Origin of the sequence: Halorubrum distributum JCM 10118, assembly GCF_000337335.1 — an archaeon.
Classification (GTDB): Archaea; Halobacteriota; Halobacteria; order Halobacteriales; family Haloferacaceae; genus Halorubrum; species Halorubrum distributum.
Window position 1 is genome coordinate 1 of the sequence record NZ_AOJN01000032.1, and the last position, 57,487, is coordinate 57,487.

Genomic DNA, 57,487 nt, shown 5'->3' on the forward strand with positions numbered 1-57,487 from the left:
GCCTACCCACTCATACGGGAACAATCCCACCAAGCCCACGGACGCAGCGTCCGTGGGCTTTTTTCATATCCAGCGACCCACACGCTCGCGATTCGCTCGTTTTCACCGACTGTCGGCCGGCGGTCTCGGTTGCGTGTTCCGCAACCGGTTGTAGTCGAAGCTACTGGTTCGATGTCTCGGAAGGCGCCCACGGACGGACGATTCACCGCGCTCGACTGATCGTCTCGCCGGATAGCGTATCAGTACTAATAGTTCCATCCGTAAGTTTATCACTTTTGTCGATGAACCCAACGTATCGTGGATAGATCGAACGACGCGGGACGACTGTTCTGTGGCGGCCAGCCGTCGGTTCGCGACGGAGTCGCCTCGGACCGTGTCGTCTCCGTGTTGTTCGGAACCAATGTCGAGGCGTGGCGGAGCGGATGGGAGCGAAGGCCGGCGGGGCCGCCGACGCGGGAGGCGGTCGTTGACGTGAACGGTATCGCTCGGAGCGGGGCCACCGCGTCGACGCAGGTGGTACCGAACAACGGGCTCGCGTACACCGTGCTCGGCCGCGACGCCGGGAGCGAACGGGTTCTCGACGCCGTCGACGATCACCTCGACGGGGTCCCCTCGGGAACGGTCGACGTGGTAATCGACGACGTCGCGCCGGTCGCCGCTCGGGATGGCGTCGACGCCGCCGTCGCGTTCGCGGACCGGCTCCTCGGACGGTTCGGTGACCGAGCGAACCGGGTCGCGATCGGATGTTCCTTCGAGGGGTCCGCAGAGTTGCTGTCGCGCGTCGGCGGTCGCGTCGACGCCGTCGTCGGTGCCGACGCGGACGCGACGGCGGCGGTCGAACGGCTCTCTCGCGACGACCCCACGACCTTCGGATACGTCCGTCGTCACTGGGTCGAGGCCAAGCGCGGCATCGAGACGTGCGACCGCAACTACCCGCAGTCGAAACAGGTCCACGCCGCACTGACCGACCCGGAGACGACGCCGCGGACGCTGGGTGCGACGCTGTCGGGACTGGTCACGCTCGGCGCGCTGGAGACGTGGGGAGACACTGTGGGACCGACCCGATATGACCTCACCGCGTACCGGCCGGAGCGGACGTTGGCGGTCGGTGCCGCGCTCGAAGCGTACGTCTCTGAGGAGTGAAACGGGCCCTGCTCTGACGCGGTTCGTCAGTCGTGCGTAGCGTCCCAACCGTCGGACGCCGCGACGCGGTTGAGGTCGGTCTCGACCACGGTGCCGTCAGGTTCGAGCGTCACGCTCCCGAGGGCAGCGGTCTCACCGGTTTCGTACCGCGCAGCGACGGCCTCAAGGGTCGGGCGGCGGTCGAGTCGCTCCCACACGGCCTCCGCGACGAGGGACTGGAACGCCTCGGGGTCGGTCCACCCGGCGTCGATATCGGAAGGGACGCCGACGACGACTCGGAGCTCCGTTTCGGCGACGCGGATGCCGACGCCGAACGTGTCCGCACACATGAGCGGTGGTTCGCGCCGGGGTGTGAAATCTCCGTCGGCGTCGTCCGTCAGGGGAGAGCGAGCGGGCTACCTCGCCGTACCGACGGGTCGGCTCTCGAAACCCGTAAGCGCCCCCCGCTCGAACGACCACGAGATCCGATGAGCTCGAAGCCGGCGGTGTCGCCGAAGGCGGGGCTGGCGGCCGCGGTCGTCGCGGTGAGCGCGGGCGCGATCCTCGTCCGCGTGAGCGACGCGCCGAGCTCGGTCGCCGCGTTCTACCGAGTGCTGTTCACGACCCTGCCGCTGACCGCGGTAGCGGCGTGGCGGTATCGCGGGGAGTTCGCGCGGATCCGGTCTCGCGACCTCGCGTTCGCGGTGCTGTCCGGGATCGCGCTCGCGGTCCACTTCGCGGCCTGGTTCGAGAGCCTCCGGTGGACGAGCGTCGCCGCGAGCGTAACGCTCGTTCAGGCGCAGCCGGTGTTCGTCTCGATCGGCGCGTGGCTGCTATTGCGTGAACGCGTCACGCGTCGGATGGCGGCGGGCATCGCGGTCGCCGTCGGCGGGATGGCGTCGATGTCGCTCGGCGACTTCCTCGGTGGCGTGGCGGTCGGTCCCCGGCCGCTGTACGGCAACGCCCTGGCGCTCGCGGGCGCCGTCGCCGCCGCGGGCTACGTGCTGGCCGGTCGCTCGCTTCGGCAGCGGATTTCGCTGATCCCGTACGTCACCGTCGTGTACGGCGTCTGCGTGGTCGTTCTGCTCGCGTTCGTCTTCGCCGCGGGACACCCCCTCACGGGATATCCCGCTCGGGAGTGGCTCCTGTTCGCCGGGCTCGCGGTCGGGCCTGGACTGCTCGGTCACACCGTCCTCAACTGGGCGCTCGCGCATCTCGAGTCGAGCGTTGTCTCCGTTTCGCTGCTCGGCGAACCGGTCGGTGCGACGCTGCTCGCGTTCGCCTTGCTGTCGGAGACGCCGACGGCGGTAACGATCGCGGGCGGGTGCGTCGTCCTCGTCGGGATCTACGTCACAGCGACGGCGGCTCGGACGTAGCGTTTTCAGCGCCGATATTTAGGGGTGAACGTTGAAGCCACCCGAACGAGTGAACCGTGTATGGACCGGCGAACGGTGGTCGCGTTCGTGGGCGAGGACCCGAGCGCGAGCGAACGCGTGTCCCGCGCGGTCGACGCCGTCTGGGGCGGCCCGAGGGGACCGGAACTCCGCACGTTCGTCCCGACGGACCTGGACGACGACAGCGACGGTGAGGATCCGCTGAACGAGACGTGCGGCGTCGTCATCACCGCCGCGGCCGCGACCGAGGATCGGGTGACGGAGCGGCTCGCGGCGCTCCCGTCGAACGTGCCGGTGATCGCGCTCGTCGAGGACGCGACGACGGCGACCGTCCGATCCCTGTTAGCGGCCGGTGTGGACGACGCCGTCGACGCGGACGACTGGGAGTCCGACCCGGACGAGATCGACGCGTCCCACCCGCTCGCTGAACGGCTCGCGAGCCGACTGGACCCCGACCGCGTCCGGCTCGGCAACGACGACGTCGCCCGCCTCTCCGAGGTGTTGCTCGACGCCGGAACGACGCTGATGAGCACCCGCACCGACGAGGTCGGGACGAAGATAGAGTGGACGATGGAGAACGTCGGCGAACACGCCGAGCTCGATCGGATCGTCTGTTACCGGGAGGAGGACGGGCAGTTCGTCCCCGCGTACGGCTGGTGTCCCGACGGGTCCGAGCCGAAACCAAGGCCGTTCGAGGCGTTCCCGGACCCGGAAAAGCTGTCGACGTTCGGCAACGTCGCGCGAGGATCCGTCCCTGCCGGGAATGCGGACCGTGAAGGCGACGCAGTCCGGGTCGCGGAATCGCCGGCGACGGTTCACGTCCCGCTCGTCGTCGACTGGGAGCTGAGCGGGATCGTCGCGTTCGAGTCCACCGACCCCCGCGCCTGGACGGACGACGAGGTCGACCTATACCGCACCCTCGGCGACCTGATCGCGCACACGATCGCGCGCAACGACCGCAGGAAGGCGCTCCGCCGACAGGCGGAACAGCTGGAACAGTTCAGCGCGGTCGTCTCACACGACCTGCGGAACCCCCTGAACGTGATCTCGGGTTACCTGTCGCTCTCCGAAGACGAACTCGCTCCCTCGCGGTACGACGCGATGAGCGGCGCGGTCGACCGCATGGAGACCCTGATCGACGACCTGCTCATGCTCGCGCGGCGAGGCGAGACGATCGGCGAGACTGAACCGGTCCCGATCGCGGCTGTCGCGGAGGAGGCGTGGGGGTCGGTGCGCGCGCCCGACGCGACGCTCACAATCGCCGGCGAGGTCGGTCGCGTCGAGGCCGACCCGGGTCGGCTCCGGCAGGCGCTGGAGAACCTCTTCCGGAACGCGATCGACCACGGCGGCCCGGAGGTGTCGATAGAGGTCGGCCCGATCACCGCTGACGGCAGCGTCGGCGGGATGTACGTCGCGGACGACGGACCCGGGATCCCGGTCGAACTCGCCGATACGGTGTTCGAATCGGGCGTCTCGTCGGCCGACAGCTCCGGGATCGGACTGGCGATCGTCGACCGGATCGTCGACGCGCACGAGTGGGACATCGAGGCCCGAAACGACGACGGCGCCGTCTTCGAACTCACGTTCGGCGCGGACGCGACGCGGCTCGCGTCGCCGTAGCGGTCCGGCACCGCACCCCTCCTCGTAGCTGTCCGGCACCGCGCACGTCGCCGCCGCGCCGTCAGTTTTCGGTGAACCGCTCGACCGTCCGGCGATGCCGGTCGCGGAACATCCCCTCGAATCCGACCTTCGCCATCGGTCCGACCGCGTCGCCGAGCGGACCGAGCGGCAGCCGATAGGCGACCGTGTCGACGAGGAGGGTCTCGTCGCCGTCGGCGTAGAACGCGTGGGTGTGTTCCCACCGCCGGAACGGGCCGCCTTCCATCTCGTCGACGAAGCGAGCGGAGCGCTCGGGCTGCGTCGTCCCGTCGGGCTCGCGCTCGACGATCCGCGAGGTCCACCGCTGTCGCGGCCCCGCCCCGAACGGGCGCATCGACATCTCTATCTCCGAACCGGCGACGAGGACCTCGGGGTCGGGCGAGCCGTCGGGCCCCGTGACGCCGTCGATGCGGAGCCGCATCCAGTCCGGCGTGAGTTCTCGCAGTCCGTCGACCGTGGAGTGAAACGCCCACACGTCTTCGATCGGGGCCGGCACCCGAGTCGTCCGCCTGTACGTCGGCATACCTCAGGTAGGAGTCGCGCGGACAAAAACCCGTCCTCGGCGGCGGTTCGGGGACCGAAACCCGCATGTCCGCGCGCGCCCTGACCGAAGACGATGGAACGCGGGGCGATCGACGTCGGCGACCTGGCTGGACCGTTCGACCTACAGGCGACCCTCGAGAGCGGACAGAGCTACCTCTGGAACCGCGCGGACGGCGAGACGTACGACGAGCTCCACGCGCATGGCGGCGACGCGTGGTACGAGACGGTCGTCGACCCGATCCCCGGCGTGACCGAGGATCGCGTCGCGGTCCGGGTCCGACAGGAGGGCGGCGTCCACGACGGGACGCTCCGCTGGGAGGCGTCGACGGATGCCGAGCCGCTGTTGACACACCTCCTCCGACTCGACGACGATCTCGACGCCATCCTGGACGCCACGCCGGACCTCCCGCTCTTGGAGCGCGCGTACGACGCCTACGAGGGGATGCGGCTGACCCGCGATCCCGTCTTCCCCTGTCTGATCTCGTTCATCTGCTCGGCGCAGATGCGGGTCGCCCGCATCCACGGGATGCAGCGACGGCTCCGGGAGACGTACGGCGACGCCGTCGCGCTCGGCGACGAGACGTATCAGGCCTTCCCGACGCCTGGGCAGTTGGCCGCGCGCACCGAGGACGAACTCCGCGACCTCTCTCTGGGCTACCGCGCGCCGTACGTCCGGCGGACCGCGGAGATGGTCGCGAGCGGCGAGGCCGACCCGCTCGAGGCGGCCGACCTCCCCTACGAGGAGGCCCGCGAGTCGCTCACGCGGTTCGTCGGCGTCGGGGACAAGGTCGCGGACTGCGTGCTGCTGTTCTCGCTGGGTTTCCTCGAAGCGGTGCCGCTCGATACCTGGATCCGCACCACCGTCGAGGAGTACTACCCCGACTGCGACCGCGGAAGCTACGCCGAGACCTCCCGGGCGATCCGCGAGCGGTTCGGGGGCGAGTTCGCCGGCTACGCGCAGACGTACGTGTTCTACTACCTCCGCGCCGGCGGCGAGTGATCGGGCAGTGACGGGGACCGGAGCGATCCCCGAGAGCCGGCCGCCTCGGGCCTCGACGGCCCGTCGCGGCCGAAGTTTGATACTTGTTCGCGTGGTACCTTCGCGCGTGATGGACTGTCGAGTCGTCGTCGAGGCCGCGGTCCCGGTGTACGACGTGGAAACCGCCGACGAGGCGGTCCGGATCGCCATCTCGAAGACGGGCGAGATGCTCAACCCGGATCTCAACTACGTCGAGATCGACACCGGGACGCGGACGTCGCCAAGCGGCGAGCGGCTCGACCCGGCGTTCGTCGCGGCCGACGAGGCGCTCGTCGCCTTGGAGCTTCAGATGGACGTGTTCAACGTCGACCGCGGCGAACACGCCAGCCGCGTCGCGCGCAAGGAGATCGGGAAGCGCCTCCGCAACATTCCGCTGAAGGTGCTTTCTGTCACCGAGATAGATTCAGAAGTGAGCGACCGCACGGAGGAATCCGGCGCCCCGGAGGGGATATCCGAGTCGGACGGCGTCGGGAGCGACGCCGGAGACGGCGCCGGAGAAGACGCCGGATACTGAGCGGCGGCCGCGGCGCTGGTCGTCGATTGTGCGGTCAGCGAGGAGCAGCGCGCAGTAGACGTCTCAGTCGGCCGTCGGGGCCAGCGGCTCCGATTCGGACGACTCCATCGGCTCGGTGATTCCCTCTGTCAGCTTGAAAACGGCCGCTTTGTGGTCGGTCTTCGACTTGTGAATCGATGTCGGCTTCACACCCAGTTCCTCGTAGGCTTCGAGGTCAACGTCGTCGTCCCAGAACTCGCACTGTTTTCGTACCTCCGCGAGGAGACCGTGAAGATGGATGAGCTCCTGCTTCTTCATGAGTACCAGTCCTTTGCTACCGGAGGTTTATATTATTATCTTGAGTCACGTTACCATACCATTCGCGTATTTCGCGAGTAGCGGGGCGGAGAAGTGGGTTCTCGATAGATCGATCAGGATCGTTTTCGGACGTTCGCGGCGACGCGCGAGGCGACCGAGAGCCGTCACTGCGCAGTCAGTGCGTTCTCGATCGGGAGGGCGGCCCGTGGTCGGTTCGGCGGCGGCCGGCTCCGCCGCGCGTCACTGGAACTGCTTGACGGCCTCGAGGTCGCGTTCCGTTCGCATGAACTCGGTCAGGCGACGCGTCGCGTGACACGCCGGACAGCTGAAGTTAGACCGAAGATCCTGAAGATCGGCGGGATTGTCCTGCCACTCCTTGTCGCACTCCGGACAGACGAGTCTGACGAACGCGTCAACCATGTCACCCTGTACAGCCGGCCGCGTTAAAAACGTAGGTGCCGACGGAGAGCCGCCCGCCGGGGCGGGGACCGCCGCCGTCCACTGCCCGGATCGAATCGGTGCGTGGCGGCGCGTCAGGCGCTCACGGTTCCGCTCGCTTCGAGCAGCTCCTTGTATCGGTTCCGAATGGTGACCTCAGAGACGTCGGCGACGTCGGACACTTCGCTCTGGGTCACCTTCTCGTTCGACAGCAGTGCCGCGGCGTAAACGGCGGCGGCGGCGAGCCCGACCGGCGACTTGCCGCTCGTGATCCCCGCGTTCGCGGCGTCCTCGAGCAGTTCGCGGGCGCGCCGCTCGGTCTCCTCCGAGAGGTCGAGCCGCGAGACGAACCGCGGGACGTAGCTCGTCGGGTCCGCGGGCTGGACGCGCAGGCCGAGCTCGCGGACGACGTAGCGGTACGTCCGGGTGAGCTCCATCTTCTCCACCCGAGAGACCGCCGTGAACTCGTCGAGGCTTCGGGGGTTCCCCACCTGCCGGGCTGCGGCGTACAGCGCCGCGGTCGCGACGCCCTCGATGGAGCGGCCGGGCAGGAGGTTCTCGCTCAGCGCGCGGCGGTAGATGACGGAGGCGGTCTCGCGGACGTTGTCCGGGAGGCCGAGGGCGCTGGCCATGCGGTCGATCTCGCCGAGCGCNAGCGCGCGGCGGTAGATGACGGAGGCGGTCTCGCGGACGTTGTCCGGGAGGCCGAGGGCGCTGGCCATGCGGTCGATCTCGCCGAGCGCCTGCTTGAGGTTACGCTCCTTGGAGTCGCGGGTGCGGAACCGCTCGTTCCACGTGCGCAGCCGCTGCATCCGGCGCCGCTGTCGCCCCGAGAGCGACTTGCCGTAGGCGTCTTTGTCCTGCCAGCCGATGTTCGTCGAGAGCCCCTTGTCGTGCATCATGTTCGTCGTCGGGGCCCCGACNCGTCTTTGTCCTGCCAGCCGATGTTCGTCGAGAGCCCCTTGTCGTGCATCATGTTCGTCGTCGGGGCCCCGACGCGCGACTTGCTGTCCCGCTCGCCCGAGTTGAACGCGCGCCACTCCGGCCCGCGGTCGACCGAGTCCTCCTCGACGACCAGCCCGCAGTCGCTGCAGACGGTCTCGCCGTGTTCCGTGTCCGTCGCGAGTCGGCCGTCGCACTCGGGGCAGGTCGTGACCCGCTCGCGCTCGTCCTCCGAGCGCTCCTCGACGTCCGCCGACTTCTCCGCGTCCGCCTTCGTTCGCGTGCGCTCGCCGCTCGCGGGCGCGTGGGCCGGGTCCGCGAGTCGCTCTCGTTCCGTTCCGCCGTCGCTGTAGGTGTTTGTCTCTGTCATGGGTGTGGCTCCGACGATCCCCCGACGAAAATACAGCGAGGTCCGCAATCGCCAGTCTGTTAACGTATAGTTAGTCGTGTGAGTATATAAATGTATCTATTATATCGGGCGCGGATCTGGTCATCGAAAAACCCACGAGAGGCGTTTTGCGGTCACAACCGCCGAAAACGGCCACGGATCCGCCTCCTCCGAGACGGAGTGCCGTCCGGCGACCGAGACGGACGAGCGCATATATACTTCACTCCCGGATCGAGCCGGAGTGGTGAGTCCGGCTCGTGACCGCACTCGTCCCCGTGTCGAGGACACCGCCGCTGACGACCTATCGGCTCCGACTCACCGGGAACGCCACGCGGTCCGGGTTGTCGTTGAACCGCTCCAAGATCCGCTCGTACAGCCGGTTCTTCACGCGCTGCCCCCGCCTCGGGTGGGTGAGGTACCGGACGCGGAGCTCGACCCACGACTCCTCCTGCCGGACGTTGACCGTCGGGCCGTCGTGGACCTCCAGCTCGACGGGCGTCTCCGCGAGCGCCTCGCGGTAGGCGGCGATTCCCTCGGCCATGTCCCGGCCGATCAGGTCGGTCGCCTCCTCGACCATCACCGAACGCGCGAACGGCAGGTCGGTCTCGTACGCGACCTGAACGGACACCTCGTTCCAGACGTACGGCGACCCGCCCCCGCCGAAGTTGACGACGTTCGACGAGAGGACGACGCTGTTCGGGACGGTGACCACCCGCCCGGAGGGCTGGTTCGTCGTCACCAGTTCGCCGTTGATCTCCCACAGCGTCGTCACCAGGAAGTCGACCCCGATCACGTCGCCCTTCGCGTCGTCGATCTTGACTCGGTCGCCGACGCCGAACGGCTGCTTGACGGCGATGTACACCCACGCGATCAGCGACAGGAGCGGCTGCTGGAGCGCGAAGGTGATCGCGAACCCGATGACGCCGAGCGAGAAGAGGAGGCCGAGCCAGTTCTCCGTCGCCACCGCGAGCGTCGCCACCGTCCCGACGACGCCGAACGCCAGCCGCAGCAGGTTCCGGACGTTGTGCGCGCGTCGCTTGTTGGCCGCCCGCGTCAGCACCCGGACCGCGAGCAGGTAGCTCCCGTACACGAGCCCCGCGACGGCGACGACGAGCAGCGTCCGTCCCACGACGGTCGCCGCGGGATACCCGCCGATCGGCGGCCAGTTCGCGAGCGCGTCGGTCGTGCCGGCGATCGTTCCGGCGACCCCCGCCAGCAGTCCCACGGCGAGCGACGCGAGTCCGAGCGGACGTCTCACGCTCGTCGCTCGCGGCCGACCGCCAAAACGGTTGTGCCGTCACGGAGTTCGATGCCACCTGCGCGAGCGACCCTCACTCGCCGTCCGCCACGCGCGCGAGCGCCCCCGAGAGAACCTCCGTCGCGCCGGCGCAGTCCCCCCAGTCGGTCCACTCGCGGGGGTTGTGCGAGATCCCGTCCCGTGAGGGAGCGAAAAGTAGCGACGCGTCCGTGACGCGCGCGACCCGCATCGCGTCGTGGGCGGCGCCGGAGTGGAGGTCGATCGCCTCGCGCCCGGCCGCGTCGGCGGCGGCGTGGGCGGCATCGCGGAGGCGGTCACTCATTGGCGTCGGCGCCACGTTGAACGGACGCTCGAACTCGGTCTCGATGCCTCGCTCGCGCTCGAGCCGGGCCAGCGAGTCGCGCGCGGCGTCGACGATCGCCTCCATCGACGCGACCTCGACGTCGCGAATGTCCACGCCGGCCTCGACGCGTCCGGGAACCACGTTCGTCGCGTTCGGCTCGACCGACAGCGACCCGACCGTGCCGACCGCCGAGGGCGACGACGACGTCACGACCTCGTTCGCGGCGGCCTCGACGTCAAGCACGAACTCGCTCGCGGCCGCGAGCGCGTCCGTCCGTTCGTCCATCGCGGTCGCGCCCGCGTGGTTCGCCTCGCCTTCGACGATCGCCTCGCAGTGGGTGATCCCGGTGATCGTCGTCACGACGCCGGCCGCCGCGCCCGCCGCCTCCAGTTTCGTGTCCTGCTCGACGTGGAGCTCGTAGAACGCCGCCCACGACGCGGGATCGAGCGTCGCAGGGTCGCCGTCGGCGTCGGTCGGCGTGGCGGCGTCGACCGCGCTCCCGCCGCGGTAGCCGATCCGGTCGAGCGCCTCGCCCAGCGTCTCCCCGTCGGCATTCGACAGCGCGAGCGCCTCGTCGAGCGCTAGCTCGCCGGTCGCGACGGACGAGCCCAGCAGTCCGTCGCCGAACGTGCCCCCCTCCTCTTCGGTGAAACTGACGACGCCGACCGGGCGCTCGGGCTCGAACCCCTCGTCGCGCATCGCGCGCACCGCCTCCAGCGCCGCGTAGACGCCGAGCGGACCGTCGAAGATTCCCCCCTCGGGAACGCTGTCGAGGTGGCTCCCCGAGACGACCGGCTCTGCGTCCGGGTCGGCGCTCGCCGGCGTCCACGTCCCGAGGACGTTCCCGACGGCGTCGACCGTCACGTCGAGGCCGGCGTCGCGGAGGCGCTCCACCAGCCGGTCCCTCGCCCGCCGATTGGCCTCGGTCCCCGTCCGATTCGTTCGCGCGTGCGCCTCGGGGTCGTCCGTCTCGACCCGACCGAACGCCGCGTTCGCCTCGATGTCCGCGCGGAGCCGGTCCGCGTCGACTGGGAGCGTCATACCGGCACCGGGCGCCGCGGGATCAAAACGGTTCGGTCTCCCCCGGGGCTCCCGCGTGGGTCAGGTCAGCCCCCGACTCGCGCCGATCGCTCTCCACGCCACGCGAGCCAGTAGCCGGCCGACCCCAGTCCGAGTCCGGCCGCGAACGCGCGTCTCGCCGCCGGACCGTCGACGGATCGGTCGACAGCGACGCCGATTGCCGTCCACGCCAGCGCGATCCCGAGCCCCCGTCCCGGCCCGCTCCGGAACCGCCGACAGCCTGCGACCGCTCGCGCGTGGCGGTAGAGGAAGCCGGCCGCGAAGCCGACCGCGAGCGGAACGGTCCGCACCTCGGCGTCGGCGGCCGCCGACACAGCGAGCAGAACGCCGCCGAGACACTCGCCCGCGGCGCCGACCGCGCGCACCGCGTTAACCATGCGACACGTTCGCACTCGACGCGAAAAGCGGTTTCGCCGAGCGCCCGGTGCGGATCCGAAAACACTTGTCGGAGGGCGTGCTGATATCGGGCGGCATGTCCCCGTTGCTCCTCCAAGGCGCGGCCGCCGGGATCGCTCTCCTGATCAGCCTCGTGTTCCTCGTCGTCCACCTCGCGATGATCGTGTGGACCTACTCGGACGCGGAGTCACGCAGCGACCACCCGCCCGTCCTCTGGGCGCTCGTGGTGTTCTTCGCGCCGATTCTCGGTCTGTTGCTGTACCTCATCATCGGCCGGAACTCCTACTGACCCCTCGTCGTACAGCCGACAGGCGGTGTCGCGGCCGTCCGGCGACCGGTGCCCGAGACCGACCGACGACCGCGACGGGCCTCACACGCCCCTGAGCACGCTCGTCGCTCCGACGCTCTCGGCGACGACCCACGCGACGAACAGCCCGTAGGCCGCGAGCAGCGCATACGACTCGTGCTCGTCGAGCGCGAGGCTCGTCCGGAGCGTCACGAACAGCAGGACGGTCGCGACGGTCAACACGCCGAGCATCGGTACCGCCGTCGAGAAGTTGACGGCGACCTCGCCGACGATAAGGACGCCGAGCGGGATCGCGACGAGCAGGTCGAAGGTGTTCGACCCGAGGACGTTCCCGAGGCTCGTCGTCCCACGGTTCTCGCGCGCGGTCCGGACGCTCACCAGCGCGTCCGGCAGGCTCGTCGCCGCGGCGACGACCGTGACGCCGGCGAGGAACTCTGGGATCCCGAACGTGGCGCCGAGCGATTCGACCGACGCGACGAGCCGCTCGACGGTGACGACGATGAGCCCGAGCCCGGCCGCCAGTTTGCCCCACTCGCGGGGGATATCGACCCCGTCGCGAACGCGCTCGATCCCCGCGTCGTCGACGTCCTGATACTGGATGAAGAGGTACAGTCCGTACAGCCCGAGCGGGATGACCGCGAGCGAGCGCGGCATCGTCCCGACGATCGGATCCGTCGACACGGGGAAGTAGATGACCGCGAGCGCGAACGTCACGACCAGCGCCGACACCGCGAGCATGTAGAACTGCGCCTCCTTGTACACGATCGCCCGGTTGGCCTCCAGATCGCTGTCGCCGCTCAGTCCCGACGCGGCCGGGATAACGAGGACGTTGAAGATGGCCGACCCGACCAACGCGCCCACGCCCATGTCGAAGACGCCGGTGAGGGCGGTGACCAGCACGCTCACGAGCTCCGGGAAGCTCGACCCGACCGCGACGACGACCGAGCCCTGGACCACGGCCGGGAGCCCGTAGTACCCGGAGAGCGCCTCGGCGGCCTCCTCTAACCAGCCGCTCCCGAGCCAGATGAACCCGGTCGCGGCGACGATCACCAAGACGTTGACGACCGGCGCGTCGGGGAGGGCTCCCGTCACGGCTCAGCGCACGTGTTTCCCGCCCAGTTCCCACAGCCGGTCCGCGATTTCGTCGTCGAGCGCGTCGCGGTCGACTCGCCACTCCCAGTTGCCGTCGAGGGTGCCGGGCTCGTTGAACCGCGCGTCGCTGCCGAGCCCGAGCAGGTCCTGGAGCGTCGTCACCGCGAGGATGGCGTCCGAGCCCCACACCGCGTCGATGATCGCCCACTCGCTCGGCTCGTCGGGGTCGGACCCGACGTTGTACCGGAAGCAGTCGCGCTGCTCGTCCGGGAGGTCCTCGAAGTAGCCGGCCCACGTGTCCGTGTCGTGCGTCGAGGTGTAGCCGACGACCCCCTCGCCGTAGTGCATCGGCTGGTACTCGTTCCCCTCCGCGCACCAGTCCGCGTACTGCGGGACGCGCATGCCGGGGAAGCCGAACTCGGCCATCAGCTCGTCCATCGCCGGCTCCTCGAAGCCGAGGTCCTCGGCGATGAAGGGGGCCTGGCCGAGCTCGCGCTCGACCGTCTCGAAGAGGTCGCGCCCCGGCCCGTCGCGCCACTCGCCGGCCGCGGGGTCGTCGCTGTCGGCCGGGATCGCCCAGTAGGTGACGAACCCGAGGAAGTGGTCGAGCCGCGCCACGTCCGCGAGGTCGAACAGCCGGCGGAAGCGGTCGAGCCACCAGTCGTACCCGGTCTCGGCGAGGTGCTCCCAGTCGTACAGCGGGTTCCCCCAGCGCTGTCCACTGTCACCGGCGTTCGGCGGGACGCCGGCGACCGCGGTCGGCCGGTTCCCCTCGTCGAGCCGGAACGCCTCCGGGCTCGCCCACACGTCCGCGGAGTCGAGCGCGACGTAGATCGGCACGTCGCCGACGATCGACACCCCTTCATCGGCCGCGACCGCGCGCAGGTCGCGCCACTGGCGGTCGAACGTCCACTGGACGAACTCGCGGAACCGGACCTCGCGAGCGTGTTCCTCGCGCGCGTCGGCCAGCGCCTCGGGGTCGCGCGTCCGCAGCGGCGCCGGCCACTCGGTCCAGACGTCCTCCGGGCGCGCGTCGGAGAGCGCCCGGAACAGCGCGTAGTCGGCGAGCCACGGCTCGCGCTCGCGGAACTCGTCGAGCGCCGCGCGGTCGTCGTCGCCCGCCCGCTCCTCGAACCGGTCGAACGCGGTCCGTAACAGCGGGAGCTTGTACTCGCGGACCGCGTCGTAGTCGACGCGGCTGGTCGGGAACTCGGGCACGGGTTCGAGGTCCCCCTCGTCGAGCCAGCTGTCGTCGACGAGCCCCTCGGGGTCGACGAACAGCGGGTTGCCGGCGAACGCCGACGGCGACTGGTACGGCGACTCACCGGCCGCGGAGATGGTCGGCCCGATCGGACAGATCTGCCAGTGGTCGACGCCGGCGTCGCCGAGGAACGAGAGGAACTCGCGCGCGCCCTCGCCGAGGTCGCCGATCCCGTACGCCCCCGGCAGCGAGGTGACGTGACAGAAGACGGCGTCGGAGCGGTCGAATCGCATACGCCACCCTGCGACCCCCACCGACTCAAGCGTTGCGTCCGGGCGGGTCGCGGCCGAGAGCGACTCGCGAAACGGACCGCCCGAGAGGGCCGCCTACTCCCCTACGACCCGCACCACCGCCACCTCGTCGACGCGGAGCCGCTCGGTCCCCTCGCCGTCCTCGACGATACACCGCTCGCCGGTCACTACGTCGCGCTCGCCGTGGTCGACCTCGACCGCGACGCTCGCGTCTGCGGGCGCGAAGTTGAGGACGACGACGAGGTCCTCCTCGCCGTCTTGCCGACGGAACGCGACCACGTCGTCCGGGTGGACGTCGCCGCTGGCGACGATCGGCCGCTCGGAGAGATCGCCGCTCGCGACGTGGTAGCCGACGCGGGAGAGGTCGCCCTCGGGTCCGAGTGCCGGGTGCTCCCGCCGCGTTTCGAGCAGGCGCTCGTAGCGGTCGCGGACCTCCTCGCGCGCGTGGTCCCACGCGATCGCGTCCCGGCGCCCGCGCTGACCGATCTCCTGGCCGGCGTACACCATCGGGACGCCCGGCAGCGTCATGATCGCCGCGCCCGCGGCGGCCGCGGCGGCGTCGCCGCACTCGACGCGGTAGCGCGTCTCGTCGTGGTTCTCGATGTACTGGAGGAACTCGGCGTGGTCCGGGAACCCGATCTCGGCGCGCTGGTCGACCGCGTCGAGGACGGTGCTGGCGGGCTCGGCCCCGCGGCCGACCTGCCGGAGCTGGAAGTACAGCGTCGCGTCGAAGTGGACGTCGAACATCCCCTCGTGGAAGCCGGGGATGTACGGGATCGTCTCGTCCATCAGGAGGAACTCCCGGTCGATGTCCTTCACGCGGTCGCGGAGCTCGCGCCAGAAGGAGTCGGGGACCGCCCACGCCATGTCGCAGCGGAACCCGTCGACGAGCGGCGCCCACTCGTCGATCACGTCGAGCAGGAACCGCCGCACGTCGAGGTTCGCGTGGTTCAGGTTCGCGATCAGCTCCCAGTCGAAGTAGGTGCCCGGCTCGCCCGACTCCTGCCACTCGTAGCGGTCGCGGAACGGCGAGTCGGGGTTCTGATACGCGTCCCGGAACCACTCGTGGTCGCGCGCGGTGTGGTTGGCGACGAAGTCGAACAGCACGCGCATCCCGTGGTCGTGGGCGGTCTCGACGAGCGCCTCGAAGTCCTCGCGCTCGCCGAGGTCGTCGGCGGTGTCGAAGAAGTCGACGATGTTGTACCCGTGCGGCTTCCCGTCGTGGCCGAGGACCGGGGTGAGCCACAGCGTGTCCACGCCGAGCTCCGCGATCCGCGGGATCCGCTCGGCGATGGCGTCGAACCCCTCGCCCTCCTCGGCGTCCGCGAAGGTGCGGACGAACACCTCGTAGACGGAGGCCTCGCGGGTCCACCCCGGCGGCTCGTTGAGTCGGACAGTCTCGAACTCGGGCGTGTCCGGCGTCAACACGGCTTCGCCCTCGGCGGCGTCGTCGAGCGCGGACGGGCTACTGCCGACCCGCTTCACGGCGGCCGAGTCGGCGACGCTCACGCGCGGGTCCTCGCCCGGGTCCCGCGCGACGGCGACGGCGTGAACCCGGAGCCGCTCGGGCACCGCGTCGAGCGGCACGCGGAGTTCGCGGCCCTCCCCGGTCACGCGGAGCGCGTCCCGCGGGTTCGCGCGTCCCGCCGCGACGGCGTCGGCGACGTCGCGGTCGTCGACGACGAACGTCACCGCCAAGTCGTCGGCGTCGAGCGATGACTCGGGGTTCGGCGAGGGGACCGCGGTGAACACGGCTTCGCCCCTCCTCCCGGCGTCGTCGCCGGACGCGACGCTCGCGTCCACCCGTACGCGGGGTTTGCCGACCCCCTCGTGTCGCTCGCGGGCGGCGTAGTCGACCGGGGCGTCGACGTCGCCCGCGTCGCGGTCGCGTATCGCGGTGCCGCTCCCGCCGGCGACGTCGACGCCCTCGTAGCTCGCGGGGAACGCGCGGACCGTGAGCAGGTGGTCGCCGTCCGGCGCGTCGAGGCCGAGCAGGTAGCGCCCCGGTACGTCGGGCGTGAACTCGGTCACGGGGTCGTCGCCGACGGTCGCCTCGCTGTCTGGCGGCGCGTCCGCGACGCGCCACGCGTACGCGGCGTCGGGGTCCGGGTCTCTCGGTGCCAGCTCCGTCCGCTCGCCGGTCGCGAGGAAGCGCGGGGGTCCGGGGTGGTGCATGTGACGCCCATCGGCACCCGGGGCCTTCGGTGTTGCTCTTGTTTCGGTGTCGCCTCGCTCGGCGGCTCGCGGTCTCCGCCGCGGTCGTCAAGGCTTTTACTCCGGCCGGCGCAGGGCGGGTATGCGACTGCGTACCGCCCTTACGGAGCACGAACGTCGGCGCGGGGAGCGCTACCCGGCGGAGCACTCGATGACCGCCGGCGCGTTCACCGGCGACGACGGCCGACTGGTCCACGTGGGGCCGGACGGGACCGTCCACGACTGTTCGTACTCCCTCTCCGAGGTCGGCGGCGCCGACCGCCTCCGGATGGGGATAACCGCCGGGCGCGGCGTCCGCTGGTTCGACGACCTTGAGACGACCCGCCAGCACTACGACGGCGACACGCCGCTCGTCGAGACCGAGTACGACGCCGGCCGCTACACGATCCACCAGTTCGACCTAATCGTGAGCGACACGCACCTCACCCACGTCGAGCTCCGCGGCTCGCCGCCGGCCGACGCCGAGCTCGTCGCCGCCTACGCGTTCTCGCCCGACATGGTCGAGGGGCGGGTCGGCAACATGGTCCACGACGGGGCCGGTCCCGCGGACGGCGGCGTCGTCGAGGTGTACCACCGCACCGAACACGACTTCCTCACCGCGTCCACCGGCCTCTCGAACGCCCACGGCCAACGCCTGCGGACGATCCCGGAACTGCTCGGCGAGGGCGGCGACGGGTTCCCGCACCGCGGCGAGATCGATCGGCGCGAGGACTCGCGGCTCACCCCGGACGTCGTCGTCCGCGCGCCCTTCGAGCGCGACGGGCGAACGGAGCGGGTCACGCTCGCCGGCCGCGCCGTCGTCGACCGCCGGGCGACGCGCGATACCGGCGACGACGCGAAGGACGCGCTCACCGACGGGATCGACCGCCAGCGCCGCATCGAGGCGGTCTCGAACATCGCCACCGCCTACCCCGACGCCGACGACCTCCGGGAGGCCGCTGACGGTCGCGGCCCGGACGTGCCCGCGGACGCCCCGCGCCGGTCGGTGATCGCCAGCGACCTCCGCGCGCTCGACCTGCTCACAGCGGAGTCCGGCGGCCGGATCGCCGCCCCCGAGTTCGACCCCTTCTACTCCACCTCCGGCGGCTACGGCTACACTTGGTTCCGCGACGAGGCGACGGTGTCGACCGCGCTGCTCGGCGCCAGCGAGGAGCTCGGCCTCGACGCCGACGAGGAGCTGCTCGCGGCCGCGAGCTTCTTCTGCCGCACCCAGGACGCCGACGGCTCGTGGCCCCACCGCGTGTGGGCCGACTCGGGCAAGGTCGCGCCCGGCTGGGCGAACGCCCGGATCGAGGGCGCGAACGCGACGCCGGGCCCGAACGACCAGCTCGACCAGCCCGCGACGGTCGTCGCCTTCCTCGCGACCTTGCGCCGCGAGGCGGACCTCCCGACCGAGTGGCGCGACCGCGTCGACGAGACGATCACGGACGCCGTCGAGTTCCTCTTCGAAACGACCGAGGAGGACGGGCTCCCGCGCCGCTGTCAGAACTGCTGGGAGAACGCGCTCGGCCGGTTCACCCACACCGGCGCCGAGTACCTCCGGGCGTTCGCCGCGGTGGCGCGCGCGCCGGTCGACGAGGACCTCCGCGCCGACGCCGCCGACGCCGCGGACGCGGCGCTGTCGGGGCTCGACGCGCGCTGGAACCCCGACACGGAGCGGTTCCTCCAGCGCGCCAGCGAGGAGAGCCAGGACGCCCGCGCCGACGCCAGCACCTTCGCGCTCGCGACCGCGGCCGCCGAGTACGCCGCCCTGATCGACGACGAGGCCGGAGCGGGAGACGACCCGAGCGCCGACGGCTCCGCGGCCGACGACGCCGCGACCGACGGCTCCGGCTCGATCGATCCCGTCGAGAGCAGCGAGTTCGACCGCTTCCTCGACCGCGTCAACACCCACGTCCGGCAGTCGATCGACGCCCTCCGCCGCGAGACCGCCTCGGTGGAGGGGCTCGTCAGGTTCACCGGCGACGACTGGCGCACGGCCGAACAGGGCGCCGCGAAGGTGTGGTCCATCGCGACGCTGTGGGGCGCGACCGCGGCGGCGACGCTCGCCGGCGTCGTCGAGGAGCGCGGCGGGGCAGCCGGACCGCTGTTCGCCGACGCCCGCGACCTGTACGCGCTCTGCGAACCCGACGGCCCCTTCGTCAACGAGGCGGGGCTGTTCGCGGAGCAGGCGTTCGACGACGGCGACCTCGACAGCGCGACCCCGATCGCGTGGTCGCACGCGCTGCGGATCGACGCGACGGTGACGCTCGCGAGCCACGGCGAGCTCCCGGTCCCGCACGACCGCGAGACGGGCCCCGAGGCGGCGCCGCACTGGACGACCGGCCGGAAGTTCGGCGTCGGCACGCCGGCCGACTACGAGGCCGACGAGCCGGTTCCCGTGTGGTTCACGCTCACCGAGGGGGCGCTCACCGAGGCGCGGTTCCCCCGGATCGACGTGATGAACGTCCGGACGTTCGACTTCCTCGTCGCCGACCCCGACTCCGAGTACGCGATCCGGACGTTCGACGAGACGGGTCACGTCACGGCCACGGAGACGATAGAGCGGACGACGGAGCCGGCGGCCGACGACGCGCTCGCGTACGTCCAGACGATCCGCGAGACCGGCGACGGCCACGGGCACTCCTGGACGCTCCGCGTCGAGTACGCGGTCGACACCGACGGGACCGCGATCCTCGCGGACGTCCGGTTCGAGGGGAGCCGCGAGTACGACGTGTACGCGCTCGCGGACGCGACGATCGCCAACGTCGGCACGAACGACCGCGCCGAGCGCGTCGACGGCGAGGCGGGGGCCCACCTGCTCGCGCGGAAGGATACCCCCGACCGCGACCCGGGCAAGTTGGTCGACGACGAGGGCGAGCCGTTCGACCCAGCGCTCGCCTTGGCGAGCGGCGACGGCTTCGACTGGGCCAGCGCGCTCGCGGCCGGCGGCGACGCGGCGGACGCGCTGTTCGGCGACGGCGAGCGGGTCGAGGAGTCGGCCGAGGCGGTCGGCAACGTCGTCCTGGCCGGCCTCGTCGGGAGCGGCGCGACCGTCGCGGACACGGTCGCGCTCGGGTTCGCCGAAGGCTCGGACACCGCGGCCGCCCTCGGCGAGGCGGAGGGCGCGCTCGGGCGCGGATTCGACGACGCCGCGGACGCGTACGCCGAGACGTGGCGGTCGTGGCTCGCTGACCGCGACCTCCCCGACTCGGTCGCGGGCGACCCGGACCTCGCGGCGCAGTACCGCTTCGCCTTGATGACGCTGGCCGCCGTCGAGGACAAGGCCCACGACGGCGCGGGGATCGCGAGCCCCTCCGTCCCGTGGGGCGAGACGGAGTACGCCGCGGAGGACCGCGGCTACGGCTACAACTTCGTCTGGTCGCGGGACCTCTACCAGGTGTTCACCGCGCTGATCGAGATGGACGAGCTCGAGCGCGGCGCGGACGCCTTGGCGTACCTGTACAACACCCAGCAGGACGACGACGGGTTCCTCCCGCAGAACACCTACATCGACGGCCGGACCCGGTGGGGCGGCGAGCAGATGGACAACATCGGGTTCCCCTCGGTGATGGCCTGGCAGCTGTACGAGCGCGGCGTGACGCTCGACGACGCCGGCTACACCTACGACCAGGTCGCCCGCTCGCTCGACTACATCGCCGAGAACGGCCCCGAGACCGCCCAGGAGCGCTGGGAGGAGGAGGCCGGCTACTCGCCGTCGAGCATCGCGGCCGAGATCGCCGGCCTGGTCTGCGGCGCGGCGCTCGCGCTCGCAGAGGCCGACCGACGCGAGGGAGACGACTCCGGGAGCGACGCCGTGGCGTCGCCCGACGAGCTGCGCGCCGACGCGCTCGCGTGGCTCGCGCTCGCGGACGATTGGACGGCGCGCGTCGAGGAGTGGTGCGCGACCGCGACCGGCACCGACCGCCACGACCGGACGCCGTACTACCTTCGGATCACGGCGGACGGGGACCCCGACTCCGGCCGGCCCCGCACCATCGCCAACGACGGCCCCACCTACGACGAGCGGGAGATCGTCGACGGCGGCTTCCTCGAGCTCGTCCGGCTGGGGATCAAGCCCGCCGACGACGCGGTCGTCCGCAACTCCGTCTCCGTCGTCGACGACTCGATCCGCGTCGACACGCCGCACGGCGCCGCCTGGTACCGGTACGTCGGCGACGCGTACGGCGAGATCGCCGTCGGCGATCCCGGCGCGCCGTGGGCCGGCACGGGCGACGGCCGCGGGCGCCTCTGGCCCATCTTCACCGGCGAGCGCGGCGAGTACGAACTGCGCGCCCGCGCCGACGGTCCGGACGCCTTCGGCGGCACCGACGACGAGATGCTCGAACCGGAGGCGCTGCTGGAGACGATGGCCGGGTTCGGCAACTCCGGACTGATGCTGCCCGAGCAGGTGTGGGACCGCGAACACCCGACGAAGTACGGCTGGGAGTTCGGCGAGGGCACCGGGGGGGCGACCCCCCTCGCGTGGTCGATGGCCGGCTTCGTCCGGCTGGCGCACGGCGTCGACGCGGGCGAACCGGTGGAGACGCCGACCGTCGTCCGCGACCGCTACGTCGAGCGCGACCGCCCGGCCGGCCCCGACCTGACGGCCACCGCCGAGTTCGTCGAGGACTCGGTCGTCATCGCGGGCGAGACGGACGCGGACACCGTCGCGGTCCACACCCGAACGACCTCGCGGCTCGTGACGCCGGACGACGCCGGCGCCTTCGAGGCCGATCTCGACGCCGACACCGACGCGGACACCGTCGTGGTCGCGGCCGCGACCGACGACGACTTCGAGGCCGCCGGCACCGCTGTCGAGCGGTTACGGCTGTAGGCAGGACGGGGAACTCCGATTTTATCCGAGCGCGACCACGTCGACGGTGCGGGTCTCGTCGTCGACCTCGATCTCGACCGTCGAGCCGACGCGCTCCCGGACGCGCTCGCGCCACGCCTCGACGGCCTCCGCGTGTCGCTCCCGTCGAGCCTCGAGGTCGGCGTCAGGATGCTCGCTCGCGGTCTCGTCCGGCTCCGGGTACGGCGGGACGTCCGGGACGAGGTCCCGGGGGTCGATATGAAGCGGCCCGGGGGCGTCGGAGCCGTCGGCGCTCCCCGGTTCCCCGCCGTCGTTCCCGTTCCCGCCCGCATCGAGCGCGTGGAGGCGGGCGCGCATCCGCCCGGAGAAGGGCGGCGTCGCGCGGAGCACGACCTCGCGGTCGCTCCGGAGGGTGGCTTCGAGCGCGTTCGCCACGTCCTCGCGGTGGACGGCGATCGACCGGATCCGGTCGGGTCCGGGGTCCCGACCGCTCCCCTCCTCACTCATCGTTCGCCGCCCACTCGGCGTCGGAGAGCGTTCGCTGGACGGCCTCCTCGCCGACCGCGCCCGCGAGGTGCTCGAAGCCAGCCCGGACGCCGCGGTCGCCCGCGTTCGCGACCAGCCGCGAGACGATGAACTCCGGCGTGGACTTCCCGACCGTCTCGAACCGCGGCTGGTAGTCGACGCGGAGTTCGAGGTCGTTCGTCAGCCCCTCCGCGAAGATGCCGTCGATCCGGGCGGCGTCGGGCAGCGGGCTCAGGTCCTCGGCGAGGTGCGTGACGTAGACGCCGAGCGCGCCGCGGTCGACGGTGAGCGTCACCAGCCCGTTCAACAGGTCGGCGGCCCGGCCCGGCTCCGTGATCGCCTCGAACTCGTCGACGAGCATGAGTGTCCGGCCGTCCGCGGTCAGCGGCGGGACGACCGACTTCAGCGTCGACTCCAGCACCCCGGCGTTGAAGGAGGCGTGCCGTCGGTGGAAGACGATCCGGTCGAACGTCCCCACCTCGGCCGCGTCGGCGGGCACGGGCAGCCCCATCGACGCGAGCAGCGCCACCGCACAGAGGGTCTCCAAGAGCGTCGTCTTCCCGCCGGAGTTCGCCCCGGTGAGGACGCTCACGCGGTCGCCGGTCGGCGGGGCGTCCGCGCTCGCGACGCCCGCCTCGTCCGCCAGCGAGTGCGAGCCGACGCCGTAGGAGACGGGCTGGACCTCGCCGCCGAGGAAGGGGTTCCGCGCGCCGCGCACGGCGATGCCGTCGTCGACGAGCGTCGGTCGGACGTGGCCGTTCTCGGCCGCGAACCGTCCGAGCGACAGCAGGAAGGCAGCGTCAGAGACCGCCGCCGCGGCGCGGGCGACGGTCGTGTCCTCCTCGGTCACGTCGTCGTCGCCGAGCCGCTCGCGGATGTCGGCCGCGACCGCGGCCTCGCGCTCGTCGACTGCCGTCTCGAGTTCGGCGACGAGGTCGCGCAGCGTCCCGGAGACGAAGTCGGCGGCGTCGAGCGCCTCGTCGGGCGCCGCCGAGCGGACCGTCGCGGGATCGACCTCCGTCTCGCGCGCGACGTGCTCGATGGTCGCCGCCTCCAGCGCCTCGAAGTCGCGGAGGCTCCCGTCGCGGACCGATTCGAGCACGTCGAACGCGGAGTCGGCGAGGTCGCGCGCGGCCGACAGCTGCTCGCGCAGGCGGTCCAGCTCCGCGTCGGCGCCGCTCGCGATCTCGATGTCGTCCCCGTCGAGATCGCCGGCGGGGTCGATCGAGCCACGCACGTCGGCGAGCGCGTCGGCCGCGTCGCGCAGGCGATCGCCGTCGAGCGCGCCCACGTCCGCGAAGGGGCCGTCGGTCAATCCCGCCTCGCGGAGCGCGACGGCGGTCTCGACCGCGGCGAGGTCGGACCCGTCCGCCTCGTCGTACGCCGCGAAGGCGTCGGCGACGGCCTCGCGGTCCGCCTCGTCGAGGCCGCTCCACGCGTCGCGGGCGGCGACCACCCGATCCAGTCGTTCCTCGACGGCGTCGCGGTCGAGCAGCGGGGTCAACACCCGGATCCGGTCCGCCGCGTGGGCTGTCAGCGCGGCGTCGGCCGCGAGTCCGAGGAGGTCGTCGTACACCGAGCGCGCGTCGCCCGTCGCGAGCACGTCCATCCCGGCCTCGCCGTTCGCCCGGCGGAGGATGCGGGTCGCGCGGCCGCGGTGGAGCCCGGCGTCGACGAGCGCGCGGACGTCCGCCGACTCGATCGCCTCGACCGCCCGCTCGGTCCCGAGCGCCTCGACGAGCCGCTCGCTCGTCTTGGGCCCGATCCCCCAGTAGTCCTGGAGTCGCATACCCCGAGGTGTCGCCCCGGCGTCTTGGCGCTTTCGTCGCCAGCGCCGCCGACGGCGTCCGCTGGGCTCCGCGGTGGCCGCGTTCCCCGCGGTTCCGCCACGACAGCGTTCATTCCGTTCCGGGCCGTACCCGACGGACATGGCGACGGAGATCGCGGACGGCGTCTGGCGGCTCGACTGTCGCGGAGTCAACGCGTACCTCGTCTCCGACGACGTGCCGACGCTCGTCGACGCCGGCACGCCGTGGGACGAGGCGGCGATCCGGAGCGGCCTCGACGAGGCCGGCGTCGAGGTCTCGGAGATCGGTCGCGTCCTCCTCACCCACTACGACCTCGACCACGTCGGGACGCTGGCGGCGCTCGCGCCCGACCTCGACGCACCGGTCCGCGCGTACGGCTTCGACGCGCAACTCATCCGCGGAGCGCGGTCGCCGCCCCTCCGGAACCACAAAGGACTGATCCAGCGGCTCGGCGGGCTCGTCACCGATCTCCCCGACCTCGACGTCGTCGGCGTCCGCGACGGCGAGGAGGTCGGCTCGTTCACCGCCTACCACACGCCCGGGCACACGCCGGGCCACGTCGCGTACGTCAGCGAGGAACTGGGGGTCGGACTGCTCGGCGATCTCGTCTCGGCGTCGGACGGCGACCTGAAGCCCTCCGGCTGGGTGATCAGCTACGACACGGACGCGGTCGCGACGAGCGTGCGCGGGCTCGCCGAACGCGCCCCGGCGTTCGAGGTCGCCTGCATCGGGCACGGGGACCCGATCGCGACCGACGGGAGCGAGGCGCTGAAGCGGGCGGCCGCGACGCTGTGAACTCAGTTTAACAACGGCCGCTCAGCGCGACTGCCGGTAGATGAGGTTGCGCTGGATGTCGTTGGCGCCCTCGTAGATCACCGGAATGCGGACGTCGCGGTAGACGCGGGCGATCCGGCGGTCGGTGAGGATCGAGCGGCCGCCGTGGAGCTTCATGCCCCGCTCGGCGCAGTCGGTGGCGACCTCCGTCGACTTCGTCTTCGCCAGCGCGGCCCAGTAGCCGGCGTCCTCGTTGTTCGCGACCTTCTCGCAGGCGCGCCAGTTGAGCGCCCGCGCCGACTCGAACCCGATCCGCATGTCCGAGATGGTGTGCTGGACGGCCTGGAAGTCGTCGATGGTGCGGCCGAACGCCTCGCGCTCGTCGATGAACGCCTCCGCCTCCTCGATGGCCGCGGCCGCGAGCCCGAGCCCGTGGCCGCCGACGATGACGCGGCCGTGGTTGAAGAAGTCCGCGAGGACGTAGAAGCCGCCGCCCTCGCTGCCGACGACGTTCTCCTCCGGCACGAAGCAGTCCTCGAAGACGATGTGGCCCTGCTTGGACGCGCGCATCCCCATCTTCTCCGGGATGTGCTCGGCCTCGTAGCCGTCCGAGTCGGTCTCGACGATGAACAGGGTGTAGTTCGAGTAGCGGTCGTCGCTCTCGCCGGTCTTGGCGTAGACGGTGAGCCAGTCGGCCTCCACCGCGTTGCCGACCCAGTACTTCTCGCCGGTGAGCTCGTAGCCGCCCTCTACTTTCTCCGCCTTCGTCGTCATCCCCGCGAGGTCCGAGCCGGTCTGCGGCTCGGAGACCGCGAGCCCCGAGATCTGGTCGTTCTCCGCGACCGGGCGGAGGTACTCCTCTTTCTGTTCCTCCGTGCCGTAATCCTCAACCATCTCCGCCCCGAAGCTGGCGAGCTGGAGCGTGAGCGCGATGCCGGCGTCGGCGCGGTAGAACTCCTCCGCGATGGCCAGCACCTGCGCGAGGTCGAACCCCTTCCCGCCGTACTCCTCGCCGATGTCCTGTGCGACGAGGCCGGCGTCCATCCCCGCCTCGAGGACCTCCCACGGGTACTCACCCGACTCGTAGTACGCCTCGGCGTTCGGGGCGATGTACTCGTCGGCGAACTCGCGGGCCTCCTGTTTGACGTCTCGCGCGCGCTCCGGCACGATGCTGTCGTCGAGCAGCTCCATACGATCCGTGAGGACTCCGCGGGCAAAACGTTCGTGGAACAACGGAGAACTTCGGGGGAGTTTACTCCTCGTCGCCCGCGCTCGCGTCGTCTCCGTCGCCGTCCCGTTCTCCCACCTCGACAGCGGCCGTGTCACCGGACTCCGCGGCGTCGGCAGCGTCGTCGCTCGGCTCGGTCGCGATCTCCTCCGCGTCGGCGATGTCGACCTCGTCAGGGTCGTCGCTCGGCTCGTCCGCGGCCGCGCCGTCGCCCCTCGGCTCGTCGGAACCGGGTTCCGAGGCGTTCCCCTCGCTCGGCGAGTCCTCCTCCGACTCCGCCGGCGGTTCGGTCGATTCGGGCGGCTCGGCGGGGTCGGCGGGTTTGAATCCCGCGGTTTCGAGGTCCGCGTCGACGTTCCGTCGAGGGTCCGCGCCGCGCTCTCGGAGGAGCGCGCGCGTCGCCTCCCTGTCGACCGTCCCCGAGACGGTCCGCGGCAGCTCGTCGACGTAGGCGATCGTCTTCGGGATCTTGAACCGCGCGAGTCGCTCCCGGGCGAAGGCGACGAACGCCGCCTCGTCGATCGGCGCGGGGCCCATGCCGCCGGCTTCGACTGTCGACGTCGCGGTTCCCGCGCTCTGCTCCGCGGGCTCGTCGTCGACGAGCTCGTCGCCCGGGGCGTCCTGTTCCGCTGCGCCCTGTTCCGAGGCGTTCTGTTCCACGGCGCCCTGTTCCGCTGCGTTCTGTTCCGCTGCGTTCTGTTCCGAGGCGTCCTGTTCCACGGCGCCCTGTTCCGCGGCGCTCTGTTCCACGGCGCCCTGTTCCGAGGCGTCGCCCTCGACGGAGGCCGTCGCCGGCGACGGGAACCGGTCGCCGACGGCCACGAGCGCCGCGACGCGCTCGCCCCACACCTCGTCGTCGAGCCCGACCACCGCCACGTCGTCGACCTCGTCGTACTCCCGGAGGACGTCCGCGACCTCACCGGGTTCGACGTTCTCGCCGCCGCTGATGATCCGGTCGTCGACGCGGTTGAGCACGTGGAGATAGCCGTCCTCGTCGAACCGTCCGACGTCGCCCGTGTGAAGTCCGTACGGGCCGAAATCGGATCGGTCGACGTCTGCGAGGTCGATCCCGTTCAGACCGATCGCCTCGCCCGGGGACGCGTCGCCCTCGCCGACCGCGTCGGGGGGGTCTCCCTCGTCTTCGACGAGGTACCCCGGCGTGATCGTCGGTCCGCTGACGACGATCTCGCCGGTCTCGCCCGTCTCGACCGGGTCGCCGTCGTCGACGACCGTCACGTCGGTGCCGAAGAGAGGTCGGCCAACCGTCCCGATCCGGTCTCTGGTCTGTCGCGGCGTCGCGGTCGTGATCTGCGAGGCGGCCTCCGTCATCCCGTACGTCGGGTAGACGGGGACCGAGTAGTCGCGACACCGCTCCAACAGCTCCGCCGGCGCGGGGGCGCCGCCGAGGAGGACCACGCGGAGCGAGTCCGACAGCGTCCCCCGTCGGTCGAGCATCCGCTTGAGCATCGTCGGGACGAGCGAGACGCCGGTCACGTCGTACGCGTCGATGTCGTCGGCGGTGCCGCCCGCGTCGAACCCCTCGCGCAACACGAGCGTGGTCCCGTACAGCACCGACCGGTACACCGGTGCGAGCCCGCCCATGTGGTGGAGCGACAGCGACACGAGCCACCGGTCGTCGGCCTCGACGCCGAGGCGGAACGCGGAGGCGACCGCCGAGCTGTACACGTTGCCCGCGGTCAGCGGCACGGGCTTGGGTTCGCCGGTGGTCCCCGAGGTGAACAGCACGCAGAGCGGGTCCTCGAACGACCACTCGGGCGGATCGAGCGACGCCGGGTCGACGTCGTGGATCCCCGTTACTTCGGCGCTCGTCGGGTCGTCGACGGAGTAGACGGGGACGCCCTCGATCTCCGCCGCCGCGTCGGTCGCCGTCGGCTCGGTCGGCTCCGCGCAGACGACGGCGTCGAGGTCGGTCCGGTCGATTCGCGCGGCGATCTCGCGCGCGGTCAGCTCCTGGCCGAGCGGGACGAACGTCGCCCCGATGCGCATCGTCGCGTGGACGAGGCCGACGGTACCCACGTACGGGGGCGTGAGCACGCCGATGCGGTCGCCCTCGCCCAGCCCGTGGGCGACGAGCCGGCCGGGNATGTGTATAAGAGACAGGGTCGGTGTAGCTCCACGCCTCGCCGTCCTCGGCGCGGACGAGGGCGGTGTCGTCGGGCGACGAGACCACGCGGTGAGAGAGCCAGTCGCGCATCGGTCTCACCCGCGTTCGCCGAGTACGCTGCGACTACTCATCTGTCGGCTGTCGCACGGTCAACACCGGAACGTCAGAGGTTCGGACGACGCGCTCCGTGACGCTCCCGAGCAGGTAGCGGTCGAGCCCCTTCCGTCCGTGCGTCCCCATCACCACGACGTCGATGCCGTGTTCGTCGACGTAGTCGTGGATCGACCGGTAGGCCGTTCCCGACGTCACGCTGGTGACGCACTCGACCCCGGCGTCCGCGGCGGCGTCCGCGACACGGCCGGTCGCCTCCTCGCCCTCAGATTCGAGCGCCTCGACGACGATCTCCGCGCCCGCCTCGAGGCTGGAGTACGCCGCGCCGTCGACGACGTACAGCGCGTGGAGGCGCGCGCCGTACTGATTCGCGAGGTCGATCGCGTGCTCGATCGCGGCGTCCGACGCCGGACCGCCGTCGGTCGGAACGAGGATCTCTGAGTACATCTCACTCCACTGTACAGCGGGTATCGATTAAAAACCCGATCAACTGTCTCGAAGCCGGGTACGGAGCGAACACCCCGATTTCGAACGGGAACCCCCCCCCTAGCGGAACCCCATCGCTTCGATCTGCTCTTGATACCGGTTGCGGATGGTGACTTCGGTGACCTGCGCGACGTCGGCGACCTCGCGCTGTGTCTTCTTCTCGTTACAGAGCAGCGAGGCCGCGTAGATGGCGGCCGCAGCGAAGCCGGTGGGCGACTTTCCGGAGAGCAACCCCTGCTCGGCGGAGACGTCGATGATCTCGGTCGCCTTCGACTGGACCTCCTCGGAGAGCTGGAGCGAGGACGCGAACCGCGGGACGAACTGCTTGGGGTCGACCGGCTTCAGCTCCAGCCCGAGCTCTTGGGAGATGTACCGATAGGTCCGGCCGATCTCCTTCTGCGGGACCCGCGAGACGTCGGCGACCTCGTCGAGGCTGCGGGGGATCCCCTCCTGTCGGCAGGCGGCGTACAGCGCGGCCGTGGAGACGCCCTCGATGGAGCGTCCTCGGATGAGGTCCTCGTTGAGCGCGCGTCGGTAGATGACGGACGCCACCTCGCGTACCGAGCGCGGCACACCGAGCGCGCTCGCCATCCGGTCGATCTCAGAGAGCGCGAACTGGAGGTTGCGCTCGCCCGCGTCCTTGGTCCGGATCCGCTCCTGCCACTTGCGCAGGCGGTGCATCTGCGAGCGCTTCTCCGAGGAGAGCGACCGCCCGTAGGCGTCCTTGTCCTTCCAGTCGATCGTCGTCGTCAGCCCCTTGTCGTGCATCGTCTCCGTGATCGGGGCGCCGACGCGCGACTTCGACTGCCGCTCGTTGTGGTTGAACGCGCGCCACTCCGGGCCGCGGTCGATGTTCCGTTCGTCCAGCACGAGCCCGCAGTCCTCGCAGACGAGCTCTTGGTCGGCGTCGGTGACGATGTTCTCCGAGTCACACTCCGGACAGGAGACCGTTGATTCGTCCGTTTCCTGCTCCGTGTCCCGCTCTTGTTGTCGCTGGCGACTCGGACGTTCCATTAAAAGGTTTGTGGTCAGTCGCGCATTTAAACCTTGTCCACCCCCATCAACGATCCTGATGGTCGGCCGCCGTACGGATACCGTTTTAACCGCCATCTGAGCCCATTTGGCGACGGATCTGGAAATCAGGCGTCGGTTCGACGACGGCCGCGGCCCGTCCCGTCGCTCGGCCGCGACGTACGAAACGTGACCGCGGGTTGAGGTCGGAATCGTCGCCTGCTTTCGGACAGCGGGTCCAGAGTCCCCAAATCGCGTGCGTTCCACGGCCGACGGAGCTCAAACGCCGATACCGGCGTACCCACTACCGGGAGGTGTCGAGCGCCGCCCATATTATTACTTCCAGACATCTATAAAGACTTTTGTATAACTATTGCCAATGGGTTCGTATGAGCACCACTTCGTCTCCCGGCATCGAACGCACGCTGCGCGGCTGTCGTCCCGCGGACGTCGACCCCGTCGTCATCGACGCGGCGGACCTCGACAGCACCGCGCCCGAACACCTCCGCGACCTCAAGCGGGGGCTCGCGGCCCGCGGCTACCAGCCCGCCGCGGTCGCGACCGAGGCGGAGTTCGACGCCGAGAGCACGCTCGAACGCCAGCGCGAGGCCGACCGCCTCCGCGGGCTCGTCCGCGCGGCCTCGTTCCTCGGCGCCGGCCGGATCGAGGTCAGCGTCGACGGCGACGCGTGCGAGGAGGCGAAAACCGCGCTCGCGGCGCTCGCCGAGCGGGCCGACCGCGAGGGCGTCGAGTTGGTTCGCGTCGACGGCGGCGGCGCCGCCTGACCGATGGCGACGAAACGGTCGCTCGCGACCAAGCTCGGGGTCGTCGCCGGGTTCGAGCGCCCTAACGCCGCCCTCGAACAGTACCCGACGCCCCCGGAGCTGGCGGCCCACGTCGTCCACCTCGCGGACCTCCACGGCGACGTCGACGGCCGGACCGTGATCGATCTGGGCGCCGGCACCGGAATGCTCGCGCTGGCCGCCGCGCTGCGCGGTCCCGCCCGCGTCGTCGGCCTCGAACTGGACGGCGGCGCGCTCGCGACCGCCCGGGACAACGAGCGCCGCGTCGCCGCCAGCGCGCCGGTCCACTGGGTCCGCGGCGACGCCACCCGCCCCCCGCTCGCCGTCGCGGAGCCCGCGACCGTCGTGATGAACCCCCCGTTCGGCGCACAGGACGGCAACCGCAACGCGGACCGCGAATTCCTCGCGGTCGCGAGCGACCTCGCGGACGTCTCGTACTCGGTCCACAACGCCGGGAGCCGGGAGTTCATCGAGGCGTTCGCCGCCGACGAGGGCGGCGAGGTGACCCACGCCTTCGCGGCCGAGTTCCGGATCGACGCGCAGTTCGACCACCACACCGACGAGGCGCGAGAGATCGACACCGAAGTGTACCGGATCGAGTGGTCGTAGGGCGCTCCGAGCCCTTCCTCCGGAGCCGTCGCCACCGGTTACTGCCGCCCCTCGTAGCGTTCCCGCTGCGCGATCCGCACGCGCGTCTCGCCGCGCTCGGCGAACAGGACGTCGCTCTCTCTGACGAGCTCGACCCCGCGTAACGTCACCGACTCGTTGGCCGCCGGGAGCGGCGCGCTCGCGTTCCCGTCCGGGCCGTCGACCCGCAGCTCGAACCCGGCCTGCGTCGCCGCGACGGTGACGTTTCGGCCGTCGATCCGGGGCTCGGCCCGCGCCGGATCGCTCACGAACAGCGTCCGCCTGGTCTCGTTCTGGACCGCGTCGACCCGGTAGGTCGGGCCGCCGTTCGCGGCGACCCACCCGACGCGCTGGACCCAGACGGTCTCGCGCCAGCCCGCCCCGCCCACGTCGACCGCGCGGTACCCCCAGAACGCGAGGTTCCCCTTCGAGACCGCGGTCGTCCATATCTCGCGGTCCGGGTCGCTGACGATCACCCCCGAGGTGTTGACCGACGTCGAGCGCCCGAACGCCTCCACGTCGACGACGCCAACGAGCTGATCCTCCACGTTCTCGGCGTACGTCACCTGGTACCCTTCCACCTCGATCGGGTCGCCCGGGAGGTCGGCGCCGTCGACCGCGACGAGGTTCGGGACGACGCCCGGGCCGGCGACGGCCGCCAGCGCCGCGACGAGCAGGAGGACCCCGAGCGCCGCCGGCGTCGCCGACCGGATCCCGTCCCGGAGCGTTTCGGGCTCCGGAACCGCCCGAGCCGGCCACAGGGGGTCGTCGCGCGAGACGGCCGCGACGGCGACGATCGCGGCAAGCAGGGCGAGCAGCCCGACGCCGACGGCGCGGTACAGCTCGTACCGCTCGTTGCCGAGGTACCAGTAGACAGCCCACAGCCGACGGGAGGCGCCGAACAGCAGCAGCGCGCCGAAGACGAGGAGCGCGGACCGCTCGGTCGCGTCAGGGCGGGAGCCGTTTCCGCTCGTGGTCGCGTCAGCGCGGGATCCCTCGCCGTCGTCCGCGGTCGCGACCGGATGGTACCGCCACCGCCCCGCGGTCGACTCCGAGTCCGCGTCACGGTCGACGCGGTTCGGTCGCCGGGCGCGACGACGCAGGAGGAGGACGGCGACCAGCGCGCCGCCGATGAGCCCGAGCGCGTGCCCCTGGATCGCGACGTTCGCCCACCCCGGCACGCCGTAGGAGGGGGACGCTTCCGCGAACGCCACCGGGACCCGGACTGCGTCGTAGAGGACGCCGACGAGGGTCGTCCCGGCCATCGCGACGACCGCGGCGACGGGGCGGGAGACGAGCGCGAACCCCCAGTACCCGAACACGACGACGGAGAAGCCGATCACCGGACCGAGCGCGAACAGCGCGGAGAGGAGCCCGAACGCGACCGCGGCGCCGGGAACGATCAGGAACGCTCGGACGTAGGGGCTCTCGGCCGGCGACTCGACGGCGGCGATCCGGCTCGGCACCTCCCGGACTCGTTCGGGGAGTCTACGGAGTCGGATCGGGAGTCCCCGAAGGAGACTCGGGAGCCGCCGGAGCCGGACGGCGGGCCGACCCCCGCGGTCGACCTCGCGCCCGTCGGGAAAGTGGCCGTACGCGTACTCCGCGAGCCCGCCGGCGACGAGCGCGGAGAGGAGGTTCCCGGTGAGGTGCCCGCGGCTCGCGTGCGCGAAGCTCGACCAGACGAGCCCCTCCGGGTAGAAGTACGACCACGACCGGAACGGGATCACCACCGGTCGGTTCGGGTCGTCGACGCCGGACTGGACGAATAGGTACACCCCGATCACGCCGGCGATCGTGAGGAGCGTCCCCCACGGGACGCCGAGGAGGAGCCGCGACCGGAGCGCCCGCGTCCAGTCGCCGCTCGGGCGGTCGACGAGGTACACCGCGGCGAGCGCGACGACGACGCCGACGCCTCCGGCTGCGAGATGGACGGCGTCCGACGTCAGCGCTTCCGCGACCATGTGGGGTTCGAGGGGGCTGCGCACACATCAATACGGGGGTCCAGCGCGTCGAGTCGAGATAGATATAGGAGGAAGAGCGTGCCTCGACGGGTGACCGGAGCCTCCGGCCTCAGATCTTGTTCTCCGCGTCGTCGGCCAGCTCCTCCATCCGCTTGCCGACGCGGCCGGCGGGCGAGAACTCGTCTTCGCTCATCGCGTTCGCCAATGCGTTGCCGAGGACGAACACGGCGTGTTTGTGCTCGCTCTTCGACTTGTGGACGTGGGACGGGTCGACCTCGAGCTCGTCGTAGGGGTCGAACAGCGAGCCGTCGACGGACTCCTGCGCGCGAAAGTGCTCCATGATAGTCACCATCTGTTCGTGGAGTTCGAGCAGCTCATCCTTGTGCATACCCACGGATACGTGTTGTATGCCCTATAAGGGTTGTTGAGGGCGGTACGCACGGATCCGTACCGCGTGCGGTTCGATGCGGGGGTCGTTCGCTCAGAAGACGTACTCGTCTTCGTGGCCCATCATCCCCTCGTCCTCGAACCCGTTGGAGTCGTCGTCGTCTCGGGGACCGCTCGTCTTGTACGCCTTGATGCCAGTCGACAGCAGCTCCTCGACCGCCTCCTCCCGGTTGAGGAACTCTCCCTCCTCGACCATCTGGGCGATCTGCATCTCCAGATGCTCCGGCACGGTTATCTTCACTCGTGGCATTTGCTGTTCGGGTCTTGTGGCATGGCGTATATAAAATTGGCGTCGGAGATCCGCGGATACAAAAACTCAAAACGACTACTCAAAAGTTCATTTTTGATCTTCTAAATACGCGTTAGAGATGTGCGAACCCGATCCCACTCCCTCCGGCGCCGGAGGCGTTCCCGCCGAGCGCGGCGCGCTCTGACGCCCGACCGTCACCGAGAGCGACATTCATACGTCGGTCCGGGCCGAACCGAACCGCATGACAGAGTCCGGCGTCGAGGCCACCGAGGACCTCACCGACCTCTACCGCGAGTACGGCGACGACCGACTCCCGCCGGGGCAGCGCGAGACCGACGGCTTCCCGGTCCTCTCGAAGAGCGGAACGCCCTCGTGGGACCCGGAAACGTTCGAACTCGAGGTGTGGGGCGCCGTCGAGGAGTCGCTGTCCCTCTCGCTCGACGAGTTCCGCGACCTCCCGGCGGTCACCCAGCGACAGGACTTCCACTGCGTGACGGGGTGGAGCAAGTTCGACTGCGAGTTCACCGGGGTCGCGTTTGCGGACCTGGCCGAGCTCGCGGGCGTCCGCGACGACGCCGAACACGTGATGTTCCACTCGCTGGACGGGTACACCACCGACCTCCCGCTCGACGAGTGTACGAAGCCGGGCGTCCAGCTCGCGTACGGCTTCGACGGCGACGACCTCCCGGCCGACCACGGCGGACCGGTCCGGGTCGTCACGCCGCATAAGTACGCGTACAAGGGCGCGAAGTGGGTCTCGGGCGTCGAGCTCCTCACCGAACCCGAGCTGGGCTACTGGGAGAAGCGCGGGTACAGTGACACGGCGAACCCTTGGAACGAAGAGCGATACAGCTGATCGTTCGGCGCTGAAGTCCCTCCGCCCCGCCGCCGGATCTCCCCCGCCCGCTCCGCCCCGATAGTCAGGATAAAGGGTCCCCGGCCCCCACTCGATACGCATGGAACGGGCGCGCTCTCGGTCGTCGCCGCCGCTGGTCAGCCGGACTACGGCGGTCGACGAGCCGGCGTTCGCGGCGGCGTTCGACGTGCTGCCGTCGCCGCGCACGACGTGGAGCGCGCCAGACGACGCGCTGGTGCTCGGCGGCGGCGCGGCGGCGACGCTCACCGCCTCCGGCGGCGATCGGTTCGCGGCGATCCGGGAGGCAGCGACCGAGCTGTTCGAGTCGGGCGACGTCCACGCGGGCACCGAGGCGGCCCGCCCCCGCGTCTTCGGTGGGTTCGCCTTCCACGAGGGCGCCTGCGACGGCGACCCGTGGGGGCCGTTTCCGGAGGCGCGGTTCGTGTTACCGCGGGTCCAGCTGACGATAGCGGACAACGGCGCGTGGCTCACCGTCAACGCGGTCGGCCCCGACGCCGACGTGTCCGCAGTCGAGGATCGCCTGGCGCGCGAGGTCGACCGGTTCGCCGCGCTCGACCGGAGGGACTCCGCGGACGCGGCCGACGCCGGTCGACCGCCCCGTCCGGGCATCAGCGAGAGCCGCCGGACGACGAGCCGCGAGGCGTGGCGCGAGAGCGTCGGCGCCGCGGTCGACCGGATCCGCGACGGCGACCTCCGGAAGGTGGTGTTGGCGCAGGCGCTGGAGGCCGACCTCGCGGCCGACTTCCCGCGCGCGGCGACGCTCGAACGCCTCGCGGAGAAGTACCCGGACTGTCACCGCTACTGGTTCGAGCCGGACGGCGGCGAGAGCGCCTTCTTCGGCGCCACGCCGGAGCGGCTCGTCTCGCTCCGCGGCCGCACCGTCGAGACCGACGCGCTCGCCGGGACGACCGGCCGCGGCGAGACGCCGGCGGAGGACGAGTGGCTCGCGCAGGAGCTCCTCGACGACGAGAAGAACGTCCACGAGCACGAGCTCGTCGCGGAGACGGTCCGCGACCAGCTGGAGCCGTTCGCGGCGTCCATCTCGGCCGGCGAGCGCCGCGTCCGCCGGCTCGCGACGGTCCAACACCTCCACACCCCGATCACCGCCGAACTCGACGCGGACCGTCACGTGCTCGACCTCGTCGAGGCGCTCCACCCGACGCCCGCGGTGGGCGGGCTGCCGCCGGACCGAGCGCTGGCGACGATACGCGAGACGGAGCCGTTCGACCGCGGCTGGTACGCCGCGCCGGTCGGCTGGATCGACGCCGCCGGGAACGGCGCGTTCGCGGTCGCGATCCGCTCGGCCGTGGCGAGCCGCCGGCGCGCCACGCTGTTCGCGGGCGTCGGTATCGTCTCCGACTCCGACCCCGACCGCGAGTGGGACGAGGTCCAGCTGAAGTACCGGCCGATCCTCGACGAGCTGGAGGGTGACGGCGCTGGCGACTCAGCCGATCGGTAGCGCGGTCAGTCGACGGTTGCGCCGCGCTTACTGGAACATCTTCAGCGGCTCGGCCTGTGAGCTCTCCTCGGTCGCCTGCCGCATCTGCTCGGCGAGCTGCTGTTTCGCGTTCCGGATCTCGGTCGCCTGCTCGACGAGCCCGTCGATCGGCGTCTCGATCCCGGCGATGGGGTCGATGCCGTCGGCGATGAGCACCCGCGCCGCCTCGGGGTCGGGGAACTTCGGGTCCGACTCGACGACGAGCCCGACCGAGTCGCGATCGTTTTCGAGCGCCGCCGCGAGCATCGCACCCGTGGGCCCCGAGACGAGCCCGGATTCGGACGGCTCGGACACGTCCGCGCGCCCGAGCGCCTCGCCGCCGTCGCCGGTCGCGATCCCGTACAGGCTCGGGGGCGCCTCGCCCTTCTCGCGGCCGAGCCCCGACAGGAAGATCGGGAACAGTTCGGCCTCGTCGAACCACGAGCCGAGGCACGCCGCGACCTCCGTCGCCGCGGTCGGGTTGACGGGCACGTCGCTGCGGAGCGCGACGAGGTCGTTCTCCGGATCGGCGTACAACCGCACCGGCGTCGTCGCGGCCGTCTCGGACTCGCGGTAGACGGCCACCGGCGGGAGCCCGTCGCAGTGGACGTTCGCGTAGTGGGTCATCTCGTGGACGTCGATCAGGTGGTCGGTCGCGATTTTGCCGACGAGGCCGACGCCCGGGAATCCCTCGATCAGGGTGGGTTCGTCCAGCGAGACGTCGTCGTCGAGGACGGAGATGCGTGCCATGCCCGCCCCTACGCTCGGGGCGGACCTAAAGGTGCGGCGGGGGCGGTTCCGGGTACAGATGAGGCGCGCAGCGCCGGGCGCGTGTCCCGAAACCGTCTAACGGCCCGACGCGAAAGGACGGGCATGAATCCGCTCGACCGATACGAGCCGCTCGTCGACGACGTCGACGCGTTCCGGGCGGCGTGCGACCGGCCCCTCCCCTCGGTCGTGCGTACGAACGAGATCGCCGCGACGCCGGCCCGCGTCCGCGAGGCGTTCGACGAGGCGGGAGTGGCGTACGAACCGGTCGACTGGCACGACGGCCTCTTCCGGCTTCCCGACGGGAACCCCGGCGGCAACTGGCCGTACGTCCACGGCTGGACGCACGGGCAGGAGGAGGTGTCCGTGCTGCCGACGCTCGCGCTCGACCCCCGACCCGGCGAGCGCGTCTGGGACGCCTGTGCGGCGCCCGGCAGCAAGACCACCCAGATCGCGGACGCGATGGACGACGAGGGGACCGTCGTCGCCAACGATAACAACCTCGGGCGCCTCTCCGCGCTCCGGCACAACGCCGAGCGCCTCGGGATCACGAATGCGATCGTCACGAACCAGGACGCCCGCAACTTCTCGACGAAGCCGCTGGGGTTCGACGAGTTCGACCGCGCGCTGGTCGACGCGCCCTGCTCCTGTGAGGGCACCTGCCGGAAGAACCCTGACGTCCTCGACCAGTGGACGCTCGACCACGTCCACGCGGTCGCCGGGATCCAGAAGGGCGTTCTGGCGCGAGCGGTTCAGGCGACCCGCCCCGGCGGGGTCGTCGTCTACTCCACGTGTACGTTCGCGCCGGAGGAGAACGAGGCCGTCCTCGACCACGTCCTCGACGAGGAGGACTGCGAGCTCGTCGAGTTCGACCTGCCGCTCGACACCGACCCCGGCGTCACCCAGTGGGACGGCGAGACGTACGACGAGTCCGTGACGCGCGCGAAGCGCGTCTACCCGCACCGAAACGACACGGGTGGGTTCTTCTGCGCGAAGCTGCGCGTGGGCGGGGAGGAAACGGAGGTGGGAGCGTGACCGACAGCGCCCCCACCAACGACGGCCAGCAGTTCGACCGCCTTCCCGAGACCCCCGCCGACCGCGAGGTCGAGGGCCGCGCGAGCCGGGCGGAGGTCCTCGACTGGTGGGCCGAGCGGTTCGGGATCGGCGGTGGAGTGTTCGAGGAGTACAGCTTCTGGGAGAAGGGCGCGGGGAAGATCTGGATCTTCAACGGCGAGGCGACCGACCCCAGCGAGGTGGAGGCGGTCGGGATGACGTTCCTCCGCACGCGACAGGAGCACTGGAAGCCGACCGGGCGCGCGGTCTCGCGGTTCGGATCGCGGGCGACGAAGAACGTGATCGAACTGGACCCCGAGCAGGCGTCTCGGTTCGCTGCCGGGGACGATCAGGACATCCCGGAGTGGGACGGCGACTGGGGGTACCTGATCGCGACCCACGAGGTCGCCGGTGAGAGCGTGCCGATCGGCGTGGGGCTGTATTTATACGACGAACTGCGGTCGGTGGTTCCCAAGGGGAGCCGCGCGGACCTGCCGGTCGTCGAGTGAGACGCGGTTCGCGCGTTCGATCCGGAGTACAGTACTAACCGTGTCGCGGTCGTACGTGGGAGGTATGGGCCGCCCACAGGAACTCCGATCGATGCTCCGCGAGAGCAGCGAGATCAACATCGTCTGTCACAACAACCCCGATCCGGACTGTCTCGCGAGCGCGCTCGCCTTGGGGCGGATCGCGGCCACCGCCGGCATCGACGAGCGCCACATCTTTTACAGCGGTGACATCTCTCACCAACAGAACCGGGCCTTCGTCAACCTCCTCGACGTGGATCTCAAACCGTTCGACACCGCCGAAGTCGAAGACCGGCCGCCCGACTCGCTGCTCGCCTTCGTCGATCACTCGATCCCCGGCAGGAACAACACGGTCCCTCCCGACACGCCGGTGGATATCGTAATCGACCACCACCCCGCCGGGGACATCGACGCCCGGTTCGTCGATCACCGCGAGGAACTCGGCGCGGCGGCGACGATCCTGACCGAGTACGTCCGCGCCCTGGAGGTCGACCTCGATAGCGACCTCGCGACGGCACTCCTGTTCGCCATCCGTTCGGACACCCTCGACTTCCTCCGAGGGGCGACCAACGCCGAATACGAAGCGGCGGGGTACCTCCACGACCACGGGGACCCGGAACTGCTCCGAAAGCTCTCGAGCCCGTCGGTCAGCGGCGGAACGATCGACGCGATATCGACCGCGATAGACAACCGACGGACGAACGGCGCAGTGCTCATCTCCCACGTCGGCCGGACCTCCGAGCGTGACTCGCTCCCACAGGCCGTCGATTATCTCGTCCGGTTAGAGGGCGTCAGGACGGCCATCGTCTTCGGCCTCGTCAAGGAGTCTATTCAGATCAGCGCCCGATCGCCGGACCCTCGCGTCCACGTCGGCGACGTGCTGAACAACGCGTTCGGCGATGTCGGCAGCGGCGGGGGGCATCACGACGTGGCGGGCGGTGAAATCCCGCTCGGTCTCTTCGCCGACTACGTCACCGACGACGGACAGCTACTCGACATCATCGAGCAGGTCATCACCGCCCGCCTCGTCGCGGAGCTCAACCTCTCCGCCGAGGCGGACGGGTCCGAACTCACGTGAGACGGGCGTGATTCCGCCCGGGAGAGTCGAACTCGCCGGCACGCCCGCCACCCGTCGCGGCGCGGCCTCTCGCGATAGCCGCCGCAATTTCCCCTGAACACGCTCCAACGCCGGCTCCGATCTCGCCCCGCATCGTCTCTGCTCGCGCACGGCTACGGATCCTTTTCTCGGACCGTCCCGCCGCCGAGCCCCTCCCACTCGACGCGGTAGCCGAGCCGCGAGAGCGCGGCGCTCGCGTCGTCGACGCCGCGGTCGTCGAGGACCGCTTCGGCCTCCGAGAGCGCCATCCCGGGCTCGATTTCCGCGTCGACCGCTTCCAACACTGCTGGCCGTACGAGTGTCCGCCCGATGCGCTCGTGGTCGGGAAACGCCTTCCCCTCGAGCGCCTCGACGCTGACGCCGTACTCGTCGGCGAGGTCGTCCAGCGCGATCACGTCGGCGTCGGGCGAGAGCGAGCCCGGGAGGTCGGCCGCCGCGTCGGCGACGAACTCGGCCTCGTACTCGCGGAGGACGTCCACGACGTCCTTCACGCGTACCGTCCCGGAGTAGGTGACGACGCGGTGGTCGCGGGCGGCGATCTCCTCGCCCACCCCGAGGCTCTCGTCGACGGCGACGAGCAGGTCCACGTCCTCCACGTCCGCGAGTTGGCCGAGCTTCTTGTCGACGTACTCGGGCGTCCAGAACCCCATCACCTCGAAGAACAGCCGGAAGTCGGCGTGGGCGTAGTCGAACGCGAAGTCCGGGATCATGACGCTCGCGCCGGTTTCGAGGGGTTCCGGCTCGCGGACGAGGGTCCAGTCGAGGTCGAGACCGCGGAACCGGCCGGCGAAGTCCGCTTCGACCCCGCTGTCGAAGTCGGGCTCCGCGACCGGCTCCACGTCGGGCACGGTCACGTCGCCGTCCGAGAGGCGCATCGTGCGCTCGCGGCCGCGGTCGTCGATCGTCGCCTCCAGCGACCACTCCGCGGACTCCGCGACGCTGCGGAGCAGCCGCGCGAAGGCGGTCCCGTAGCGCCGGGTGCGCGAGAACAGCCGGTCGGGCCCCGTAACGACGAGTTCGCGGCCCTCCGGCGTCTGCTCGACCTCGTACATCAGTCGCAGGCGCTTCACGGCGGAGACGAGCCGCTTCGGGTCGTTCGACCGCACTCTGACCTCGGTGGCGTCGAACAGCGCGGTCTGGGCCAGAGAGAGGTCGTACTGCTCCAAGAGCGCGTCGGGACCCCAGCGCACGTCGGCGCCGGTGAGGACCTGCTCGACGTCGCGGTCGGCGTACAGCGACCGCTCCGCGTCGGCCGGTTCTATCCCGAGCGCGTCCGCTGCGCGCTCGATCGCGGCCTCCCGCTCCGCTTCGCTCGCGACGCCGACCGCCTCCGCGGCCTCGAACGCGGCCCGCCGAACGCGACGGGGCGGGACCGGCGCGCGCGTCTCGAACTCGCACTCGCGCTCGACGAGCGCCGCCAGCCCCCGGACGAGCTTGAAGTCGCCGTTCCGCGCGGCCGCGTCGGCCTCCAGGTCCGCCAGCGCGTCGTCGAGGTCGCCGCGGCGCTCGCCGACGTGCGACTCGAACGTCCCGAGGACCCGCGCCGCGAGCGGACGGTGCTCCCGGCCGGTGAACTGCGGGCGGTAGCCGCCGCCCGCCCGGGAGACGCGCAGGAGGTCCTTCCGTAACACGGCCGCGACTACGCGGGTGCCGGACTAAAACCGGCCGGGTTCGCCTCTCCCGGGCCGACGCGCGCTTCCGGCCGCGGCTCCCCCGCACCCGCCCCTCCGCCCGACTCAGTCGTCGTCCGTGGTCTCCGGGGTGAACGTCACTCCCTCGACCTCGATCCGCTCCGGCACGCGGCTCGTGTCGTGGGCCCCGACCGGCGGGAGGTTCACGCTCGCGGCCGGCGACGCGTCGAGGTCCGTCCCCTCCGATCCCGCTATCGACGCCATCTCGCCGTCCGCGTCTCGGGCGTCCTGATCGATCCGCATCGAGCAGAACTCCGCGCCGCACATCGAGCAGAAGCGGGCCTCCTTGTAGTTGTCTCCGGGAAGGGTCTGGTCGTGGTACGACCGCGCGCGCTCGGGGTCGAGCGCGAGGTCGAACTGGCGCCGCCAGTCGAACTCGTACCGCGCCTCGGAGAGCGCGTCGTCCCAGTCGCGCGCGCCGGGGAGGTCGTTCGCCACGTCGGCCGCGTGCGCCGCGATCCGATACGCGGCGAGACCGTCCCGCACGTCCTCGGGCTCCGGCAGTCCGAGGTGCTCCTTCGGCGTCACATAGCACAGCATCGCCGCGCCGGCCCGCGCGGCCTCGGTCGCGCCGATCGCGCTCGTGATGTGGTCGTACCCCGGCGCCACGTCCGTCACCAGCGGGCCGAGGACGTAGAACGGCGCCCCGTCGCACACCGCCTGCTGCCGCTCGACGTTCTCCGCGATATCGTCCATCGGGACGTGGCCGGGGCCCTCCACCATTACTTGGACGCCGTGGTCCCACGCGGTCCGCGTGAGGTCTCCGAGGGTGTCGAGCTCGGCGAACTGCGCCTCGTCGCTCGCGTCGGCCACACAGCCCGGCCGGAGGCCGTCCCCGAGCGAGACCGTCACGTCGTGTTCGGCGAATATCTCACAGATCGCCTCGAAATTCGCGTACAGCGGGTTCTGCGACCCGTTCTCCTCCATCCACTGCGCGAGGATCGACCCCCCTCGCGAGACGATCCCCGTCTTCCGGCCGTCGGTCAGCGGGAGGTGTTCCATCAGTATCCCCGCGTGGACCGTCATGTAGTCGACGCCCTGCCGCGCCTGTTTCTCGATGACGTCGAGCAGGAGCTCGCGGGTGATCGCCTCGGCGGACTCGGCCCGCTTGACCGCCTCGTAGATCGGGACCGTCCCGACCGGCACCGGCGAGTGCGCCACGTTGGCCTCGCGGGTCGCGTCCAGCTCGTCGCCCGTCGAGAGGTCCATCACCGTGTCGGCGCCGTAGTGGACCGCCGCGTGGAGCTTTTCGAGCTCCTCCTCCCGGCCGCTCGTCGTCTCGCTGTTCCCGATGTTCGCGTTGACCTTCGTGGCGAACGCCCGGCCGATGACCATCGGGTCGAGCGCGTCGTGCGCGTGGTTGTTCGGAATCACCGCACGCCCCTCGGCGACCGCCTCGCGGACGAACTCCGGATCGCGGTTCTCGCGCGCCGCCACGCGTTCCATCGCGGAGGTGACCTCGCCGCGTCGCGCCCGCTCCATCTGTGTCGCTGGCATAATTACCCGCTAATACCACTAACTAATATACTCTGTGGTAAACGGCTCGGCGCACCGAGTCGGCGCCCGGGTGCGACACGCTTAACCCCGAAACCCGCGGATCGAAGGGTAATGAGTACCGACGCGGCGGGCGACGCCGAGTCCGAGGACGCCGCTTCCGGGGGCCCCACCGACTCCGAGGCGTTCGTCCGCACCTGCGAGCACCTCGTCGACCGCATCCTCGCGGGCGAAATCGAGCGCGACGACCTCGAACGCGCAAAGCTCGACGCCTGCTCGGAGTTCGGCTCCCCGAAGGTGCCGAAGAACACCGAGATCCTCGACCACGCGCCCGCCGAGGCCCGCGACGACGTGATCGAGGTGGTCCAGCGCAAGCCCGTCCGGACCGCCTCGGGCGTCTCCCCGGTCGCGATCATGACCTCGCCGGAGCTGTGCCCCCACGGGAAGTGCCTCTACTGCCCCGGCGGCCCGGCCTCGGAGTTCTCCTCGGCGCAGTCGTACACGGGCCACGAGCCCGCGGCCGCCCGCGGCGAGCAGAACGACTACGACCCGTACGGGCAGGTCACGCTCCGGCTCGAACAGCTCCGGAAGATCGGCCACCCGGTCGACAAGGTCGAACTGATCCTGATGGGCGGGACGATGACCGCGCGCTCGCACGACTACCAGGAGTGGTTCGTGAAGCGCGCACTTCAGGCGATGAACGACTACGACCTCGAGAAGGAGCCCGAGCCCGCCGAGGGCGAGTCGTTCGCGCCCGCGCCCGAGGAGACCGAGTTCGAGTACCTCGAAGATGTGATCGCCGAGAACGAGACGAATCCGATCCGCAACATCGGCACGACGTTCGAGACGAAGCCGGACTGGTGCGACCCCGAGCAGATCGACCGCATGCTTAACTTGGGCGGCACGAAAGTCGAGGTCGGCGTCCAGACCACCTACGAACGCGTCAACCGCGAGATGCACCGCGGCCACGGCAACGAGGCCTCCCGGAACGCGAACCGCCGCCTGCGCGACGCCGCGTTCAAGGTCGGCTTCCACATGATGCCCGGCCAGCCGGGGATGACGCGGGAGATGTGCCTGGAGGACTTCCGCCAGCTGTTCGACAGTCCCGACTGGCGCCCGGACTACCTGAAGATCTACCCCACCCTCGTCGTCGAGGGGACCCGCGTGTACGACCGCTGGCGGCGCGAGGACTTCGACCCGCTCACGAGCGAGGAAGCGGCCGACCTCGTCGCCGACGTGATGGATCTGATACCGAAGTACACGCGGCTCCAGCGCGTCCAGCGCGACATCCCGGCGGACTTCATCGACGCCGGCGTCCAGAAGTCGAACCTCCGCCAGCTCGCGGCGCAGCGCGCCGAGGAGAAGGGGATCGTCCAACAGGACATCCGCGCCCGCGAGGTCGGCCACAACGACGCCGACCCGGACCCCGACGACGTCGAGCTCGACGTGCTCACCTACGAGGCCGGCGGCGGCACGGAGCATTTCCTCTCCTTCGAGGATCCGGTTCGCGACCTGCTCGTCGGCTTCTGTCGCCTGCGGTTCCCGTCGTTCGCGCCCGACCAGCCCGGTGCGCCCGGCACCGAGAGCGACCCGATCCGCCCGGAGCTCGAAGACGCCGCGCTGGTCCGCGAGCTCCACGTGTACGGCACCGAGGTCGGCATCGGCGGCGACGGCGACTGGCAGCATCAGGGGTACGGGACGAAGCTCCTCGAACGCGCCGAGGAGCTCTCTCGCGAGGCCGGCTACGAGAAGATCGCGGTCATCTCCGGGATCGGCGCCCGCGAGTACTACCGGAACAAGCTCGGCTACCGGCAGGACGGGCCGTACGTGTCGAAGCGGCTGTAGGCCCTCGGCCGACCGAACCCACGCCCGCTTCCGTCGGGAGTCGCTCCCCCGTCGCGTACCGTCGTCGACTGACGTTTCTGGCGACCACCGCCTTTCTGTTTACTTGGATTTAGATTAGTACAGAGTCATTCATTGATGAACATTTATACTCTATCAGGATACAATGTCGGTACCTCGTCACACGAGGACTACTCACATGAATTTCGAACGACGAACTTTCGTGAAGGGAGTTGCCGGGCTCGCCGCGACGGCGACGATCACAGGAACTGCGTCGGCCGCGGACGGACAGACGCAGTATATCATCGGTGCGAACGGGAACGGCGTCGCCGACGCCGTCACGGACGCGGGGTTCGAGGTCCGTCACGAGCTCGCCGACGGTGACGTGCTGGTCGCGGTCGGTCCGAGCGACGCAGCCGCCGACATCGAGTCGGTCAAGGGCGTCAAAGCGGCGAATCCGGACCTGAAGCTCGAACTCGACGAGCCGGAAGTCAACACCGAGGCGGCCGACGAGACCCCGCCGAGCGAGGGCGCCGTGCTGTCCGACCTCCAGTGGGACAAGGAGATCACCGACGTCTTCGAGGCCCACGAGTACGCGACCGGGGAGGGAACGCGCGTCGCGATCGTCGACACCGGGATTGACCTGAACCACCCGGACCTCGGAAACGTCAACGAGGAGCTCGGCCAAGCCTTCGTCGCCGACGACGACGTGCCGGAGATCGGGCCCGACGACTCTGGATCTCACGGCACGCACGTCGCCGGAACCGTCGGCGCCACGGGCGAATCCGGCGTCGTCGGTACCGCCCCGGACACGGAGCTGATCCCGGTTCGCGTGTTCCCCGCAGAGGGCGGCGCGACGTTCGGTGATATCCTCGCTGGCATCGACTACGCGGCAGAGATCGGCGCCGACGCGGCGAACTTCAGCCTCGGAATCCCGGGCGTTCAGCAGCCGGGATCGGAGCTGAACAAGCTCAAGGCCGAGGTCCAGACCGTGTTCCAGAGCGCGGTCCGGCGCGGGACCGTGATCACGGGGAGCGCCGGCAACGACTCGGGGAGCCTTCAGGGGAGCGGCTTCACCCTGCCGAACAGCGTTCCGGCGGCGTTCACCGTCAGTGCGACCTCGCCCGCGGACACGCTCTCCTTCTACTCGAACTTCGGCACGAGCGACATCGACATCGCCGCGCCGGGCGGTGGGTACGAAACGCTGGAGAAGACGCTGGTCGAAGACCCCGACGCCGTCGAGTGGCCATTCCCGACGAACCTCGTGCTGTCGACAATCCCCGTCGAACAGGGAGCGTACGGGTACAAGGCCGGCACTTCCATGGCAGCCCCGCAGGTCGCCGGCCTCGCTGCGCTCGTCCGCGAACTCGAACCGAACGCGAATGCGAGCCGGATCGAGCAGGTGATCCAGAAGGGCGCCGAGGGGGCGAACGGCAAGAGCGACTCGGAGTTCGGTGCCGGGATCATCAACGCGCTCAACACCGTCGAGCGCCTCGCCGGCGGCAAGGGGAAAGGCAACGGTAACTGACGCGCGGGGAGCCGACCGTCGCGCTGAATCCCACAACGACACGCCTTTTTCCGGCCCGCCGGTCTCTTTCGAGTATGGACCAGAAGCGGGAGCTGTCGAGCATCGACCTCGCCGCGCTCGTCACCGAGCTGAATCGGTACGAGGGCGCGAAGGTCGACAAGGCGTACCTCTACGACGACGACCTGCTCCGGCTGAAGCTGCGCGACTTCGACCGCGGCCGCGTCGAGCTCATGATCGAGGTCGGAGACATCAAACGGGCGCACGCCGCCGACCCGGACCACGTCGCCGACGCTCCCGGCCGCCCGCCGAACTTCGCGAAGATGCTGCGGAACCGGCTGTCGGGCGCCGACTTCGCGGGCGTCGAGCAGTACGAGTTCGACCGGATCCTCACCTTCGAGTTCGAGCGCGAGGACCAGAACACGACGCTCGTCGCCGAGCTGTTCGGCCAGGGAAACGTCGCCGCGCTCGACGAGACGGGCGAGGTTATCGGCGCCCTGTCGACGGTCCGGCTGAAGTCCCGCACCGTCGCGCCCGGCTCGCAGTACGAGTACCCCGCCTCGCGGCTGAACCCCCTCACCGTGAGCCGCGGCGGGTTCGACCGGCACATGCGCGAGTCGGACAGCGACGTGGTGCGCACCCTCGCGACCCAGCTGAACCTCGGCGGGCTCTACGCCGAGGAGGTGTGTACCCGGGCGGGCGTGCCGAAGGAGACGCCGATCGATGAGGCGACCGACGACCAGCTCGGGGCGCTCCACGACGCGCTCTCCCGGATCGGTGAGCGGCTCCGCTCTGGCGACATCGACCCCCGCGTGTACGAGGAGTCGGTCGACGGCGAGGGCGGCGACGGAGGAGACGGCGACGGAAGCGACGGGCGCGATCCCCGCGTCGTCGACGTCACTCCCTTCCCGCTCGCGGAGCACGAGGACCTGCCGAGCGTCGGGTTCGACTCGTTCAACGCCGCCGTCGACGAATACTTCCACCGCCTCGGAGGCGAGGAGACGGAGGAGGGCGAGGCCCCGGCGGACGCGAGCGCGTCCCGCCCGGACTTCGAGGAGGAGATCGCCAAACAGGAGCGGATCATCGAACAGCAGAAGGGAGCGATCGAGGGGTTCGAGGAGCAGGCGCAGGCGGAGCGCGAGCGCGCCGAGCTGCTGTACGCGCACTACGACCTCGTCGACGAGGTGATCTCGACGGTCCGCGAGGCCCGCGAGAACGAGGTGCCGTGGGACGAGATCGAGGAGACGCTCGCGGCCGGCGCGGAGCGAGGAATTCCGGCCGCGGAGGCCGTCGTCGGCGTCGACGGCGGCGAGGGGACGGTGACGGTCGAGCTCGAAGAGGAGGGGGACGACGGGGGGACGGTGACGGTCGAACTCGACGCGAGCGAGGGCGTGGAGGTCAACGCCGACCGCCTCTACCGGGAGGCGAAGCGCGTCGAGGGGAAGAAGGAGGGCGCGAAGGAGGCGATCGAGTCGACCCGCGAGGAGCTGGAGGCCGTCAAGGAGCGCAAGCGGGAGTGGGAGGAACAGCAGGCGGCCGACGATGGGAGCGGCGGGGACGGCGGTGACAACGAGGAAGAGGACGAGGAGTACGAGACCGACTGGCTCGCCCGCTCGTCGATCCCGATCCGGAGCCCGGACGACTGGTTCGAGCGGTTCCGCTGGTTCCACACCTCGACCGGCTACCTCGTCATCGGCGGGCGCAACGCGGACCAGAACGAGGAGCTGGTGAAAAAGTACATGAGCAAACACGACCGGTTCTTCCACACGCAGGCCCACGGGGGTCCGGTGACGCTCCTGAAGGCCGCCGGGCCCTCGGAGTCCGCGGACCCGGTCGACTTCTCCGAGGAGACGTTGCGCGAGGCCGCGCAGTTCGCCGTCTCATACTCGTCGGACTGGAAGGACGGCCGCGGCGCGGGCGACGCGTACATGGTCGAGCCGGATCAGGTGTCGAAGACCCCCGAGAGCGGGGAGTACATCGAGAAGGGGAGCTTCGTGATCCGCGGCGACCGAACCTACTTCGAGGACGTCGCCTGCCGGATCGCCGTCGGCGTCCAGTGCGAGCCGGTCACCCGCGCCATCGGCGGGCCGCCGTCGGCGATCGTCGACCGCGCGGCCGCGCACGTCACCTTCGAGCCGGGCATGTACGCGCAGAACGACGCCGCGATGATGGCCTACCGGAACCTCAAAGAGCGGTTCAACGACAAGTCGTTCGTCCGCAAGGTCGCGAGCGCGGACCAGCTCCAGGAGTTCCTCCCGCCGGGCGGATCGGACATCGTGGACTGACGGCCCGCCGGGGAGCGCGCGCCCCACCGACCCGCCCGAGCGCGACGTTTTCAAGCCTCCGCGACGGAGAGGGCGCATGACCTTCGAATCGCTGCCGGAGGGGTGGCGGGTGTGGAACGAGGAGCCGAGCGGCCGGGCCATCCTCGTCTACCGCCCCGACGTCTTCGGGACCGGCGACCTCCCGAACGAGTGTCTCCCGACGATCTACCTGACGAACGGCGCTCGGAACGCGCGCCCGGGCTCGGGCCAGTACGCGACCGACGAGTGGCACGTCGTCTGCTTCTTGGAGCCGGAGATCGAGGCGGTCTCCGAGACGTACGAGAGCCGCGAGGCGGGCGCGGCCGGCGCGGTCGACGTCGCGGCGCGGTTCGTCGCGGGCAAGGTGGATTACCGGGGCGCGTATCAGGTGCCGCGGGAGGAGTACTTCGCGCGGCTCGACGAGTTCGTCGGCGGCGAGGAGACCGCGTGACCGCGCGGCGGTCCGCACCGAATACTATCCACGATTACGCATAACTCGCCGCGAGATGCGAGCGGATACGCCACGAACACGAGGATTTTTATCGCCGCCTGCCCGACCGTCGCGTACATGAACGCCGGTGGGGACTACGGCGGCGACGAACCGCGGGAGAAGTGCGGCGTCGTCGGCGTCTCGCTCGAGGACCGGGAGGCCGCGCGGCCGCTGTACTACGCGCTGTACGCGCTCCAGCACCGCGGGCAGGAGTCGGCCGGGATCGTCACGCACGACGGGTTCCAACAGCACAGCCACGTCGAGCGCGGCCTCGTCGGCGACGCCTTCGAGGAGGGGGACCTCGCGTCGCTGTCGGGGGGCACTGGCATCGGCCACGTGCGCTACCCGACCGCCGGGAGCCTCGACAAGAGCTGCGCGCAGCCCTTCTCTGTCTCGTTTAAGTCCGGATCGCTCGGGCTCTCGCACAACGGCAACCTCGTCAACGCCGACGAGGTGCGCGAGGAGCTGGCGGCGGCGGGCCACGCGTTCACCTCCGACGGCGACACCGAGGTGATCGCCCACGACCTCGCGCGCAACCTCCTCGAAGAGGACCTCGTCCGGGCGGTCAAACACACGATGAACCGCATCCACGGCTCCTACTCGCTGGCGATCACCCACGACGACACCGTGCTGGGCGTGCGCGACCCGCTCGGCAACCGCCCGCTGTGTCTCGGGAAGATCGACGGTGGCTACGTCCTCGCCAGCGAGTCCGCCGCTATCGACACGCTCGACGGGGAGCTGATCCGCGACGTCCGACCCGGCGAGCTCGTCGTCCTCGACCCCGACGGCACGGGGTACGACACGTATCAGCTGGTCGAACGCGACGCGACCGCCCACTGCTTCTTCGAACACGTCTACTTCGCGCGCCCCGACTCCGTCATCGACGAGAATCTCGTGTACGAGGTGCGCCGCTCGCTCGGGCGGAAGCTCTGGGAGGAGTCCGGCGTGGAGTCGGACGTGGTGATGCCCGTCCCCGACTCGGGGCGGGCGTTCGCCTCCGGCTACGCCGACGCCGCGGGCGAGACCACCGCCGACGGCGAGCCCAGAGCGGCCGACGACGGCGGCGTCGAGTTCGCGGAGGGACTGATGAAGAACCGCTACGTGGGCCGGACGTTCATCATGCCCACGCAGGACGAGCGCGAGCGGGCGGTCCGGCTGAAGCTGAACCCGATCCGCTCGACGGTGGAGGGGAAGTCGGTCACGATCATCGACGACTCCATTGTCCGCGGGACGACCTCGACCCAGCTCGTAGAGCTGGTCCGCGAGGCGGGCGCCGAGGAGGTCCACCTCCGGATCGGCGCGCCGCCGATCCTCGCGCCCTGCTACTTCGGCATCGACATGGCGACGCGCGACGAGCTGATCGCCGCCGACGCCTCGACCGAGGAGATCCGGCAGGAGGTCGGCGCCGACTCGCTGTCGTACCTCTCGATCGACGCGGTCGCGGAGGCGCTCGGCGAGAGCCGCGCCGACCTCTGTCTCGGCTGCGTCACCGGCGAGTACCCCTTCGACGTCGAGGGCGAGGCGACCGACCGCGACGTCGACGCGCCGGTCTCTGACCCGACGCCCGCGGACGACTGAGCCGGTAGCCGCGGCCGCGACCCCGCACACGTTCGACCCCGGTCCGACCGCTCGGGACGTATCGGGGGCTTAAATACGCTCACGATTAGACGTGGGAGTATGACACGGAACGCCGACGCTGCCGCCGAGGGCGACGACGCCGGGTCGATGAGCCGTCGCGGATTCTTCCGCGCCGGGGCCGCCGGGGCGGCGGTCGCCGCCGGAGTCGCCGCCGGAAGCGGGACCGTCGCCGCGCAGTACGACGGCTGGCTGGAGGGCGTCAGCAACTACGACGGCACCCACGACTACCGCGGGCAGGACGAGGTTACCGTCGAGGTCGGGGCGGGCGAGAACGGACTCCGGTTCGGCCCGGCCGCGATCCTCATCGACCCGGGCGCGACCGTGGTCTGGGAGTGGACCGGACAGGGCGGCGGCCACAACGTCGTCGAGGAGAACGGGGCCTTCGACAGCGGGTCGGCGGTCGCGGAGGAGGGGACCACCTTCGAGCACACGTTCGAGGNGTCGTCGAGGAGAACGGGGCCTTCGACAGCGGGTCGGCGGTCGCGGAGGAGGGGACCACCTTCGAGCACACGTTCGAGGACGCCGGCGACGGCGACACGTTCAACTACTACTGCGGGCCGCATCAGTCGGTCGGGATGAAGGGCGTCGTCGCGGTCGGCTCCGTCGACGACGACCTCGTCGACCCGCAGGCCGAGGGCGGCGACGGCAGTGACGGCGGCGACGGCGAGGGGAGCGGCGCGTCCGGCTACGGCGACTGGTTCGAGAACGTCGGTAACTACGAGGGGACACGTGACCTCCGGGGACAGGACGAGGTCACCGTCGCGGTCGGCGGCGGCGAGAACGGCCTGCTGTTCGACCCGCCCGCGATCCTGGTCGATCAGGGGACGACGGTCGTCTGGGAGTGGACCGGACAGGGTGGCGGCCACAACGTCGTCGAGGAGAACGGGGCCTTCGACAGCGGGTCGGCGGTCGCGGAGGAGGGGACCACCTTCGAGCACACGTTCGANGTCGTCGAGGAGAACGGGGCCTTCGACAGCGGGTCGGCGGTCGCGGAGGAGGGGACCACCTTCGAGCACACGTTCGAGGACGCCGGCGAGGGCGACGTGTTCCGGTACGCCTGCGAACCGCATCAGTCGGTCGGGATGAAGGGCGCGGTCGCGGTCGGCGCCGTCGACGACGACCTCCTCGGCGGCGAGGGCGGATCCGGCGGGTCCGGCGGCGGGAGCGGGCTCTCCGCGAGCGACATCGGGACGCTCGCGCTCGGCTTCGGCTTCGCCGGCGCGCTGCTCGTCCCGCTGTTCTACGCGGCCCACCAGATGGCCGAGCGGAACGCGGACAGAAACGCGTAATCGACTCCGGTTCTCGCAGCTTCTGTCAGTACAGGTGGTACAGCAGCAGGTACACGCCGATCCCCATCGTGAAGGAGATCAGCCAGAGGACGGCGCCGACCATCCCGACCTGCGCGTGCCGCGTGTGGTATATCTCCTCGTACGGCCGGGTCGCGGCGAGCAGGAGCGCGTGGAAGACGAACGGGACGCAGACGATCGCGAGCAGGATGTGGATCGCGAGGAAGGGGAGGTAGACGTACGAGTAGACGAGCTCGGGGCCGGGGAACTCGGTCGTGCCGACGAGGATCAGCCGGTAGAGGTACGCGCCGAGGAACGCGGCGAACAGCGCGAACGAGGTCACCATGAAGTTCCGGTGGCGTTCGACGTTCCCACGGGAGATCTCCCGCCACCCGAGCAGGATCGTGGCGATAGCGGTCACGGAGACGGCGGCGTTGAAGTGCGGGATCGCGGCGAGGACGGCGTCGCTCGCGCGCGGTAGCAGCGAACTCGGGATGACGCCGCCGACCGCGCTGAAGACGAGCGCGAGCGCGACGGCGGAGGCGACGGCGGTCAACACGGAGACGTTCTCGCGGGCCCAGTCGGACATGTCCGTGCGGTGGGACGCGACCCCCAAACGCGTGCCGGTTGCGGTCGACGCGTTCCGGGTGCGGTCACCGAGTCGCGGTCGCGGTCGCGGCGCGCCGCACGGCGGTCTGCGAAACCCCGCCACGGTCCCGCCAAATGGAAGGGCTTTTAATTAGGGGAAGGGTACGTGGAGACGCGACAGAACACCGCGAGCGTGGGTAGCCAAGCCAGGCCAACGGCGCAGCGTTGAGGGCGCTGTCCTGTAGAGGTCCGCCGGTTCAAATCCGGTCCCACGCATCGCAGGGGTCCACCCCCGAACGATGCACGGTGTTGTCTCTACGACAGCACCCACGCACAATTCCTTTCGATGCTACGTGAGAAGTGACGACTACGATCTGAGCTCTGTACTCGTGAACACCGCCAACGTCCCATCGCTCATTTATAAACCGCTGCTCGCGGATCGGTGGCGAACACCGCCAAAGCCCCAGTCGCGAGGGCGGCGCACACTCGTTGCGCTCCTCGCTCGCGCTGCTCGCTGCGGTGCTTACGTCGTCTGCGCCGCCCTCGCGACTGCCCCTTTGAGTCCCGCCCCGACCGCACCGCAACCGCACCTCACGCCTCCCCAGCCTCGTCGGGCGCGTCCATCGGGCTCCCTTCGGTCGCCCTCGGCGCGCCCGACTCCNGCGCCACCGCCGAGCCATTTATAAACAACATCAGCTCTCTCGATCCGCATCGCTCGCGCGAACTGCCACCCTTTTAGTCGCGCGCCGTCGGAGTGAGGCGTAATGAGTACGGACGCGACCCCCGAGTACGACTACGAGGCGCTGGGGCTCGTCGCCGGGCTGGAGATCCACCAGCAGCTCGACACCGAGACGAAGCTGTTCTGCGACTCCCCGACCGTCGAGCGCGACCCGGACGACGCCGAGCGGTCGATCACCCGGCAGCTCCACCCGACGAAGAGCGAGCTGGGCGAGCTCGACGACGCCGCGATGGAGGAGAGCCGCGTCGACCGCGAGTTCACGTATCTCGCGTACGACACCACCTGCCTCGTCGAGGAGGACGACGAGCCGCCCCGCCGCGTCGACGCCGAGGCGCTCTCGGTGGCGCTCCAGATCGCCGACCTGCTCGACCTCTCCGTCGTCGACCAGGCCCACGTGATGCGGAAGCTCGTCATCGACGGCTCGAACACCTCCGGGTTCCAGCGCTCGATCCTCCTCGGGCAGGACGGCGAGATCGAGACGGAGTCCGGGTCGGTGTCGGTCGTCGACCTCATGCTCGAAGAGGAGTCCGCGAAGCGCGTCGAGGAGACCGACGACGGCGTCGTCTACTCGCTCGACCGGTTGGGGGTGCCCCTCGTCGAAATCGGCACGGGCCCGGACATTCGGAGCCCCGAGGGCGCGCGGCAGGCGGCCGAGCGCATCGGGATGCTGCTGCGCTCGACTGGCGCGGTCAAGCGAGGGCTCGGAACGATCCGCCAGGACGTGAACGTCTCCATCGCCGACGGCGCCCGCGTCGAGGTGAAGGGCGTTCAGGACCTCCAGGGGATCGAAGACATCGTCCGCGGCGAGGTCGGACGACAGGCCGAGCTGCTCGAAATCCGCGACGAGCTCCGCGACCGCGACGCGAGCGTCGGCGACGTCGCCGACGTGACCGACGTCTTCGCCGACACCGAGTCGGGGGTCATCCGCGGCGCGCTCGACTCGGGCGGGAAGGTCACCGCGGTCCCGCTGTTCGGCTTCGACGGGCTCGTGGGCCGCGAGATCCAGACGGACCGGCGGCTCGGCACTGAGCTCTCGGACCACGCGAAGCGCCACGGCGCGGGCGGGGTCTTCCACACCGACGAGCTGCCGGCCTACGGCGTCACCGAGGCGGAGGTCGACGCGCTCCGCGACGCGGTCGGCGCGGGCGAGGGCGACGCGGTCGCCCTCGTCGCGGCCGATCCCGAGACCGCCGACCTCGCGATCAAGGCGGCCGCCGAGCGCGCGGAGACCGCGATCGAGGGCGTCCCCGAGGAGACCCGCGGCGCGAACGACGACGGGACCACGCGCTACCTCCGGCCGCTGCCCGGCGCCGCGCGGATGTACCCCGAGACGGACGTGCCGCCGGTCGAGCCGGACCCCTCCGACGTGGAGACACCCGAGCTGCTCGACGAGAAGGCGGAGCGCTACGCCGAGGAGTTCGGCCTCGACGCCGGCCTCGCCGAGCAGGTCGCGTTCGGCCAGCGCTTCCCGCTGTTCGAGGCCGCGGTCGAGCGCGGCGTCGACCCGACCTTCGCGGCGTCGACGCTGGAGTCGACGACGACCGAGATCCGCCGCGACGGGGCCCCCGTCGAGAACCTCACCGACGACCACTTCCTCGCGCTGTTCGACCTCGTCGAGGACGGCGACCTCGCGAAGGAGGGCGTTCCCGAGGTGCTGACGACGCTCGCGGAGGACCCCTCGCTGTCCGCGGCCGAGGCCGTCGAGGAGGCGGGCCTGTCGGGCGTGAGCGAAGAGGAGGTCCGCGAGGCGGTCGTCGAGGTCGTCGAGCGGAACGCCGACCAGATCGAGGCCGAGGGGATGGGCGCGTTCTCCGGGCTGATGGGCGAGGCGATGGGCGCGCTCCGCGGGAAGGCCGACGGCGAGATCGTCTCCGACGTGCTGCGCGAGGAGATCGGCAAGCGGTCGTAGCGACTCGCGTCCGTTAGGCACGTTTTTTACGTGTCAGGGGACCGTCGGTAAACTTGAGAGAGACAGATGGCAGACTCGCCTCCGGACGATCCGTCCGCGCCGGACAGCACGCCCGACCCGGCGACCGCCCGAACGCGCGGCGACCGGGTCTCAGACGCGACGAACCGGTTCATCCACGGCGTCGAGCTGGCCGCGGCGGCGCTGTTCGCGCTCCTGTTCGGCATCGGCGTCATCGACCTCGCGATCCAGATCGCCGAGTCCGTTCCCACCGGCGCGATCACCGACCCGAACACGGTCATCGGCTTCATCGAGACCGGGCTGCTCTTGCTCATCATCGTCGAGGTGTACGAGACCGTCGTCGCCTACATCGAACAGAGCGACACCCGTCGGATCGTCAGGCTGGTGATCTACACCGGCGTCATCGCGATGGTCCGGAAGGTGATCATCTTCCGCACCACGGAGTACCCGACGACGCAGGACGCGCTGTTCGCCGCGGTGTCGTACACCATCATCATCGGCGGCCTCGTGGCGCTGCTGTTCGTCGAGCGCTCGGTCGGCTCCTCGCTGCTGGCCGAGTGAGGGGCGGTACGCGCCCCCGACAGTAGTCTGAGCGCCCCGCCTCAGTCCGTCAGCTCCTCGATCAGCGTGTCGAGGTCGTACGTCGCCGGCGCGCGCGATTCGTCGCGCAGCGTCGCGATGGTGAACGTCGAGTTCGTACGCTCGACCTCGGGGATCGCCTCGAAGTCGCTGATGAGCCGCTCGACGGTGTCCGAGGAGGAGAGCCGCGCGAGGACGACGAAGTCCGTCTCGCCCATCGTGAAGAACGCCTCCGTGACGCCCTCGACCGCCAGCAGCTCGTCCGCGAACTCCTCGTAGGGGCCCTCGTAGCTGGCGAGCACCTCGACGATGACGGTGACGCCGAGGCCGAGCGCCTCGTGGTCGAGGTCGTACAGGTCGTTCTCGATGACGCCGTCCTCGCGGAGGTTGTTCAGCCGGTAGTGGATCGTCGACACCGGAATCCCCGTCTCCTCGTGGAGCCGCTCCGGGCTCCCGGTGCCCAGATCGGAGATCGCCTTCAACAGCCGCACGTCGCGCTCGTCCATACGATCCCTTCCCGTGATGGTCTGTTATATATTACGGCCGATACGGTTGGAGTCGAGTTCAAGATTCGCTCTCATTTCGGAACCGTATCGCACGTAATTCGTATGTGTGATTGTTCACCCTCGATATCGTCGAATTCGGGAGACGAGTTTAACTATCTACGCCAATGTTGAATCGGTAGTCAATGCAACTTCGGAATCTACTTTCCACTCCCGAATCGATCCTCGCGGCGTTCGTCCTCCTCGCGACCCTGTGGGGAACCTCCTTCGTCGCCATCGAGGCCGGGTTACACTACTTCCCGCCGCTGTTGTTCGCCGGCGTCCGCTACGCGATCGCCGGCGCGGTCGTGTTGGGCGTCGCCGCGGTCGCCGCCGGCAGGACGGTCCCCCGAGGTCGCGACGAGTGGCTCGGCGTCGCCGTCGCCGGCGCCTTCGTGATCGCCGCGTACCACGGGCTCCTCTACGTCGCGGAGCTCCGCATCTCGGGCGGGGTCGCCGCCGTGGTCGTGAGCCTCGCGCCGGTGTTGACCGCGACGTTCGCTGCCCTCCTCCTCCCGAACGAGCGCCTCGGTCCCTTCGAGATCGGCGGGTTCGCCCTCGGTATCCTCGGCGTGATCGTGATCGCCGACCCGATGGAAGCCGGCCTCGGGAGCGCCGCCCTGTTCGGGGTCGCGCTCGCGTTCGCCGGCGCGGTCGCCTTCTCGCTGGGCGCCGTGCTGCTACGCCCGCTCCGGACGGACCTCCCGGTCGCCGCGCTACAGGGGTGGGCGATGGTCTCCGGCGCCGGGCTCCTGTTCGTCGGTGCTGCCCTGCTCGGCGAGTCCCCCGGGGCGATCGTCTGGAACGCGACGTCGATCGCGTCGCTGTCGTACCTCACGCTGCTGTCGGGCGTCGTCGCGTTCCTGATCTACTTCGCGCTGCTCGACGAGGTCGGGCCGACCCAGCTCCACCTCGTCGGGTACGCGGAGCCGGTCGTCGCCGCGGTCGGCAGCTGGCTCCTGCTCGGCAGCCTGATCGAGGCGGAGGCGATCCTCGGCTTCGTCGCGATCCTCGCCGGCTTCCTCGTCTTGGAGCGCCACGAGATCGCCGCCTACGTCGGCGTCGAGGACGCGCACCGGGCGCACTGAGACGGTCGCCTCCGACGGTTTCGATTCTTTTACCCGCCGATGTCCTGACTCAGTCCCGCGCGCAGGTCGCGGCCGAAGTAGTGGCCGAGCAGCGCGAGCACGAGCCCGACCCCGCCGCCGACCGCGACGAGCGGGAGCCCCCACTGCGAGAGGTAGTCGATCCCGATCGGGAGGAAGCCGACGCCGAGGACGCTCGTCACCGCGCTCGCCGCGCCCGCCGCGCCGCCGGCGATTCCCGTCTCGACGTACCGGCGCGTCGAGAGAACGAGCCCGAGGAGGAACGCGGCGAGGAACACGCCGCCCGCGGTCCCGACCGTTCCGCCAATGAGCGGGATCAGGCTCCCGACGAACACGCCGACCGCGACGGTGACGAGCGCGAGTCCGAACGCCTTCGCCGAGAACCACCGACCCGAGACGCCGATTCTGCCGGATTCGCCGGCGTTC

General features: G+C 70.5%; 47 protein-coding genes, 1 tRNA gene and 3 pseudogenes (1 of these 51 cut by a window edge). 25 read left to right on the plus strand and 26 right to left on the minus strand.

Features of this window, described 5'->3' with window-relative positions; translation table 11 throughout:
• The first annotated feature begins 297 nt into the window (after positions 1-297).
• Positions 298-1,143: a hypothetical protein gene (locus C466_RS05535; protein ID WP_239641186.1), complete on the plus strand. Its 846-nt coding sequence runs from the start codon at positions 298-300 to the stop codon at positions 1,141-1,143.
• 26 nt (positions 1,144-1,169) lie between these two features.
• Here the strand turns inward: C466_RS05535 and C466_RS05540 are convergent, their stop codons facing one another.
• Positions 1,170-1,472, minus strand: coding sequence for a hypothetical protein (locus C466_RS05540; protein ID WP_004598513.1), 303 nt, complete (start codon positions 1,470-1,472; stop codon positions 1,170-1,172).
• Positions 1,473-1,610: 138 nt separating this feature from the next.
• Between C466_RS05540 and C466_RS05545 the strand changes: the two genes are divergently transcribed.
• Positions 1,611-2,498: a DMT family transporter gene (locus C466_RS05545; RefSeq protein ID WP_004598514.1), complete on the plus strand. Its 888-nt coding sequence runs from the start codon at positions 1,611-1,613 to the stop codon at positions 2,496-2,498.
• A 60-nt stretch (positions 2,499-2,558) separates the two neighbouring features.
• The gene (locus C466_RS05550) at positions 2,559-4,136 is read left to right on the plus strand and encodes an ATP-binding protein (protein WP_004598515.1); all 1,578 of its coding nucleotides are present in this window, start codon (positions 2,559-2,561) and stop codon (positions 4,134-4,136) included.
• 61 nt (positions 4,137-4,197) lie between these two features.
• Here C466_RS05550 and C466_RS05555 read toward each other — a convergent pair whose 3' ends face one another.
• On the minus strand, positions 4,198-4,698 hold the full coding sequence (locus C466_RS05555; protein ID WP_049908404.1) for an SRPBCC family protein: 501 nt from the start codon (positions 4,696-4,698) through the stop codon (positions 4,198-4,200).
• 93 nt (positions 4,699-4,791) lie between these two features.
• On the opposite strand from C466_RS05555, the gene C466_RS05560 reads away from it, so the two are divergent.
• Positions 4,792-5,718, plus strand: coding sequence for a DNA-3-methyladenine glycosylase family protein (locus C466_RS05560; protein WP_004598517.1), 927 nt, complete (start codon positions 4,792-4,794; stop codon positions 5,716-5,718).
• 109 nt (positions 5,719-5,827) lie between these two features.
• Positions 5,828-6,271 carry a DUF555 domain-containing protein gene (locus C466_RS05565; protein WP_004598518.1) on the plus strand — a complete coding sequence of 148 codons (444 nt, stop codon included), beginning with the start codon at positions 5,828-5,830 and terminating at the stop codon, positions 6,269-6,271.
• A 63-nt stretch (positions 6,272-6,334) separates the two neighbouring features.
• Here the strand turns inward: C466_RS05565 and C466_RS05570 are convergent, their stop codons facing one another.
• From C466_RS05570 to C466_RS05600, 6 genes and pseudogenes are all read right to left on the minus strand, one after another.
• On the minus strand, positions 6,335-6,568 hold the full coding sequence (locus C466_RS05570) for a UPF0058 family protein (protein ID WP_004598519.1): 234 nt from the start codon (positions 6,566-6,568) through the stop codon (positions 6,335-6,337).
• Positions 6,569-6,808: 240 nt separating this feature from the next.
• Positions 6,809-6,988 (minus strand): DUF7836 family putative zinc-binding protein, encoded by a 180-nt coding sequence (locus tag C466_RS05575; RefSeq protein ID WP_004598524.1) that lies wholly within the window; start codon positions 6,986-6,988, stop codon positions 6,809-6,811.
• Between the two features lie 113 nt (positions 6,989-7,101).
• Positions 7,102-8,318, minus strand: a pseudogene (locus tag C466_RS05580) (transcription initiation factor IIB).
• A gap of 319 nt (positions 8,319-8,637) precedes the next feature.
• On the minus strand, positions 8,638-9,594 hold the full coding sequence (locus tag C466_RS05590) for a mechanosensitive ion channel family protein (protein ID WP_004598527.1): 957 nt from the start codon (positions 9,592-9,594) through the stop codon (positions 8,638-8,640).
• Between the two features lie 73 nt (positions 9,595-9,667).
• Complete coding sequence (locus C466_RS05595) at positions 9,668-10,978, minus strand: Zn-dependent hydrolase (protein ID WP_004598528.1); 1,311 nt, start codon at positions 10,976-10,978, stop codon at positions 9,668-9,670.
• Positions 10,979-11,043: 65 nt separating this feature from the next.
• Positions 11,044-11,394, minus strand: coding sequence for a hypothetical protein (locus C466_RS05600; RefSeq protein WP_004598529.1), 351 nt, complete (start codon positions 11,392-11,394; stop codon positions 11,044-11,046).
• A gap of 95 nt (positions 11,395-11,489) precedes the next feature.
• On the opposite strand from C466_RS05600, the gene C466_RS05605 reads away from it, so the two are divergent.
• On the plus strand, positions 11,490-11,702 hold the full coding sequence (locus tag C466_RS05605; protein ID WP_049897417.1) for a PLDc N-terminal domain-containing protein: 213 nt from the start codon (positions 11,490-11,492) through the stop codon (positions 11,700-11,702).
• 81 nt (positions 11,703-11,783) lie between these two features.
• On the opposite strand, the gene C466_RS05610 is transcribed toward C466_RS05605, so the two are convergent.
• From C466_RS05610 to malA, 3 genes are all read right to left on the minus strand, one after another.
• Entirely contained in the window at positions 11,784-12,812 is a 1,029-nt protein-coding gene (locus tag C466_RS05610; RefSeq protein WP_004598536.1) for a sodium:calcium antiporter, read from the minus strand.
• Between the two features lie 3 nt (positions 12,813-12,815).
• On the minus strand, positions 12,816-14,306 hold the full coding sequence (gene malQ, locus C466_RS05615; RefSeq protein WP_004598538.1) for a 4-alpha-glucanotransferase: 1,491 nt from the start codon (positions 14,304-14,306) through the stop codon (positions 12,816-12,818).
• Between the two features lie 93 nt (positions 14,307-14,399).
• Positions 14,400-16,499: an alpha-amylase MalA gene (gene malA / locus C466_RS05620; protein WP_004598540.1), complete on the minus strand. Its 2,100-nt coding sequence runs from the start codon at positions 16,497-16,499 to the stop codon at positions 14,400-14,402.
• 121 nt (positions 16,500-16,620) lie between these two features.
• On the opposite strand from malA, the gene C466_RS05625 reads away from it, so the two are divergent.
• The gene (locus tag C466_RS05625) at positions 16,621-21,354 is read left to right on the plus strand and encodes a glycoside hydrolase family 15 protein (RefSeq protein WP_004598541.1); all 4,734 of its coding nucleotides are present in this window, start codon (positions 16,621-16,623) and stop codon (positions 21,352-21,354) included.
• Between the two features lie 21 nt (positions 21,355-21,375).
• Here the strand turns inward: C466_RS05625 and C466_RS05630 are convergent, their stop codons facing one another.
• On the minus strand, positions 21,376-21,840 hold the full coding sequence (locus tag C466_RS05630; protein WP_004598542.1) for a hypothetical protein: 465 nt from the start codon (positions 21,838-21,840) through the stop codon (positions 21,376-21,378).
• The gene (locus C466_RS05635; protein ID WP_004598543.1) at positions 21,833-23,647 is read right to left on the minus strand and encodes a MutS-related protein; all 1,815 of its coding nucleotides are present in this window, start codon (positions 23,645-23,647) and stop codon (positions 21,833-21,835) included. The genes C466_RS05630 and C466_RS05635 overlap by 8 nt, the downstream gene beginning before the upstream one ends.
• A gap of 139 nt (positions 23,648-23,786) precedes the next feature.
• On the opposite strand from C466_RS05635, the gene C466_RS05640 reads away from it, so the two are divergent.
• Positions 23,787-24,461, plus strand: coding sequence for an MBL fold metallo-hydrolase (locus C466_RS05640; RefSeq protein ID WP_004598544.1), 675 nt, complete (start codon positions 23,787-23,789; stop codon positions 24,459-24,461).
• 21 nt (positions 24,462-24,482) lie between these two features.
• Here C466_RS05640 and C466_RS05645 read toward each other — a convergent pair whose 3' ends face one another.
• The 4 genes and pseudogenes from C466_RS05645 to C466_RS05660 form a co-directional block, all read right to left on the minus strand.
• Positions 24,483-25,631 (minus strand): acyl-CoA dehydrogenase family protein, encoded by a 1,149-nt coding sequence (locus C466_RS05645; protein WP_004598545.1) that lies wholly within the window; start codon positions 25,629-25,631, stop codon positions 24,483-24,485.
• 61 nt (positions 25,632-25,692) lie between these two features.
• Positions 25,693-27,883 (minus strand): annotated as a pseudogene (locus C466_RS05650) (AMP-binding protein).
• Positions 27,884-27,916: 33 nt separating this feature from the next.
• On the minus strand, positions 27,917-28,351 hold the full coding sequence (locus C466_RS05655; protein ID WP_004598547.1) for a universal stress protein: 435 nt from the start codon (positions 28,349-28,351) through the stop codon (positions 27,917-27,919).
• 99 nt (positions 28,352-28,450) lie between these two features.
• Complete coding sequence (locus C466_RS05660) at positions 28,451-29,404, minus strand: transcription initiation factor IIB (protein ID WP_004598548.1); 954 nt, start codon at positions 29,402-29,404, stop codon at positions 28,451-28,453.
• Between the two features lie 386 nt (positions 29,405-29,790).
• Here C466_RS05660 and C466_RS05665 point away from each other — a divergent pair, with 386 nt between their 5' ends.
• Together C466_RS05665 and C466_RS05670 are read left to right on the plus strand one after the other, a co-directional pair.
• Positions 29,791-30,186 carry an apurinic/apyrimidinic endonuclease family protein gene (locus C466_RS05665; protein ID WP_004598549.1) on the plus strand — a complete coding sequence of 132 codons (396 nt, stop codon included), beginning with the start codon at positions 29,791-29,793 and terminating at the stop codon, positions 30,184-30,186.
• A 3-nt stretch (positions 30,187-30,189) separates the two neighbouring features.
• A complete protein-coding gene (locus C466_RS05670) occupies positions 30,190-30,813 on the plus strand; it encodes an METTL5 family protein (RefSeq protein ID WP_004598551.1) in 624 nt (207 codons plus the stop codon).
• Positions 30,814-30,851: 38 nt separating this feature from the next.
• Here C466_RS05670 and C466_RS05675 read toward each other — a convergent pair whose 3' ends face one another.
• The 3 genes from C466_RS05675 to C466_RS05685 form a co-directional block, all read right to left on the minus strand.
• Positions 30,852-32,795, minus strand: coding sequence for a rhomboid family intramembrane serine protease (locus C466_RS05675; protein WP_004598552.1), 1,944 nt, complete (start codon positions 32,793-32,795; stop codon positions 30,852-30,854).
• Between the two features lie 109 nt (positions 32,796-32,904).
• Entirely contained in the window at positions 32,905-33,183 is a 279-nt protein-coding gene (locus tag C466_RS05680; protein WP_004598553.1) for a UPF0058 family protein, read from the minus strand.
• A 93-nt stretch (positions 33,184-33,276) separates the two neighbouring features.
• Positions 33,277-33,492, minus strand: coding sequence for a ribbon-helix-helix domain-containing protein (locus C466_RS05685; RefSeq protein WP_004598554.1), 216 nt, complete (start codon positions 33,490-33,492; stop codon positions 33,277-33,279).
• Positions 33,493-33,733: 241 nt separating this feature from the next.
• On the opposite strand from C466_RS05685, the gene C466_RS05690 reads away from it, so the two are divergent.
• Entirely contained in the window at positions 33,734-34,348 is a 615-nt protein-coding gene (locus tag C466_RS05690) for a sulfite oxidase-like oxidoreductase (RefSeq protein ID WP_004598555.1), read from the plus strand.
• 100 nt (positions 34,349-34,448) lie between these two features.
• Entirely contained in the window at positions 34,449-35,828 is a 1,380-nt protein-coding gene (locus C466_RS05695; RefSeq protein WP_004598556.1) for an isochorismate synthase, read from the plus strand.
• 27 nt (positions 35,829-35,855) lie between these two features.
• On the opposite strand, the gene C466_RS05700 is transcribed toward C466_RS05695, so the two are convergent.
• Positions 35,856-36,596, minus strand: a complete 741-nt coding sequence (locus tag C466_RS05700; RefSeq protein WP_004598557.1) for a proteasome assembly chaperone family protein — start codon at positions 36,594-36,596, stop codon at positions 35,856-35,858.
• Between the two features lie 123 nt (positions 36,597-36,719).
• On the opposite strand from C466_RS05700, the gene C466_RS05705 reads away from it, so the two are divergent.
• The 3 genes from C466_RS05705 (at position 36,720) to C466_RS05715 (ending at position 39,272) form a co-directional block, all read left to right on the plus strand.
• Complete coding sequence (locus C466_RS05705) at positions 36,720-37,649, plus strand: RsmB/NOP family class I SAM-dependent RNA methyltransferase (RefSeq protein WP_004598558.1); 930 nt, start codon at positions 36,720-36,722, stop codon at positions 37,647-37,649.
• Positions 37,646-38,176: a DUF7122 family protein gene (locus C466_RS05710; protein ID WP_004598560.1), complete on the plus strand. Its 531-nt coding sequence runs from the start codon at positions 37,646-37,648 to the stop codon at positions 38,174-38,176. Before C466_RS05705 ends, C466_RS05710 begins: the two co-directional genes overlap by 4 nt.
• Positions 38,177-38,240: 64 nt before the next feature.
• Positions 38,241-39,272 (plus strand): DHH family phosphoesterase, encoded by a 1,032-nt coding sequence (locus C466_RS05715; RefSeq protein ID WP_004598562.1) that lies wholly within the window; start codon positions 38,241-38,243, stop codon positions 39,270-39,272.
• A 152-nt stretch (positions 39,273-39,424) separates the two neighbouring features.
• Here C466_RS05715 and C466_RS05720 read toward each other — a convergent pair whose 3' ends face one another.
• The gene (locus C466_RS05720; RefSeq protein ID WP_004598564.1) at positions 39,425-40,942 is read right to left on the minus strand and encodes a DUF790 family protein; all 1,518 of its coding nucleotides are present in this window, start codon (positions 40,940-40,942) and stop codon (positions 39,425-39,427) included.
• 105 nt (positions 40,943-41,047) lie between these two features.
• Complete coding sequence (thiC, locus tag C466_RS05725; protein ID WP_394295018.1) at positions 41,048-42,448, minus strand: phosphomethylpyrimidine synthase ThiC; 1,401 nt, start codon at positions 42,446-42,448, stop codon at positions 41,048-41,050.
• A gap of 162 nt (positions 42,449-42,610) precedes the next feature.
• Between thiC and C466_RS05730 the strand changes: the two genes are divergently transcribed.
• The 6 genes and pseudogenes from C466_RS05730 to C466_RS17630 all read left to right on the plus strand — a co-directional run bounded on the left by C466_RS05730 (position 42,611) and on the right by C466_RS17630 (position 51,583).
• A complete protein-coding gene (locus tag C466_RS05730) occupies positions 42,611-44,341 on the plus strand; it encodes a tRNA uridine(34) 5-carboxymethylaminomethyl modification radical SAM/GNAT enzyme Elp3 (protein ID WP_004598567.1) in 1,731 nt (576 codons plus the stop codon).
• 220 nt (positions 44,342-44,561) lie between these two features.
• Positions 44,562-45,866, plus strand: a complete 1,305-nt coding sequence (locus C466_RS05735; protein ID WP_004598569.1) for a S8 family peptidase — start codon at positions 44,562-44,564, stop codon at positions 45,864-45,866.
• A 74-nt stretch (positions 45,867-45,940) separates the two neighbouring features.
• On the plus strand, positions 45,941-48,148 hold the full coding sequence (gene rqcH / locus C466_RS05740; protein ID WP_004598571.1) for a ribosome rescue protein RqcH: 2,208 nt from the start codon (positions 45,941-45,943) through the stop codon (positions 48,146-48,148).
• Positions 48,149-48,224: 76 nt separating this feature from the next.
• The gene (locus C466_RS05745; protein ID WP_004598573.1) at positions 48,225-48,617 is read left to right on the plus strand and encodes a DUF5820 family protein; all 393 of its coding nucleotides are present in this window, start codon (positions 48,225-48,227) and stop codon (positions 48,615-48,617) included.
• Positions 48,618-48,734: 117 nt separating this feature from the next.
• Complete coding sequence (gene purF / locus C466_RS05750) at positions 48,735-50,234, plus strand: amidophosphoribosyltransferase (RefSeq protein ID WP_004598579.1); 1,500 nt, start codon at positions 48,735-48,737, stop codon at positions 50,232-50,234.
• Positions 50,235-50,333: 99 nt separating this feature from the next.
• Positions 50,334-51,583, plus strand: a pseudogene (locus tag C466_RS17630) (halocyanin domain-containing protein).
• Between the two features lie 25 nt (positions 51,584-51,608).
• Here the strand turns inward: C466_RS17630 and C466_RS05765 are convergent.
• The gene (locus C466_RS05765) at positions 51,609-52,169 is read right to left on the minus strand and encodes a DUF420 domain-containing protein (RefSeq protein WP_004598589.1); all 561 of its coding nucleotides are present in this window, start codon (positions 52,167-52,169) and stop codon (positions 51,609-51,611) included.
• A gap of 190 nt (positions 52,170-52,359) precedes the next feature.
• Here C466_RS05765 and C466_RS05770 point away from each other — a divergent pair.
• The 3 genes from C466_RS05770 (at position 52,360) to C466_RS05780 (ending at position 55,395) form a co-directional block, all read left to right on the plus strand.
• Positions 52,360-52,444, plus strand: a tRNA-Leu gene (locus C466_RS05770).
• A 488-nt stretch (positions 52,445-52,932) separates the two neighbouring features.
• Positions 52,933-54,816, plus strand: coding sequence for a Glu-tRNA(Gln) amidotransferase subunit GatE (gene gatE / locus C466_RS05775; protein WP_004598591.1), 1,884 nt, complete (start codon positions 52,933-52,935; stop codon positions 54,814-54,816).
• Between the two features lie 66 nt (positions 54,817-54,882).
• Entirely contained in the window at positions 54,883-55,395 is a 513-nt protein-coding gene (locus C466_RS05780; RefSeq protein ID WP_004598593.1) for a phosphate-starvation-inducible PsiE family protein, read from the plus strand.
• Positions 55,396-55,436: 41 nt separating this feature from the next.
• Here C466_RS05780 and C466_RS05785 read toward each other — a convergent pair whose 3' ends face one another.
• A complete protein-coding gene (locus C466_RS05785; RefSeq protein WP_004598595.1) occupies positions 55,437-55,919 on the minus strand; it encodes an Lrp/AsnC family transcriptional regulator in 483 nt (160 codons plus the stop codon).
• Between the two features lie 182 nt (positions 55,920-56,101).
• Between C466_RS05785 and C466_RS05790 the strand changes: the two genes are divergently transcribed.
• Positions 56,102-57,043 (plus strand): DMT family transporter, encoded by a 942-nt coding sequence (locus C466_RS05790; RefSeq protein ID WP_004598597.1) that lies wholly within the window; start codon positions 56,102-56,104, stop codon positions 57,041-57,043.
• Between the two features lie 29 nt (positions 57,044-57,072).
• Here the strand turns inward: C466_RS05790 and C466_RS05795 are convergent, their stop codons facing one another.
• Positions 57,073-57,487: the 3' portion of a hypothetical protein gene (locus tag C466_RS05795; RefSeq protein WP_004598598.1), read on the minus strand. 161 nt of this gene lie beyond the right edge of the window; the window shows 415 of its 576 coding nt (coding positions 162-576); the start codon falls outside the window, past its right edge — the gene reads right to left on this strand; its stop codon occupies positions 57,073-57,075.

Coding starts and splice junctions, on each gene's coding strand:
- C466_RS05540 (WP_004598513.1), bottom strand. CDS start 1,472: ATGTGTGCGGACACGTTCGGCGTCGGCATCCGCGTCGCCGAAACGGAG.
- C466_RS05545 (WP_004598514.1), top strand. CDS start 1,611: ATGAGCTCGAAGCCGGCGGTGTCGCCGAAGGCGGGGCTGGCGGCCGCG.
- C466_RS05550 (WP_004598515.1), top strand. CDS start 2,559: ATGGACCGGCGAACGGTGGTCGCGTTCGTGGGCGAGGACCCGAGCGCG.
- C466_RS05555 (WP_049908404.1), bottom strand. CDS start 4,698: ATGCCGACGTACAGGCGGACGACTCGGGTGCCGGCCCCGATCGAAGAC.
- C466_RS05560 (WP_004598517.1), top strand. CDS start 4,792: ATGGAACGCGGGGCGATCGACGTCGGCGACCTGGCTGGACCGTTCGAC.
- C466_RS05565 (WP_004598518.1), top strand. CDS start 5,828: ATGGACTGTCGAGTCGTCGTCGAGGCCGCGGTCCCGGTGTACGACGTG.
- C466_RS05570 (WP_004598519.1), bottom strand. CDS start 6,568: ATGAAGAAGCAGGAGCTCATCCATCTTCACGGTCTCCTCGCGGAGGTA.
- C466_RS05575 (WP_004598524.1), bottom strand. CDS start 6,988: ATGGTTGACGCGTTCGTCAGACTCGTCTGTCCGGAGTGCGACAAGGAG.
- C466_RS05595 (WP_004598528.1), bottom strand. CDS start 10,978: ATGACGCTCCCAGTCGACGCGGACCGGCTCCGCGCGGACATCGAGGCG.
- C466_RS05600 (WP_004598529.1), bottom strand. CDS start 11,394: ATGGTTAACGCGGTGCGCGCGGTCGGCGCCGCGGGCGAGTGTCTCGGC.
- C466_RS05605 (WP_049897417.1), top strand. CDS start 11,490: ATGTCCCCGTTGCTCCTCCAAGGCGCGGCCGCCGGGATCGCTCTCCTG.
- malQ (WP_004598538.1), bottom strand. CDS start 14,306: ATGCGATTCGACCGCTCCGACGCCGTCTTCTGTCACGTCACCTCGCTG.
- malA (WP_004598540.1), bottom strand. CDS start 16,499: ATGCACCACCCCGGACCCCCGCGCTTCCTCGCGACCGGCGAGCGGACG.
- C466_RS05625 (WP_004598541.1), top strand. CDS start 16,621: ATGCGACTGCGTACCGCCCTTACGGAGCACGAACGTCGGCGCGGGGAG.
- C466_RS05630 (WP_004598542.1), bottom strand. CDS start 21,840: ATGAGTGAGGAGGGGAGCGGTCGGGACCCCGGACCCGACCGGATCCGG.
- C466_RS05635 (WP_004598543.1), bottom strand. CDS start 23,647: ATGCGACTCCAGGACTACTGGGGGATCGGGCCCAAGACGAGCGAGCGG.
- C466_RS05640 (WP_004598544.1), top strand. CDS start 23,787: ATGGCGACGGAGATCGCGGACGGCGTCTGGCGGCTCGACTGTCGCGGA.
- C466_RS05645 (WP_004598545.1), bottom strand. CDS start 25,631: ATGGAGCTGCTCGACGACAGCATCGTGCCGGAGCGCGCGCGAGACGTC.
- C466_RS05655 (WP_004598547.1), bottom strand. CDS start 28,351: ATGTACTCAGAGATCCTCGTTCCGACCGACGGCGGTCCGGCGTCGGAC.
- C466_RS05660 (WP_004598548.1), bottom strand. CDS start 29,404: ATGGAACGTCCGAGTCGCCAGCGACAACAAGAGCGGGACACGGAGCAG.
- C466_RS05665 (WP_004598549.1), top strand. CDS start 29,791: ATGAGCACCACTTCGTCTCCCGGCATCGAACGCACGCTGCGCGGCTGT.
- C466_RS05670 (WP_004598551.1), top strand. CDS start 30,190: ATGGCGACGAAACGGTCGCTCGCGACCAAGCTCGGGGTCGTCGCCGGG.
- C466_RS05675 (WP_004598552.1), bottom strand. CDS start 32,795: ATGGTCGCGGAAGCGCTGACGTCGGACGCCGTCCATCTCGCAGCCGGA.
- C466_RS05680 (WP_004598553.1), bottom strand. CDS start 33,183: ATGCACAAGGATGAGCTGCTCGAACTCCACGAACAGATGGTGACTATC.
- C466_RS05685 (WP_004598554.1), bottom strand. CDS start 33,492: ATGCCACGAGTGAAGATAACCGTGCCGGAGCATCTGGAGATGCAGATC.
- C466_RS05690 (WP_004598555.1), top strand. CDS start 33,734: ATGACAGAGTCCGGCGTCGAGGCCACCGAGGACCTCACCGACCTCTAC.
- C466_RS05695 (WP_004598556.1), top strand. CDS start 34,449: ATGGAACGGGCGCGCTCTCGGTCGTCGCCGCCGCTGGTCAGCCGGACT.
- C466_RS05700 (WP_004598557.1), bottom strand. CDS start 36,596: ATGGCACGCATCTCCGTCCTCGACGACGACGTCTCGCTGGACGAACCC.
- C466_RS05705 (WP_004598558.1), top strand. CDS start 36,720: ATGAATCCGCTCGACCGATACGAGCCGCTCGTCGACGACGTCGACGCG.
- C466_RS05715 (WP_004598562.1), top strand. CDS start 38,241: ATGGGCCGCCCACAGGAACTCCGATCGATGCTCCGCGAGAGCAGCGAG.
- thiC (WP_394295018.1), bottom strand. CDS start 42,448: ATGGAACGCGTGGCGGCGCGCGAGAACCGCGATCCGGAGTTCGTCCGC.
- C466_RS05730 (WP_004598567.1), top strand. CDS start 42,611: ATGAGTACCGACGCGGCGGGCGACGCCGAGTCCGAGGACGCCGCTTCC.
- rqcH (WP_004598571.1), top strand. CDS start 45,941: ATGGACCAGAAGCGGGAGCTGTCGAGCATCGACCTCGCCGCGCTCGTC.
- C466_RS05745 (WP_004598573.1), top strand. CDS start 48,225: ATGACCTTCGAATCGCTGCCGGAGGGGTGGCGGGTGTGGAACGAGGAG.
- purF (WP_004598579.1), top strand. CDS start 48,735: ATGAACGCCGGTGGGGACTACGGCGGCGACGAACCGCGGGAGAAGTGC.
- C466_RS05765 (WP_004598589.1), bottom strand. CDS start 52,169: ATGTCCGACTGGGCCCGCGAGAACGTCTCCGTGTTGACCGCCGTCGCC.
- gatE (WP_004598591.1), top strand. CDS start 52,933: ATGAGTACGGACGCGACCCCCGAGTACGACTACGAGGCGCTGGGGCTC.
- C466_RS05780 (WP_004598593.1), top strand. CDS start 54,883: ATGGCAGACTCGCCTCCGGACGATCCGTCCGCGCCGGACAGCACGCCC.
- C466_RS05785 (WP_004598595.1), bottom strand. CDS start 55,919: ATGGACGAGCGCGACGTGCGGCTGTTGAAGGCGATCTCCGATCTGGGC.
- C466_RS05790 (WP_004598597.1), top strand. CDS start 56,102: ATGCAACTTCGGAATCTACTTTCCACTCCCGAATCGATCCTCGCGGCG.